We start from the raw sequence: 57,132 nt of genomic DNA, 5'->3' as shown, positions 1-57,132 counted from the left end.
GTTCGACGTGGATGCCGCCGGGGTGGGTGCCCAGGCCCTTGTGGACCTCGAAGAAGCCCTTGACCTCGTCGAGCACGTCGTCGAAGCGGCGGGTCTTGTGGCCGGAGGCCGCCTCGTACGTGTTGCCGTGCATCGGGTCGGTGATCCAGGCGACGGTCGCTCCGGACGCGGTGACCTTCTCGACCAGCTCCGGGAGCTTGTCCCGGACCTTGTCGGCGCCCATCCGGACGATGAAGGTCAGCCGGCCGGGCTCGCGGTCCGGGTCCAGCTTGTCGATGTAGCCCAGTGCCTCGTCGACCGTGGTCGTCGGGCCCAGCTTGATGCCGATCGGGTTGCGGATGCGCGAGGCGAACTCGATGTGCGCGCCGTCCATCTGGCGGGTGCGCTCACCGACCCAGACCATGTGGCCCGAGGTGTCGTAGAGGTTGCCGGTACGGGAGTCCACGCGGGTCAGCGCGGCCTCGTAGTCCAGCAGCAGCGCCTCGTGCGAGGCGTAGAACTCGACCGTGCGGAACTCGGCCGGGTCGGTCCCGGCGGCCTTCATGAAGTTCAGCGCGTTGTCGATCTCGCGGGCGAGCTGCTCGTAACGCTGGCCGGACGGCGAGGACTTCACGAAGTCCTGGTTCCAGGCGTGCACCTGGCGCAGGTCCGCGTAACCGCCGGTGGTGAAGGCGCGCACGAGGTTGAGCGTCGAGGCGGATGCGTTGTACATCCGCTTCAGCCGCTCGGGGTCGGGGATCCGGGCCTCTTCGGTGAAGGCGAAACCATTCACCGAGTCGCCCCGGTAGGTGGGCAGCGTCACGCCGTCGCGGGTCTCGGTCCCCTTGGAGCGCGGCTTGCTGTACTGCCCGGCGATGCGGCCCACCTTGACGACGGGAACCGATGCGGCGTACGTCAGCACCGCGCCCATCTGCAGGAGGGTCTTCAGTTTGTTGCGGATGTGGTCGGCGGAGACGGCGTCGAAGGCCTCGGCGCAGTCGCCGCCCTGAAGCAGGAACGCCTCGCCCTTGGCGACGGCTCCCAGCCGGGCGCGCAGCTGGTCGCACTCACCCGCGAAAACGAGCGGCGGATACGATTCGAGGTCCGCGACAACATCGCGCAGCGCCTCAGCATCGGGGTACTCGGGCTGCTGCGCCGCAGGAAGGTCGCGCCAGGTGTTGCCACCGTCAGGGGTGGTCTTCGCGTTCACGGTCACGCGGTCAGCCTACGGGGTGCCGCAGAGTGCTCCATGCCGCGCTCACAAGGTGAGACGCCTGGTCCACCGCCAGTGAGCAGGGACGGTGAGGGTCGCTCCGGGTGCTCCGTCCACCGCCGAGGCGACCGGGAGATCCGTCTCGAAGCCCCGGCCGGACAGCCTGATCCGCAGGTCCCAGGTACCCTCCCCGGCTTCGCCGAGCGTCCCGCGCAAAGTGAAGCGGTCCCCCGGCAGCCGGGTCACCGAGGTGTCCAGAACGACCGTTCGGCCATCGAGCACCAGAATCAGGTCAAGTTCCACGTCGCCCGGGCAGCCGGGCAGGGTCACCGCCGCCGAGACGGCCGGAGCCAGCAGCGCTCTGCGGGTGACGGCCGCGCGGGCGTCGCCGCCCAGCGGGTGGCGGCGGGCGCCGATGTCGAGGTTGGCGTGCCGGTGCGGGTCGGAGGCGTACACGGCGGCGGCGACCACGGGGACCGCGCCGCCCCCGGTGAGGTGGGCCACCGGTGCGGGCGAGGGTTCGGGCGCCGAGAGCCAGGCGGCCTTGGTGAGCGGGGCGCTGCCGTCGGCTGCCGGGGCGCTCACCTCGATCCGCACCGACCAGTTGCCCGGGGTCAGCGGGGTTCCGGCGGCGGCCCTGGCCGGGTCGATGTCCGCCCGGTAATCGCCGTCGGCCGTGCGGACGGTGGGCACCCGGTGGTCCGTACCGCCGCTGCGCAGCACCAGGGCGACCTGCTGGCCCTCGGGCGACACCTGGGTCAGTACGGCGCTGCCGGTCACGCGGAGCACCCCGTCGCGCCAGGTCCAGGCGCCCGGGGTCTGGCGCAGCACCACGCGCGAGGTCAGGTCGTAGCAGGAGTCGGGCAGCGCGCGCGAGGCGTCGCGGCCCTCGCCGCTGCTCCCGTCGCGGCTCTTGTCGCGGCCCTTGTCGCGGAAGAAGGGGTACGCGGCGTGGGCCCGCCCGTCGGCGACCACGGCGGGGCCGGGCTCGCCCCCGGCGTCGGCGCGCACGATCGCGGTGAGCTCGTCGAGCAGCCCGTACCGGACGCAGTGGGCGCGCAGCCGCAGCCTGGGCGGCAGCGCCTCGGCTATGCCGTCCGTCAGCCATTCCTCGACGAGCGGCCTCGCGGCCTTGGCGATCACGGCGCGGGTCTCGTCGTCGAAGGTGGCGAAGTGGCTGCCGAAGGCGCTGAGTATCTCGCCGTGGAAGTGCCGCTCGACCAGCTTGTCGCGGTCCCGGCCGGCCGGGACGTGCTCGGCGACGAGGGCCAGGATGGTCTCGACGAAGGCCAGGTGCTCGGGCCAGTCGATGGACTGCTCCGAGGCGTTGCCCTGGTCGTCGCGGCCCTCCAGGACGTAGCAGTCGTGGTCGGCGACGACGGATATCCGGCCGGCCCGCAGCACGCCCTCGACGGCGAAGGGGAGGTCCTCGAAGCGCAGCCGGTTCTCGGTGAAGCGCAGCGAGTGGGCGTCGATCAGGGTGCGCCGCCACAGCTTGTACGCGGCGAGCGTCCAGTAGACGGGCGAGTCGAAGAGGCTGACGTCCGGGTTGGAGCGGCGCAGGTCGACCGGGGCGGGGCGGCCGTTTCCGCCGACGATGCGCCCGTAGACGACGTCGGAGCCGTGCTCCTCGGCCATGTCCAGCAGGCGTTCCAGGGCCTGGGGGCCGAGGTGGTCGTCGGAGTCCAGGAAGAACAGGTAGTCGCCGCGGGCCCGCTCGATGCCGACGTTGCGGGGCTTGCCCGCACCCCCGGACGCCTCCTGGTGCACGACCGTCACCTGCGGCTCGCGCGCGGCGAACGCGTCCAGCCAGGCACCACTGCCGTCCGTGGAGCCGTCGTTGACAGCGATGATCTCCCACTGGTCCCGGGGCAGCGTCTGGGCGAGGACGGAGCCCAGGCACCGGTCCAGGTACTGCTCGGTGTTGTGCACGGGCACGACAACGGAAACGCGCGGAGCCATGGGGCACCCTTCGAGGGACAGGCCGCCCTCGTACTGGTGTCCGTGGGTCCGCCATCCGCAAAGTAAGGGAAGAGGCTGTCGATACAGAAGAGATCTCGTGGATCTTTTTTCACCGCGGCCTGATTCATTCGGCCGATCTCCGTACGTTCCTGTATGGTCCGCCTCATGTTCGCGCAGACCCAGCAGACCCAGATTCAGAACTGGTGGTGGACCGCTCATCCGGCGGCCCACTGATCGCGCGTACGTCAACTGACGCGGAGGCCGCCCCGGGAGGGCGGCCTTTTCGCATGTCTGGCGCCGTTCCTCCGGATCCCGCTCCACTCCCCGGAAGGAACCCCCGATGGAACCCCCGACGCATCCCTCGGCCCTGATCGACCGGCTGCTCACCGCCGACTGCCCGCCCTTCGCGCTGCTGCGCCGCCGCACCCCGGGGCGTGACCACGACACCGTCGAGGTACTGGTCGGGGCGGTGCACGAGGCCGGGCTGCTGGCGGACCTGCCCGACGGCTCGGACGGCCGCCCGGTCCTGGCCCTCGTACCGTTCCGGCAGATCAGGGAGCGCGGCTTCGAGGTGCGCGACGACGGTACGCCGCTGAGCGTGCTGGTCGCGGACGAGTCGTACGAACTGCCGCTGGACGGCCTGCTGGAGGCGCTTCCCGGCCACGCGGTGCGGGTCACGGGTGGCGCCTTCGACGTCGCCGACGAGGAGTACGCCCGGATCGTCCGGCAGGTCGTCGACTCCGAGATCGGCAGTGGCGAGGGCGCCAACTTCGTCATCCGGCGTACGTACACGGGCGAGATCCCGGGCTTCGGCAAGGCCGACGCGCTGGCGCTTTTCCGGCGGCTGCTGGCCGGGGAGCGGGGGGCGTACTGGACGTACGTCGTCCACACCGGGGACCGCACGCTGGTCGGTGCGAGCCCCGAGGTGCACGTGCGGATGTCCGGCGGGACGGTGGTGATGAACCCCATCAGCGGCACGTACCGCTACCCGGCCCAGGGCCCGGCCCCGGAGAGCCTGCTGTCCTTCCTCGCCGACCCGAAGGAGACCGAGGAGCTCTCGATGGTCGTCGACGAGGAGCTCAAGATGATGTGCACCGTCGGTGACATGGGCGGGGTGGTGGTCGGCCCCCGGCTCAAGGAGATGGCCCATCTGGCGCACACGGAGTACGAGTTGCGGGGGCGCAGCTCGCTGGATGTGCGGGAGGTGCTGCGCGAGACGATGTTCGCGGCCACGGTCACCGGCTCACCCGTGCAGAACGCCTGCCGGGTCATCGAGCGCCACGAGGTGGGCGGGCGCGGCTACTACGCGGGCGCGCTGGCCCTGCTGGGCCGGGACGCGTCCGGCGCGCAGACGCTGGACTCGCCGATCCTGATCCGTACCGCCGACATCTCCCCCGACGGCCGGCTCCGGGTGCCGGTCGGCGCCACCCTGGTCCGCCGCTCCGACCCCGCGTCCGAGGTCGCCGAGACGCACGCCAAGGCGGCGGGCGTGCTGGCCGCGCTGGGGGTACGTCCCGGCCGCCCGCGGACGGAGCCGGCCCGCGCCGCGCTGGCGGACGACCCACGGGTGCGGGCGGCGCTGGACGGGCGCCGGGCGGGGCTGGCCCCGTTCTGGCTGCGGATGCAGGAGCGGAGCGGGCTGCTGTCGGGCCACGCGTTCGTGGTCGACGCGGAGGACACCTTCACGGCGATGCTGGCGCACGTGCTGCGCGCTTCGGGGCTTGAGGTGACGGTGCGGCGGTACGACGCCCCCGGCACGCGGGAGGCGGCGCTCGCCCACCCGGGACCCGTGGTCCTGGGCCCCGGCCCGGGCGATCCCGCCGACGCCGGTGACCCGAAGATGCGGGCGCTGCGCGGGCTGACGGAGGAGCTGCTGCGGGGGCACCGGCACGGGGTGCTGGGAGTGTGCCTGGGCCACGAGCTGATCGCGGCGGAGCTCGGCCTGCGGATCGCCCGCAAGGAGGTGCCGTACCAGGGGGCGCAGGAGCGGGTGGACCTCTTCGGCGAGCAGCGGACGGTGGGGTTCTACAACTCCTTCACCGCGGTGTGCGGACAGGACGAGGCGAGGGAACTGGCGGCGCACGGCATCGAGGTGGCGCGGGACGGGGTGACGGGCGAGGTGCACGGGCTGCGGGGGCCGGGGTTCGCGTCGGTGCAGTTCCACCCGGAGTCGGTGCTGAGCCTGGAGGGGGTGGAGGTGGTGCGGGGACTGCTGGCGGGACTGGGGGCCAGGGTGAGCGGCTGACCGCTGCGGCGCCGGTCCCCGGGCGGGGCCCGGCGCTTCCCTCGGCCTCCCCCGTCCCTCAGCCCTCCCCCGGCACCAGCACGTTCGCTCCGCGTCGCCCCGCCCCGTAGTCCGCCACGTTCTCCACCGTCGCCGCGACGATCTGTCCCACCGCGTCCACGGTGTAGTACGCCTGGTGGGACGTCACCAGCACATTGGGGAACGTCACCAGACGGGCCAGGGTGTCGTCCTCGACGACCGTCAGGGACTTGTCCAGGAAGAAGAGTCCGGCCTCCGCCTCGTACACGTCGAGGCCGACGCCCGCGAAGCGGCCGGCCCGCAGCTCGTTCACCAGGGCCTCGGTGTCGATCAGGCCGCCCCGGCTGGAGTTGACCAGGATGGCGTCGTCCTTCATCAGGCGCAGCACGGCCGCGTCGATCAGGTGGTGGGTCGAGGGGAGCAGCGGTACGTGCAGGCTGATCACGTCGGCCTGGGAGAAGAGCTCGGCCTTCTCGACGTAGCGCATGCCGAGCGCCGTGCAGGCGGGGTTCTCGGTGACGTCCCAGCCGAGCAGGTTCATGCCGAAGCCGTGCGCGATCCGGGTGAACGCCTCGCCGATCTTCCCGGTGCCGAGCACACCGACCGTGCGGCCCCGCATGTCGCGACCCAGCAGCCCGTCCAGCCGGAAGTCGAAGTCGCGGGTGCGCCCGGCGGCGCGGACCACCCGGCGGTTGACCGCCATCGCCAGGGTCCAGGCGAATTCGGCGACGGAGTACGGGGAGTAGTACGAGACGCGGGCGACGGTGAGGCCGAGTTCGCGGGCCACTTCCAGGTCGATGTTGTTGAAGCCGGTGGAGCGCTGGGCGATCATCCGGGTGCCGCCGGCAGCGAGCGCGCGCAGCACCCGCTCACCGAGGTCGGCGTTGACGCTGGTGCTGATGATCTCGTGGCCGGCCGCGATGGGCACGGTGTCCTCGGTGAGGAAGACGTTCACGCAGCGGACGCCGTGGGAGCCCTCTTCCGCGAAGGCCTTCTCGATCAGCGGCTGCTCGTCGGCCTGCACGCCGAATGCCAGGACGTCCACGGGGTTCACCTCGTACAGAGAGCTTCGAAGCGGGGCTTCATGCGGCTTTTCCGGACAAAGCCCGAATATACGGGCGCCGCTGCCACCCTGCCCCTCAGCCGAACCCCGCCCCGCCCCGACCCTCCCCGCCCCTCAGCCGAAGAAGACCTCCGCCTCCGCGTACATCTCCGCCGGAACCGTCTTCAGCGTCGCCGTCGCCTCCCCGATCGGCACCCGCACGATGTCCGTGCCGCGCAGCGCCACCATCGTCCCGAAGTCCCGCTCGTGCACGGCGTCGATCGCGTGCAGCCCGAAGCGGGTGGCCAGCCAGCGGTCGAAGGCACTGGGGGTGCCGCCGCGCTGGACGTGGCCGAGGACGGTCGTCCGGGCCTCCTTGCCGGTCCGCTTCTCGACCTCCTTGGCGAGCCACTCCCCCACGCCCGACAGCCGTACGTGGCCGAAGGAATCCAGCGTTCCGTCCTTCAGGACCATGTCGCCGTCCCGAGGCATCGCCCCTTCCGCGACCACGACTATCGGCGCGTACGAGGACCGGAAGCGCGAGGTGATCCAGCCGCAGACCCGGTCGATGTCGAAGCGCCGCTCGGGGACCAGGATGACGTTGGCGCCGCCCGCGAGCCCGGAGTGCAGGGCGATCCAGCCGGAGTGGCGCCCCATCACCTCCACCACCAGGACCCGCATGTGGGACTCGGCGGTGGTGTGCAGCCGGTCGATGGCCTCGGTGGCGATGGAGACGGCGGTGTCGAAGCCGAAGGTGTAGTCGGTGGCGGAGAGGTCGTTGTCGATGGTCTTGGGGACGCCGACGCAGTCGATCCCGTACTCCCCGGACAGCCGCGCGGCGACGCCCAGGGTGTCCTCGCCGCCGATCACGATCAGTGCCTCGACGCCCCGGCGGGCCATGGTCTCCTCGATGCGACGCACCCCGTCCGCGCCCTCGGTGAGGGGGTTGGTGCGCGAGGAGCCGAGGATGGTGCCGCCCCGGGGCAGGATGCCCCGGACCGTCTCGATGTTCAGGTTCACGGTGCGGTGGTCGTCCAGGACGCCGCGCCAGCCGTCCCGGAAGCCGACGAACTCGTGCCCGTAGCTCTGGACGCCCTTGCGGACGACGGCGCGGATGACCGCGTTGAGCCCCGGGCAGTCACCGCCCCCGGTCAGCACTCCGACTCGCATGGCAGTGGTCCCTTCGCCGTGGCCAGCACTGGGACCCACCACGCTAGGGCGCGCGCGGACACGCCGTCGAGACCGCGTGCCCGCCCCGGCCGCGCACCGGGGGCACGGCTCAGGCGTCGTCGAGCCCGCGCTCTATCGCGTACCGCACGAGCTCGACGCGGTTGTGCAGCTGGAGCTTGCCGAGGGTGTTCTGCACGTGGTTCTGGACGGTGCGGTGCGAGATGACCAGGCGCTCGGCGATCTGCTTGTACGAGAGTCCCTTGGCGACCAGCCGCAGCACCTCGGTCTCGCGGTCGGTGAGCTGCGGCGCCCTGGGCTCGTCCGGGGCGGCCGGGGCCGGGTCGGAGGCCAGCCTGCGGTACTCGCCGAGGACCAGACCGGCCAGGCCCGGGGTGAAGACGGGGTCGCCGACGGCGGTGCGGCGCACCGCGTCGCACAGCTCCTCGGTGGACGCCGACTTGAGCAGGTAGCCGGTCGCCCCGGACTTCACCGCCTCCAGTACGTCCGCGTGCTCGCCGCTCGCGGACAGTACGAGCACCCGCAGCTTGGGATCGACGCCTACCAGCTCCTTGCAGACCTGCACGCCCGGCATGCCCGGCAGGTTCAGGTCCAGGACCAGTACGTCGGGTACGACGGCCTGGGCGCGCCGCACAGCCTGCGGTCCGTCCCCGGCGGTGGCGACCACGTCGAACCCGGCGGCGGCCAGGTCGCGGGCGACGGCGTCGCGCCACATCGGGTGGTCGTCGACCACCATGACCCTGGTCGCGCCGTCCTGCCGATCCACCGTCACTGCCACGTTCACTTCTGTGTTCACTGCCGCGTTCACTTCTGTGTTCACTTCACTCATCGCTTCGCTCTCCCCCGTGGAACCTTCAGTTCGACTTCCGTGCCCTGCCCCGGGATCGAGAGCAGTTCGGCGCTCCCGCCCAGGTCCCGCAGCCGCCCCCGGATCGAGAGCGCCACTCCCATCCGGCCCTCGCCCTCGGCCTGCGCGAGCCTGCCGTCGGGGATGCCGGGGCCGTCGTCCCGTACCGTCACGATCACTTCGTCCGGCTCGTCCTCGACCAGGATCCAGGCCTGGGCGTCCCCGCCGGCGTGCCTGCGGACATTGTCCAGTGCGGCACTGACAGCGGCCGCGAGTTCCCTGGCCGCCGCCGGTTCGAGCAGCACCGGAGCGCCCGGTTCCGCGAACGAGACGCGGGCCCCGGCGTGCGGGGCGAGCAGCGAGCGCAGGTCCACGGGGCCGCCCGGGCCGCCGTCGTCCGGCTCATCGACCTCGTAGCTGCGGACCACCGCGCCCAGGGAGGCGTCCTCGGACGCCCTGGTGGTGGGGACCAGACCACTGGAGACCAGGGTGCGCAGGGCGACCTCCTGCTCGCCCGCCATCCGGCCCAGTTCGGCCGCCTCGCCGCCGAGCGCGCTGCCGCGCCGCTGCACCATGGCGAGCACCTGGAGGACGCTGTCGTGGATGTCGCGGGCGAGGCGCTCGCGTTCGCGGGTGGCGGCCTCGATCTCCAGGGCGCGGGCGAGGGTGGCCTCCGAGGCGCGGGCGACCTCGACGACGTAGCCGATGGCGATCGAGGCGACCCAGACCAGCAGCACGTTGTGCAGGGTGTCCCGGCTGGGGCTGCCGCGCTCGACCAGGTTCGCGGCGGCGACCAGCGAGGAGGCGAACGCCGCCCACCGCCAGCCGCCCTTGATGGCGAACGCGAGGACGGAGCCCGCGGTCCAGATGGTGGGCAGGGTCGGACCGTCGATCTCCTGCGCCTGGAAGTTGGCGAGCGGGGTCAGCAGGATGCCGACGAGGGCGACGGTGAGGTCGATGCCGAGGAAACGCTTGGTGCAGCTGGCCGCGTTCGCCACCTTGGGCAGGGTGGCCAGCGTCCAGACGGCCATCACCGCCAGATAGGCGATGGCCACCCAGGCGCGCTCGAACTCCTGCCGGGTGAAGACGAAGAGACCCACCGCGTACAGCATGGTGAGCACCCGGTAGCCGGTCAGCGCTCGCCACAGCGGCTGCTCGACCGACATCCGTACGACCCGCTCGCGCTGGCCCTCGGCCATGTTCCCCACCCCTGGACCCTGGTCGGACGACACCCCTGGGACAGACGACGCGGCCCGCCCCCGGACCCGTTCCGTCCGCTCCCGATCTTCCGGCCCCCGGGGCCGTTGTACACGCCTGAACCACTCGCGCTGCTAGCGCCTACTCGGCCTTCTCGGCCCTGGCCGCCTTCTCGGCCTTCTCCGCCTTCTCCAGCTCAGCCCTCTCGGCCTTCTCGGCCTTCTCCAGCTCGGCCTTCTCCGCCTTGGCGGCCTTCTCGGCGTCCGCGATCTGCCGCTTGGCGGCGGTCGCGTAGACGTCGACGTACTCCTGGCCGGAGAGCTTCATGATCTCGTACATGACCTCGTCGGTCACCGAGCGCAGGATGAAGCGGTCGCCGTCCATGCCGTGGTAGCGGCTGAAGTCGAGCGGCTTGCCGATCCTGATGCCGGGGCGCATCAGCTTGGGCACCACCTTGCCGGGCGGCTGGATCTTCTCCGTGTCGATCATCGCCACGGGGATCACCGGGGCGCCGGTCGCCAGCGCCACGCGCGCGAGGCCGCCGGGCTTGCCGCGGTAGAGCCGGCCGTCCGGGGAGCGGGTGCCCTCCGGGTAGATGCCGAAGAGGCCGCCGCCCTCGATGACCTCGATGCCCGCCTTGATGGCCGCGTCGGCCGCGCCGCGCGCGCCGGAGCGGTCGACCGGGAGCTGGCCGACGCCCTTGAAGAAGGCGGCGGTGAGCCTGCCCTTCACACCGGGCGAGGTGAAGTACTCCGCCTTGGCGATGAAGGTGACCTTCCGGTCCAGTACGGCCGGCAGGAAGAAGGAGTCCGAGAAGGACAGATGGTTGCTCGCGAGGATCGCCGGCCCGTCCGAGGGGATGTTTTCGAGGCCCTCCACCCAGGGCCTGAAGGCGACCTTCAGGGACCCTCCGATGGAGAACTTCATTGCGCCGTAGATCAACGTGTGCCTTCCCTTGTCTGTCGAAAAGACCATAACCCGTGGGTGGCCTGCGCTCCTGGTCCGGGAGGCCCTGCGGATCTGGTCGGTGTCGGTCCGGTCGCGTACGGTGAAGGCATCCTCGGCGCCCCCTCTCGGGGCTCCTCCTCCCGCTCCGTCCGCACGAAGTTCTCAAACGAACAGGAGACCCCGGTGCCGGTCCTCCCTGGAGCCGAGCCGTTCCGCCACGAGGGCGGAGAGGTAGGCGTCCTTCTCTGCCACGGTTTCACCGGTTCCCCGCAGTCGCTGCGCCCCTGGGCCGACCACCTGGCCGAGCGCGGTCTGACGGTGTCGCTGCCGCTGCTGCCGGGCCACGGCACGCGCTGGGAGGACATGCAGCTCACCGGCTGGCAGGACTGGTACGCGGAGGTGGACCGCGAGCTGCACGCCCTGCGGGCCCGCTGCAGCCAGGTCTTCGTCTTCGGCCTGTCCATGGGCGGTGCGCTCACCCTGCGGCTGGCGGCCAAGCACGGCGACGCGGTCAGCGGCATCGTCCTGGTGAACCCGGGCAACAAGGTGCACGGCCTGGCGGCGCACGCGCTGCCCGTCGTCCGTCATCTCGTCCGTACGACGAAGGGCGTGGCCGACGACATCGCGCTGGAGGGCTCCCACGAGGTGGGCTACACGCGGGTGCCGCTGCACGCCGCGAACTCCCTGCGCAACTTCTTCCGGCTCGTCGACAGCGAACTGCCGCAGGTGACGCAGCCGGTACTGCTGCTGCACAGCCCGCAGGACCATGTGGTCCCGCCGGCCGACTCGGCCCGCATCCTGAGCAGGATCTCGTCGACGGACGTCACCGAGATCCTGCTGGAACAGAGCTACCACGTGGCGACGTTGGACCATGACGCGAAGCGGATTTTCGACGAGAGTCACGCGTTCATCGGCCGCCTCGCTCCGAGCGTCGGGAAGAAGGGGAGCACTGCCGGTGGCTGAACACAACGCGGAGCGCGCTGACCGCGAGGAGGAGCGGGAGCCGGAGGCCAAGCCGCCCGCAGCTCCCGAGGAGGGCGGTCAGGCCCTGGACGAGAAGGCCGTCTGGGAGGCGATCGTGGCGGGGTACGGGGACGAACCGCCGGACCCGCCGGGGGCGAAGCCGTTCAAGTCGGTGGACGATCTGGCGCGGCTGGAGAGCGAGGTCAACGGCGACGGCCCGTCGGCCACCACTCCCGAGAAGGACCGCCCGCTGGGCAGCTCGGTGATCTTCGCCCCGGGCGTCGGCACGGCGGCGGGCGGCCCGCGCGACTACGAGCCGCAGGAAGCCAAGGACGACGACCTCGACGAGTCCGACGAGGGCCACTTCGTCCCCCCGGACCCGGACCTCCCGGAAGCCGACGTCACGTCGAAGTTCGCCTGGCTGGCGGTGGTGGGCGGACCGCTGCTGATGCTGGTGGCGGTGGTCCTGGGCTGGGACATGACGTGGTGGCTCCAGGTGCTGGGCATCGGGGGCTTCCTGGGCGGGTTCGGGACGCTGGTGGCGAGGATGGGGCACGGGTCGGACGAGGACGACGAGGATCCGGGACGGGGAGCGGTGGTCTGAGGGGCCCGCTGCGCGGGGCCATTCCCCTCCCCGCCCCTTCCCGAAACTGGGGCTCCGCCCCAGACCCCGGCCCGTGCGGGCGAGTGGGTGGGTGGGTGGGTGGGCAGGTGGCGGGCCCGGCCACGGCCGGTGGTCATGTGCGGGTGTGTGCGCGGCTGGTCGCGCAGTTCCCCGCGCCCCTGAGTACTCGTAGTCAACGCGCGCCGGGAACTGTACGGCGCTGGACACGAGTACCTGGGGGCGCGGGGAACTGCGCGAGCAACCCACCACCGGCCCGCACATCCCAACCCCCGTCCCCGCGGAGCGGTTTAGGTGAAGGGGTGGGGAGGGGCATCGCCCGCCGCAGGCGCGACACCGATCCACCGTTCGGACCGGCGCGGCGCCGGGCGCGTGCCCGGCGCACCGGGGAAGTCCCCTCACCCCACCCCCGGCACCCTCACCACCCCCACCACCGGCAAATGATCCGTCGCCGCCCGCACATCCCGCCCCTCCCCCAGCCCCACCGGCACCCCACACCCCAGCACTTCCACCCCTCCCGTAGCGAAGATCGCGTCGATCCGCTGGAACGGGTTCTCGGGCACCGAGGTGAACTCTCCGCCCCAAGGCCGGACCGCCCAGCAGTCCTGGAGTTCTGCCGCCAGGCGGCGGAACGACCGGCCGTCCGGGCGGTCGTTCAGGTCTCCGCCGGCGATCACGTGCGGCACGCCCGCCGCCCGCATCGCCTCCACCTGCTCCAGCAACAGGCCCGCCTGCTCGTACCGTTCGTCGGCCTGGAGGCTCAAGTGGCAGCTGAGGACACCGATCCGCGCGCCACCGATCCGTACCACCGCCGTCGCGAAGCCCCGCTGGTGCAGTCCTGGGGTGCGCGGCAGCAGGATGTCCTCGGTGCGCTCCACCGTCGCCCGCAGCGAGCACAACAGCAGCGGTCCGGCCGCCGTCGCGCCGCCGCCCAGGACCACCAGGTCGCTGTGTGCCGCCAGCCAGGCGGCCTTCTTGCGCCAGCGGAAGAAGCGCGGTGCCTCCTGGACGAGCACGAGGTCGGGCTCGCAGGCGCGGATCACCCGGGCCAGGGCCTCGCGATCGTCGCGCATGGAACGGATGTTGTAGGAGAGGACCCTGACGACGGCAGTGCCGTCCGGCTCCGTACGGGATGCGGGAAGCGCCTCACTGCTGCCAGTCACCATGCGGCCCAACATAGACCGGTGCCCGCCGCCTCCCCAGAGGGACGCGACGGGCACCGGAAAGCAGAACGGAACAGCAGAACGGAACGACAGAAGGCGTCAGCCCTGGCGTGCCAGGTCCGCCGCGCCCACCAGCCCCGCCTTGCCGCCCAACTGCGCCGCCAGCACCTGCGCGTGCGGCCGCCACTGGCCGCCGATCAGCCAGCGGCGGAAGGACTTGCGGATCGGGTCCAGCACCAGCTCGCCCTCGTCGGAGACGCCGCCGCCGACGATGAAGGCCGAGGGGTCGAAGAGCGAGGCCAGGTCCGCGAGACCGGCGCCCGCCCAGCGGGCCAGTTCGCGGAAGGAGTCGATCGCCACCGGGTCGCCCTGCCGGGCGGCGGCGCTGATGTGCTTGCCCTCGATGCCCTCGGTGGTGCCGTCACCGAGGCCGAGCAGGATCTCGGCGTTCTCGGGGGTGGCGTTGGCGCGCTGGCGCGCGTAGCGGACCAGGGCGCGGCCCGAGGCGTACTGCTCCCAGCAGCCCTGGCTGCCGCAGCCGCACAGCAGACCGTCCGGGACAACCCGGATGTGGCCGAACTCGGCGGCCACACCGAAGCGTCCGCGGCGGAGCTTGTTGCCGATGATGATGCCGCCGCCCAGGCCGGTGCCGAGCGTGATGCAGATGACGTCCTCGTGGCCCTTGCCGGCGCCGAACTTGTACTCGCCCCAGGCGGCCGCGTTGGCGTCGTTCTCGACGACGACCGGCAGGCCGACGCGCTGCTCGACCTTGTCCTTGAGCGGCTCGTGACGCCAGTTGATGTTGGGGGCGAAGAGCACGGTGGCGCGCTTGTCGTCCACGTAACCCGCGGCGCCGATGCCGACGGCCTCGATCTGGTGGCCCGTGCTGACCTCGGAGACCGCCGCGGAGATCGCGTCGACCATTTCCTCGGGGGTCTGCGGCGTCTTCACCTTGTACGTCTCAAGGATCTGTCCGTCTTCGTCGACCACTCCGGCCGCGATCTTCGTGCCGCCGATGTCGACGCCGATGGTGAGTCCCATGTGTCCCTCAGTTTCAGGTCGAACCACGCTCGGAACCAGAGACAGGCTCCGAGTGCCACCGTACCCGAGGAGACCTCTCAGTCGAGGTCGATGTGTTCACCTTTTGAACGGTCATCGGGGTCATCAGGACCGTCTTCAGATGACTTGGGTGTTTTGTCCGTACGATCTGGGCAAGTCGCTGAATCGGCTGAATCCTGGGTCCAGCGCTGCTCGTGGCCGGCCACCGCCGACCGATAAGCCGCAAGGAGCTCATTTCCCGCCGCCGCGAGGTGGTCGAAGACCTGGGGGTTGCGCTCGACCACCGGCTCCACGACTGCCTTCGCCTGCTGAACGAACTGCTTGGCCACGCCCTGTGCCGCCATGCCGAACAGCGGCGACTGGAGCGAGGACACCTTGTCGGCGACGGCGTCCATCAGCCGGCGCAGTTCCTCGGCGGCGGATCCGGACTGCGGGCCGTACTGCGCGCGGCGGCGGGCCCGCTCGGCGGCGAGGTCCTCCTCGCAGGCGGTCGCCCAGGCGTCGGCGTCGTACTCCCGGGAGTCGTGGGACCGGGAGTCGTGGGACCGGGAGTCGTGGGCCGCGGACTCGTCGGGGCGGTCGGTGGCTTCGCTCATGGCGACTCCTGCGAGGCGGGGTGAAGTGACGGGGCGTGTACCCCATCGACGTTACCCGAACAGCGGTACGCGGTTCATGGCCTCGCTACCTGTCCGGGGGCACCCGTCCGGGCACCTGACCGGGCACCTGCCCCCGCCCGCCCCTCACCGCCCCTGCGGCCACAGCCCCGGGTCCGGCGTGAAACGCACCCGCAGGACCCCGTCGGCCAGCCCGGCCCCGGACACCGTGCACCTGCGCAGCGCCGAGGGCAGCGGCAGGATCCGCCGGAACTCCCCCGCCGTCAGGACGAGTTCGTCACCGCGCCGGACCAGCCCCAGTTCGCTCTTGGCGGCCCCGGGCAGCGGCAGGTGCCACACCAGTACGCCGTCCTCGGCGAGCCGGTCCTCGACGGCCGGCTCCGGTGCGTCCGCCGTGCCGCCGCCCGCCGTCCGGTCCCGGATCCCGTACGAGAGTGCCTGGGCGAGCGGCCCCAACTCCTCGGTGCCGCGCGGCTCGTGCCCCAGGTGCGGCAGCTCCCGCACCGCGTCGGAGCTCTCGTGCACCTCCTTGAGGTGCGTCTGCTGCTGGGCGGAGAGGCCCGCCAGCCAGGGGTCCTGGGAGGTGGTCGGCAGCACCCGGTTGGCCACGACGGTGTCCAGGGCCAGGCCGTGCAGGGCGAGCCCGAGGCGGGCGGTGCGCAGTGCGTCGGCGGCGGCCGGACCCGGCTCGACGACCAGCCGCACCGACAGGGCGGGGCTCTCCACCACGGCCTGGGTGGCGGCCAGTTCGTCCTCCCAGCGGGCGGTGGTCTCGTACAGCCACTGCGCGGGCATCGGCACCCCGGCCAGCTGCGCCAGCATCGGCCGCAGCGAACGGGCGGCCTGCCGCTCAGGCGGCAGCAGCCTGCGCAGATAGCGGCGCAGCTGGCCGGGCAGCGCGAGGGCGGCGAGTGCGGTGTGGGTCGGCGGCATGTCGACGACGACCAGGTCGTACGCGGCACCGGGTGCGGCACACACGCCGCGCAGGGTCCGCAGCAGGGCGAGCGGCTCGCTGCCGGGGAGTTCGGTGAGTTCGTCGGTGTCCAGGGCACTGGCGCCCAGGAGGTCCAGGGCGGCCGAGGCGCGCTCCTGGAGGGCGATCAGTTCGGTGCGGAAGCCGGCGGCGGAGTCGACCCTCGCGGCCAGCAGTCCGGGCGCCGCCTCCAGCGGGGCCGACGCGTCGGGCAGGGGGCCGTCGGATATGCCCAGCAGCCGCCCCAGCGGGTCCCCCCGGTCGGTGCCCAGCAGCAGCACGCGCGCACCCGCGCGCGAGGCGGCGAGTGCGGTCGCTGCGGCGACGGTGCTACGGCCCGCGCCCCCGGGGCCCGTGACCAGGACCGTACGCACCGCACTCACGCCGAACCCCCGCACCCGTACACGTACCCGGCCCTGTCCTGCTCCTCGGCCCTCAGGCCTTGGGGCCGGACTCGACGCGCGTCTTCAGACCGGCCAGCGCGCGGTCGATGATGACCTTCTCGGCCTTGCGCTTGATCATGCCGAGCATCGGGATCTTGACGTCGACGGTCAGCTGGTAGGTGACCTCGGTCGCCCCGTTCGCGGCGTGCTCCAGGCGGTACGAGCCGTCCAGGGAGCGCAGCATCTGGGACTTCACCAGGGTCCAGCTGACCACGTTGTCGCCGGTCCAGGTGTAGGCGAGGGTGTGGTCGTCCTTGATCGCACCGGCGTCGAGCACCAGCCGGACCTTCTCGGCGCGGCCCTGGTCGTCGGTGGCCAGCACCTCGGCCTCCTTCACCTCGCCCGTCCAGTCCGGGTAGCGGGCGAAGTCCGCGATGACGTCCATGACGTCGGCCGGTGCCGCCTCGATGGTGATGCTAGAGCTGGTGTGTTCCGCCATCGCGATGGCTCCTCACGGTCCGGACTTGGGGCTGGTGGAGGTGCACGCAGGTGCACACCGCGTGAAGGCTATCGTGACCGGCCGCCTCACCACTCCAGGGCCCATGGACGGCCGGTGGAAGCGAAGTGCCCGACGTTCACGCACTCGGTGGCCCCGATCCGCATCCGGCGGGCCAGCGGCTGGTGGACGTGGCCGAAGAGGGAGTAGCGGGGGCGGGTCCTGCGGATGGCCTCCAGCAGGGCCGTGCTGCCGCGCTCGAAGCGGCGCGCCACCGTGTCGTAGACCAGCTCCGGGACCTCGGGCGGGATGTGCGAGCAGAGCACGTCGACCTCGCCGAGGGCCTCGACCTTGGCCGCGTACTCCTCGTCGTCGATCTCGAAGGGCGTGTTCATCGGGGTGCGCAGGCCGCCGCCGACGAAGCCGAAGACCAGCCCGTCGATCTCCGCGGTCTCGCCGTCCAGGACCCGGGTGCCGGGGCTGACGGTGCCCGGCCCGGCGAAGTCCGGCCAGAGTGCGGGCATGTCGACGTTGCCGTACGTGGCGTACGTGGGCGTGGGGAAGGCGGCGAACATCTCGCCGTACTGCTTGCGCACCGCCGCGTCGGTGGCGGCCCTGCGGTCCAGGCCCGCCCAGAGGCGGCGGCTGAGGTCGCGGGCCTCCTCGAAGCGGCGTGCGGTGCGCAGCTCGACGATGAGGTCGGCGTTGGCGGTGCCGAAGAGGTCGGGGAAGATGCCGCGCGAGTGGTCGGCGTAGTCGAGGAAGAGCACGAGGTCGCCGAGGCAGATCAGCGCGTCGGCTCCGTCACCTGCCCGGGCGAGGTCCGCAGCGTTCCCGTGCACGTCACTCACCACATGAACTCGCATGGTGATCAGCCTAGGACGTGCGCGAATCCCTGAGTAGGGGCGGTCGGACCTGCGGTTACTTCCGAGTCGCCCGGAGGGTCGACTACTGTGCGGCGTGCACCGCCCGAACAGTGTGACGCAGCGTACATCTGGCCGGGACCCCCTATCGGGAACCGAGTACTGGTGGGTAACGTCCGGGCAGTCCAGTCGTGCTCATCCCCCACTGAGCACCTGCCCGACCTTGGACCGCAGCCGGCACACGCTGACGTGGCGACCGGTGCCTGATGAGGAGCAGCAGTCTTGCGCGAGTTCAGCCTTCCGGCTCTGTACGAGGTCCCTTCGGACGGCAATCTGACGGATCTCATCCGCCGCAATGCCGCTCAGCACCCCCACACCGCGGTCATGGGCCGCAAGGTCGCGGGGGCGTGGACGGATGTCACCGCCACCCAGTTCCTGGCCGAGGTGCGTGCCGCCGCCAAGGGCCTGATCGCCGCCGGTATCGAGCCGGGCGACCGCATCGCCCTGATGTCGCGCACCCGCTACGAGTGGGTGCTGCTCGACTTCGCGATCTGGAGCGCGGGCGCGGTGACCGTGCCGGTGTACGAGACCAGCTCCGCCGAGCAGGTCCAGTGGATCCTCGGCGACTCCGGCGCCCGGCTGGTCCTCGTCGAGTCCGACGCGCACATGGCGGCCGTCACGTCCGTACGGGCGAACCTGCCGGAGCTCACGGGCGTCCTGCAGATCGACGCCGACGCGGTGCGCGGGCTGGCGGAGACGGGTGCGGAGGTCTCCGACGCGCTCCTCGACGAGCGGATGTCCTCGGCGACCGCCGACGACCCGGCCACCATCGTCTACACCTCGGGCACCACGGGCCGCCCCAAGGGCTGTGTGCTCACCCACCGCAGCTTCTTCGCTGAGTGCGGCAACGTGGTGGAGCGGCTGAAGCCGCTGTTCCGTACGGGCGAGTGCTCGGTGCTGCTGTTCCTGCCCGCCGCGCACGTCTTCGGGCGGCTGGTCGAGGTGGCGTCGGTGATGGCGCCGATCAAGCTCGGCTGCGTACCGGACATCAAGAACCTCACCGATGAGCTGGCGTCGTTCAAGCCGACGCTGATCCTCGGTGTTCCCCGGGTCTTCGAGAAGGTTTACAACTCCGCTCGCGCAAAGGCGCAGGCGGACGGCAAGGGCAAGATCTTCGACAAGGCCGCCGACACGGCGATCGCCTACAGCCGTGCGCTGAGCACCCCCGAGGGTCCCGCGCTGGGCCTGAAGCTCAAGCACAAGGTCTTCGACAAGCTGGTCTTCTCCAAGCTGCGCGCGGTGCTCGGCGGGCGCGGCGAGTTCGCGATCTCCGGCGGCGCCCCGCTGGGCGAGCGGCTCGGCCACTTCTTCCGGGGCATCGGCTTCACGGTCCTGGAGGGCTACGGCCTCACCGAGTCCTGTGCGGCGACGGCGTTCAACCCGTGGGACCGGCAGAAGATCGGCACGGTCGGCCAGCCGCTGCCGGGCTCGGTGGTGCGGATCGCGGACGACGGCGAGGTGCTGCTGCACGGCGAGCACATTTTCACCGGGTACTGGAACAACCCGTCGGCCACCGCCGAGGCGCTCACCGACGGCTGGTTCCACACCGGTGACATCGGCACCCTCGACGAGGACGGCTACCTCGCGATCACCGGCCGCAAGAAGGAGATCATCGTGACGGCGGGCGGCAAGAACGTCGCCCCGGCCGTCATCGAGGACCGCATCCGGGCGCACGCGCTGGTCGCGGAGTGCATGGTGGTGGGCGACGGGCGTCCCTTCGTGGGCGCGCTGATCACCATCGACGAGGAGTTCCTGGGCCGCTGGGCGCAGGACCACGGCAAGCCGGCCGGTTCGACGGCCGTCTCGCTGCGGGACGACCCGGACCTGCTGGCCACGGTGCAGAGCGCGGTGGACGACGGGAACTCGGCGGTCTCCAAGGCGGAGTCGGTGCGCAAGTTCCGGATCCTGCCCGCCCAGTTCACCGAGGAGGCCGGGCACATCACGCCGTCGCTGAAGCTCAAGCGCAACGTGGTGGCGAAGGACTTCGCGGACGAGATCGAGGCGATCTACGGCGTCTGAGGGGCCGTTCGGCGCCGAGGACAGTGACGTACGGGTAAGGGGCGGCCTCCCGGAGGCCGCCCCTTACCCGTACGCCCGTACGCCCGTACTAGAGGAGTTCCTTGAGCTTCTCGGCCAGCAGGTCCCAGCGCCACTTCTCCTCGACCCACTCGCGCCCCCGCTCCCCCATCCGCGCGCGCAGTTCGGGGTCGTTCAGCAGGGTGACGATCCGGTCGGCGGACTCCGCGGGGCTGCCGCCGCGCACCACCCACCCCGTCTCCCCGTCGAGCACCGCGTCGGGCGCACCGCCGGAGTCGCCCGCCACCACGGGCAGCCCGGTCGCGGACGCCTCCAGGTAGACGATGCCGAGCCCCTCCACGTCGAGTCCGCCCCGGCGGGTGCGGCACGGCATCGCGAAGACGTCGCCCGCCCCGTAGTGCGCGGGCAGTTCCTCCCAGGGCACCGCCCCGGTGAAGCGCACCGCGTCCGCGACGCCGGTGTCCTGCGCCAGCTTGTGCAGGTCCTTCTCGTACGGTCCGCCGCCCACGATCAGGAGCACCGCGTCCGGCACCGCGCGCAGGATCCGCGGCATCGCCTCGATGAGGGTGTCCTGCCCCTTGCGCGGCACCAGCCGGGACACGCACACCACCACGGGCCGCTCGGTGAGGCCGAGCCGGGACCGTACGGCGGCGCCGCCGGAGCCGGGGTGGAAGGTCTTCTCGTCGACGCCGGGCGGCAGTTGGACCATCCGGCCGGCGGCCTCGTCGCTGAGCGCGGTGGCGATCCGCGAGCGCGTGTACTCACCGAGGTAGGTGATCGTGTCCGTGCCCTCGCCGATCCGGCCCAACAGCTGCCTGGCGGCGGGGAGCTGGGCCCAGCCCGCCTCGTGCCCGTGGGTGGTGGCGACCAGCCTGCGGGCGCCCGCGCGGCGCAGCGCCGGGGCCATCAGCCCGAGCGGGGCGGCCGCCCCGAACCACACCGAGGTGCAGCCGTGTTCCCTGAGCAGTCCGGTGGCGCGCCGGGTGACCCGGGGCGTCGGCAGCAGCATCGTCGTCCGGTCGCGCACCACCTCGAAGGGCTGTTCGGCGTCGAACGCGGCGGTGGCCTCGGCCCCTTCGCGCCCGCGCTTCCAGGTGGAGGCGTAGACGACGATCCGGTCGGGGTCCAGCCGCAGCGCCATGTTGTGCAGGAACGCCTGGATGCCGCCGGGGCGGGGCGGGAAGTCGTTGGTCACGATCAAGGTCTTGTCCATCGTCACCGACAGTACCGGGCGGCCCCGCGTCGTCGCCGTGGCACGTCCGCGCCTGCATCATGTCCCGTACAGGACCGAGCGGAACCGAACGAGGATGGTCATGACACGAGCGAGCGGCGCCGGCCACCCGGTCCGCCTCCCGGCCCTGCCCGTCGCGCTGTGGGTCCTGACCCGGACCTTCCTGCTGCTCTGCGTCTTCCGGGTGCTGGCCTTCCCCGGACCGGACGTCACCAGCGACGTGTCGGTCATCTACCAGGGCTGGTACGAGGTCCTGGGGACCGGCACCTTCCCGCTCGACGACGTCACCTGGCAGTACCCGCCGGCCGCCGCGCTGGCCGTCCTGTCGCCCGGCGTGCTGCCGTTCCTGGACTACCCCGCCGCCTTCTTCGTCCTGGCGTTCCTGGCGGACGCCGTGGTCACGGGCCTGCTGCTGTACGCCGGACGGCGTCCCGGCAAGCGGCAGGCCGGCGCCTGGGTCTGGATCGCCGGTCTGGCGCTGCTGGGCCCGACGTCGTACGCCCGCTACGACGTGATGGTCACCGCCGTCGCGGTCGCGGCGCTGCTCGCGGGCGCGCGCAGGCCGCGCGTGATGGGGGCACTGGCGGCCCTGGGGGCGATGCTGAAGGTCTGGCCGGGGCTGCTGCTCGCGGGGACGGCACGCGGGCGTACGACGCGTTCCTCGTGGACGGCGTTCCTGCTCACGGCGCTGGGGCTGGCGGCGCTGTTCTCGGCGTCGATGCCGGGGGCGTTCGCCTTCCTGACGTTCCAGCGGGACCGGGGCACCGAGGTGGAGTCGCTGGGCGCGCTGGTCTTCCACGTGGCCCGGCACTTCGGCTGGGAGGGCGAGGTGCTGCTGAACTACGGGTCGGTGGAGTTCCTGGGCCCGTACGTACCGCTGGTGAGCAACCTGGCGATGGTGCTCACCGCGCTGGCTTTCGGGTGGCTGCTGGTGTGGCGGCTGCGGGCCCGGGTGTTCACGGCGTCGACGGCGTGCGATGCGGCGTTCACGGCGGTGCTGCTGTTCACCACGACGAGCCGGGTGATCAGCCCGCAGTACATGCTGTGGCTGGTCGGTCTCGCCGCCGCCTGTCTGGCGTTCCGGGGCAGCCGGATGGACCGGGCCGCGCACCTGGTGCTGGTCGCGACCCTGTTCACCTGTCTTGAGTTCCCGCTGTGGTTCTCGCACGTGGTCGCCAGTGACGCCCTGGGGCTGCCGCTGCTGTTCGTGCGCAACGGGCTGCTGGTCGCGGCGACGGTGGTGGCGTGCCGCACCCTGTGGCGGCACACGGTGAGCGCGGCCCCGGGCACGCTGGGCTCCCTGCCCGCGCAGCGCCACGTGCCCTCGAAGCAGGAGCAGGAGCCGAAGCAGGAGCCGGAGCCGGCAGGCGCGCAGGAGCCGTCCGGTCCGCAGGCACCTCAGGCGAGTTCATCCCGCACGTAGTCGCGCCACTGTGCGGTGAATTCGCCCGGGGTGATGCCCAGTGTGCTGTTGAGGGCGTTCTCCACGGCTCCCTCGCGCTGCGGATGGGCGCCGACCGCGCGGTAGAACGCGCGGAGCCGGTCCTCGTCCCACCGTTCGACGATCGTCCGGCAGGCGAGCCAGCCGCCCTCGTACGCCCCGGCCAGCCGGTCCGCGTCGCCGGTGAAGCGGAAGTCCGCGTCGGCGGGGAGTTCGGCGGGCACCCCGTCCCGCCGTACGGCGGCCCGCAGTTCGGGGGCGATCTGGGCGGGGCTGCGGTCGCTCTCCCGGTACGCCACCCAGTCGGCGAAGCCCTCGGAGAGCCACATGGGGGTGGCCGGGCCGGTGTCGGTGCGGGTCGCCACGTGCGTCGTCTCGTGGGTGAGCACGACCTGTCGGCCGACCGCCCCGAGCACGTCGTACGCGTCGGGGTTGACGATCACCCGGTCCGCCGAGGTCCGCTTCCCCGCGCCGCTCGCCCCGGTGGTGACGGCGGCGATGCCCCGGTACCCGGCGGCTGGTTCGCCGAGCAGCGCGCCCATGCCGCTGAGCGAGGGCGGCACCAGGAGCACCACCCGCAGGCCGTGCTCCGCGTCGTCGCCGCGCACGGTCCACGCGCGCGTGACAGCGGACACGGCCCCGTCGGCGACGGCGGCGATCGCGCGCAGCCGTTCCGCGCCCTGTCCCGCCCCCAATACGAGGGCGCGCTGCCCGCGCGCCACGGCCACCGGGCCCTGCTGCCAGATCTCCTGCGCGCCGCTCCTGGCGGGCCGGTCCCCGGCGACGTACCAGCGTCCCTCGCGGCGCAGCAGGTCGATGCGGCGGCCGGTGACGGCGGGCACCGTGTCGTACCCGTCGATCCGCAGCGCCAGCTCCACGCGCGCGGTGGCCATGCCGCTGCCGGTCCGGTCGAGCCCGGTCAGCCGGTACTCCCAGGACTTCAGCGGCACCCCGGCCAGGTTGTCGAACTCCTGCTCCTGGGCGGCCCGCAGGCCCTGCGCGCCGGGTTCGAGCACCGCCAGGAAGCCGTCGAGGTCACGACCGAGCAGGGCCGCCGCCCGCCGTTCCAACAGCTGTCGTACGTCGCGGGCCGCGGTGTCGGACGGGGCGGGCGGGACGGTGCAGGACAGCTGCGGCAGCGCGCCGAGCCCGAGTCCCAGGCCGAGCGCGAGCACCGCCCGCCGCCCGTACCGCGCGCTGCCGTCGTGTCCGTCCATCCGGCGATCGTACGGCGGGGTGATCGGGTCCGGGTCCGTGTTCAGACGCGGGTGACCGAGGAGATGGGCATCATCCCGACCGGGTCGTAGCGCACCGGCGCCCCCGGGTAGGGCGCGTGCACGACCTGCCCGTTGCCCATGTACATGCCGATGTGGCTGGCGTCGTCGCGGTAGGCGACCAGGTCACCGGGCTGCGCCTGGTCGAGCGCGACCTGCTGACCGGCGTGGCGCTGAGCCTGCGAGGTGCGCGGCAGGGAGACGCCGGCCTGGCCGTAGCTCCACTGCATCAGGCCGGAACAGTCGAATCCGGAGGGCCCGTTGGCGCCCCAGACGTACGGCTTGCCGACGGCGTTCCTGGCCGCCAGGACGGCGGCGGCGGCGCGCGAGGAGGCGGGCATCGCACCGGACATCTCCGGCATCGGCTCACGGCCGCTGCGCGAACTCCGGTCGAACTCGGCGCGGTCCCGGGCGGAGAGCGCGTTCACCACCCGGCGGGCCTCGGCCAGTTTGCCCTCGACCGTGCGCTTGTGGCGCGAGACGACGGCCCGGCTGCGGTCCAGCTCGGCCAGCTTGCGGCCGGCCTCGGCCCGCTCCTGGGCCAGTTGCCGCTGAGCCTCGGTGAGTTCGTGCAGGCGGCCGGTGTGCAGCGCGCTGACCCGGTCGAGGGCGGCGGCCTTGTCGAGGTAGCTGTCCGGGTTCTCCGAGAGCAGCAGTGACACCGCGGGGTCCATGCCGCCGGACCGGTACTGGGCGCCCGCGAGCTGTCCCAGGACACCGCGCATCCGGTTGATCCGCTCCTGGCCCCGGGCGGTGCGGTCGCGGGCCTGCGCGACCTCCTTGCGCAGCGCGGCGGAGAGCTCGTTGGCCTTGTTGTACTTCTCGGTGGCCTGCTCGGCCTGTGCGAAGAGCCGGTCCACGGTGGCCTGGGTGGCGGTGGCCGTGCCCACCGGGTCGGCACTGGCCGGGGTGGCCCCGAGGGCCGCTGCCGCGGTGGCCGCGGCGGCGGACAGGACGGTGACGCGGGTGCTCTGTGTGAGCCCGGACTGCGAGGGACGACGGTGTGACGCCACAGGAAGCCGCACTCCTTCCACTGCTGGGTGGCAGCACCCTGCCGCCCGGGGCGGGCGGACTGCTGGACGGGCACTGCGCGGCAGACAGTAGCGGGACGGTCACACGGCGGCCAAAGACCTCGCCGTACTCGAACATGGTGTGAACAGCGCGACGCCCCGCGGATGACCAGGGTCACCGGCGGGGCGGGCAGTCAGCGAGGGGCGCGGCAATTCGCCCGAACGGGCGGTGTGTTCAGCCCATGGGCGGTGTGCTCAGCCGCCGACGCGGACACCGAACTGGAACGGGCCGAGGTACTTCATGTCCTCGATGCGCACGTTGGTGCCCGGCTTGGGGGCGTGCAGCGACATGCCGTTGCCGGCGTAGAAGCCCACGTGCTGGAGGTTGTTGAAGAAGACCAGGTCGCCGGGGCGCAGTTCGCTCCGGTTGTAGATCTTCCGGCCCGCGCTCTCCTGGGTGTACGTGCTGCCGCCCACGGTCACGTTGACCTGCTGGAACGCCCAGTAGACGAGGCCGGAGCAGTCGAACGCGTTCGGGCCCTTGTTTCCCCAGTCGTACGGCGCGCCTATCTTCGTCTGCGCCTTGGCCATGGCGGCGGCGCCGATGCCGGAGCCGGGGGCCACGTCGCCGAGGTCGGCGCGGTCGCCCGCGTCGCGGCTGGCGCGTGCGTCGTCGGCCGCCATGGCGTCGCGCTCGGCCTTGGTCAGCGTGTTGAGCAGCGCCTGCGCCTCGGCCAGCTTGCCGGTGACGACCTTCTTCTTCTCGCCGAGCTCCTTGCGGACGGCGGCGAGGTCGGCCAGCTTGCCGGTCGCCTCGGTGCGCTGCTGGGCGAGGGTGCGCTGCTTGGCCTGGATCTTGCGCAGCGACTCGGCCTGCTTGGCGGTCAGCTGGTTCATCGCGGCGGCGCGGTCCAGGAACTGGTCCGGCTCGGAGGAGAGGAAGAGCTGGAGCGAGGGGTCCACGGCGCCGGTGCGGTACTGGGCGGTGGCCAGCGAACCGAGGCCCTGGCGCATCTGGTTGAGCTCGCTCTGACCGCGGGCCGACTTGTCCTGGAGGCCCTTGATCTGCTTCTCCAGGGTCTCCTGCTTCTCCTTCGCCGCGTTGTGCTTCTCGGTGGCGCCCTCCGCCTCCTCGTGCAGCGCGTCGACCTTCGCCTTGACTTCCTTCTTGTCCGGCTTGGGTGCGGCGTTCGCCGACTGGGAGGTGAGTGCCACGGCTGCGGTGGCGGCGAGGGAGAGCACGGTCACACGCGTGCGGCTCGGGTTCTTGGGTCGACGGTGGGACGCCACGGAGGCGAGCTCCTTCTTCCTCGAACCACCTACCGGTCAGCGGTTGGCGGCGACCTCGCTGATACTCCGGATGAGTGATCAACCGCGCGAAGGTTCGAGCCCAGACCCTAGTGACCTTCTTGTGATCAGTTCAAATCCTCACAGGAAAAATCTTGCCCACGAGACACATAATTTCCCTCTGCCACACAGCGCGTCACCGGGAGTTGACGGAACGCCATGCCGGATCAACCTCAATTCGGACATTGACCACATGACTTGGGCATCCGCCCAGAATTCTCCTCAAGCACGCGAAAGCCGCTTCAGGAGCATCGCCGAAGCGACCGGCCTCGCCCCGGACTTGGCGACCCCGTCCGCGACCTCCCGGTCCGTGGAGACCACGACCACGGGACGCCCGGCCGGCTCCGCCCGCACCAGCTGACGGATCAGCTCGTCCGCCGTCACGCCCGCCTTGCTGAACAGCACCCGCACCCCGCGCGGCGGCGCAAGCAGCACCGGAGCCGCCAGCTCCGCGCCGTCGAAGACACAGGTCACCTCGGCCCCGGACGCGGCGGCCAGCATGGAGAGCCCGCCCAGCAGCCGCAGCCGCTGCTTCTCCAGCGGCATCGTCGGATAGCCGGTCTTGGTCACGTTGTAGCCGTCGACCACCAAGTGGGCCTGCGGCAGCGCCAGCAGCTGGTCCAGTACGGCCGGGTCGGTGTCGGACAGGGCCCGGGTCGCGATGTCCTTGGGCGACATCCGCCCCGGCTCGACCGCGTCCACGCTGTCGGCGGGCCGCCCCGTGGACGGCGGCAGCGCCAGTTCCCTGCGCAGCCCCTGGGCCGCTTCGAGCACCGTGTCCAGCAGGAGCCGCAGGCGCATGTCCTCCACGCTGCGTCCCTCCCGTACCGCACGGCGCCCCGCCTCGGCGGACGCCTCCGCCTCGCCGAGCCTGGCCCGCAGCCGCCGCGACTCGGCCTCGGCGGAGGCGACCTGGGCGGCGGCCTCCGCTCTGATGCCGTCGATCTCCGCCTGCGTCTTGCGCAGCGCGGCCTCACCGCGCTTGACGTCGCTCAGTGCGCCGCGCAGCTTGCGCTGGGCGGCGTCGGAGTCCTTGCGGGCGCCTTCGAGCTCGGTGCGCAGCCGCTCGGTCTCCGCCTTGGTGCGCTCCCTGGCCTCGGCCAACTCGGCGCGCAGCTGCTCCAGTTCGCGCTGGGCGGCCTCGTCGGCGCGCTCCGCGCCGGCCCGCTCGGCCTCCTCGCCCGCGGCGGCCACCAGCTTCACCCAGCCGACCGGGCGCAGCACATAGGCCGCCGCGGCCACGTCGACGGGATCGGCGGCGGCAGGCGGCGACCCGGCCTCCAGCGCTCCCGCGAGCTCGGGCTGCGCCTCGCGCAGCCGCTCGCCGATGCGCTGCCGGAAGACCGGGTCGCTCTCCAGTGCGGCCGCCATCGCGTTGCCCGCGAACTTGGCACGTCTGGTCGGGGTGAACCGGGCGTACTGCCGCAACTGGGCGGGAAGTTCGGCGACGGTCAGGCCGCCGAACGCGTCCGAGACCAGCGTCACGACCCGGCGCCGCACCCCTTCGGGCAACGGGCGGTCGAGCACCTCTGCGGCGTCGTCGGCCGAGCCGGCCGGTTCCGCGCCGCTCGCAGGCTCCACAATCCGTCACCCCACTACCTTCGTGCCCTCATGGGCACTGCCCTGCCGGGCCGCTCTCGCGAAGACCTGCCAAGGCCCTCAGGAGGTGGCGTCCGGCCTGTCCACCAGTTCGATCTGATCCACCGCGTTGCACCAGCGGCAACGCACCGACTCGATGGTCTCACTGACCACCTCGCGTTCCTCGACCTTCGACTCCCCGGCCAGGTCGAGGTGGACGTACTCCACGACCTTCGACGAGCGGGTCACGTCGAAGCGCGTGAGGTTGCCGCAGAGGGTGCAGCGCCACCGGGTGGCGGCGGTGGGCAGGGGAACCGTCGTCGTCATGCGTACCGTCCTCGTCCTCGTAGCTGTGCTTTCACACAGATGTCGTACGTCGTTGCCGCGGTGCGCCGTCGAACTGCGGATACCCTGCGCGCAACCCTACGGCCTTACCGCTACCCCGCGCGGGGGGCGGCCGACCCTTGAGACCGGCCCCGGCCCGTGCACGGAAGTGACGGACGGAAGTGACGGACGGGGCCGCGCCCGGTACCGGCGAGGCGGCCTCCCCGGCCCCGTCCCTTGCGTCATGCTCGAACCCATGATCAAGGTCACGGCCAAGGACAGGGCGGCCCGCCGGTGGCCGCGACGGCAGCCGCAACGGGGGTCCGGGCGGCAGTCCCGGTGGCGGTCCCGGTGGCAGTCCCTCTCCCGCACGCCGGTCGTGACGTACGGCCTGATCGGTGTCTGCTGCGTGGTCTTCCTGATCGGCCCGGCCTCCGGCTTCATCCCCGCGTACGGCACCGGCGACGCCCTTCTCGCCGCGCAGAGCGCCTACTTCGAGCGCTGGGGCGTCGTCCCCGCGGAACTGGTGAAGGCGACGCCGCACGCCGTGCTCACCCCGCTCACCGCCCTGTTCGTGCACGGCAACTGGCTGCACCTGCTGGGCAACATGCTCTTCCTGTACGTCTTCGGGGTGATGACCGAGGAGCGCATGGGCCGGCTCCGCTTCCTCCTCTTCTACGTGATCACCGGGTACCTCGCGCTCGTCGTGTACGCCGTCGTGCACGCCTCCTCCGACGAGACGCTGGTCGGGGCGTCCGGGGCGATCTCCGCGGTGCTCGGGGCGTTCCTGCGGCTCTTCCCGCACGCGCGCGTGACGAGCCTGTTCCCCTTCCTGCTCTTCCTGCCGCTCCGCTTCCCGGCCTGGATCGTGCTGGTCTTCTGGTTCGTGCTCCAGTGGCTGGCCGCGCAGGGACTGGGCACCGGGTCCGGGGTGGCGTACCTGGCGCACGTGGTCGGCTTCGCGGGCGGCTTCCTCTACGCGTGGGCGCGTTATCCCCGTACGACTAGAGTGAAGGCCGCAGCAGCAGAACCGGCCACCGAGGGAGAAAGCCAGCCGTGATCACCGCGATCGTGCTCATCAAGACCAGCGTGGACCGGATCCCCGAGATCGCCGAGTCGATCGCCGCGCTCGACAGCGTCAGCGAGGTGTTCTCGGTCACCGGTACGTACGACCTGATCGCCATGGTGCGGGTCGGGCGCCACGACGACCTGGCGGACATCATCCCCGGTTCGATCAGCAAGATCCCCGGTGTCGAGGGCACGGACACGCACGTCGCGTTCCGTACGTACTCGCAGCACGACCTGGAGGCGGCCTTCTCGATCGGCCTCGACGGCTGAGCGGACGGCCCACGCCCCGGCCGCCGTACATGAAGGGTTCTTCATCAGGCCCTCATGTGCGGGCGGCCGTGCGGCTGCCAGGCTGGCGGCATGGCTTTCTCCCACCGCTTGGCGACCCTCGCGGCCGTCGTCGCGATACCCCTGGGCATCGCGGCGACGAGCTACGCGCTGACCGACGCGCCCCGGGCGCCCGAAGTGCCGCCCAAGGTCGAACTCACCGGCGGCCCGGGAGCCCCGACGCAGCGCCCCTCCGGACCCGCGCCCTCCCCTTCCGCTTCTCCTTCCTCCCCGCCCTCCGGTACGCCGACGGGCACGCCGGCCGGCGACTGGGTCGTGCCGGGGCCCGGCGCCAGGGGCGAGGACGATGACGACGACCTCGACGACAGGACCGAGCGGGGCGGCACCCCGGGGGGCTCCCCCGGTGACGACGCCAACTGACCCGGCGGCTGAGGCGGGAGCGGTGGGAGCGGCGGGAACCGCACAGTCCGCCGAGCCGCGCGGTCCCCGGATCTCGGCCAGGGTCCGCATCCTGCTGTGGCTGCTGCTGGTGATGGCGGTGGCGCTCGCCGCCGTCGCGACGACCACCCGGTCGCTGCTGCTGCGCGACGTGGACAGCCGGATAAGCCAGCTGCTGACCCAGGAGACCCGGGAGTTCGCGAACTTCGTGGCGCAGGGCGTGGACCCGGAGACCGGCGGGCGTTTCACGGACACCCACCGCCTCCTGGAGGTCTTCCTGCAACGCCAGTACTCCGACCCGGACGAGGAACTCCTCGGCCTCACCCGCACCACGGGCCCCCGCCCCCGCGTCATCCGCCAGCCCCGCGACTTCCCGCCGGGCACGGCCCTGCACCAGGACTCCGCCGCGCTGACCGAGATCTTCGCCGCCGACGCCCCGACCGGGTCACTGCACCGCAAGGGCTCCGGCGAGGTCGCCTGGGCGAAGGTGCCGATCGCGGGGCCCACCGAGGGCGCCTTCGTCGTCGTCTTCCACAGCGAGCGCGAACGGGCCGTCGCCGACAAGACGTTCCGCATCCTGCTGGCCATCTCGGGGGTGGCACTGCTGATGTCGACCGGCATCGGCTGGGCGGTCGCGGGGCGGATCCTCGCCCCGGTCCGCCTCGTGCGCAGCACGGCGGCCCAGCTCACCGAGCAGGACCTCACCCGGCGCATCCCGGTGCAGGGCAGGGACGACATCGCCGCCCTCGCCGAGACCTTCAACGCGATGCTCGACCGGCTGGAGCGTGCGTTCGCCGCGCAGCGCGAGTTCGTGGACGACGCAGGGCACGAGCTCCGTACCCCCATCACGATCGTGCGCGGCCACCTGGAGCTGATGGGCGACGACCCGGCGGAACGCGAGGAGACCGTCCGCCTCGTCACCGACGAACTCGACCGGATGAGCCGCATGGTGGAGGACCTGCTGCTGCTCGCGAAGGCGGAGCGGCCGGACTTCGTCACCCCGGAGCCGGTGCAGCTGGCGGAACTGACCGCGGACGTCTTCGTGAAGGCGCGCACGCTGGGCGACCGGGAGTGGGTGCTGGCCGAAGTGGCCGACCGGGAGGCCGGGCTGGACCCGCAGCGGATCACCCAGGCCATGGTGCAGCTCGCCCAGAACGCGGTCCAGCACACCGCGCCCGGCAGCCGCATCGCCCTCGGCTCCCGGGTGCGCGTCCCCCAGGACGGGGTCCCGGTCATCGAGCTGTACGTGGCCGACAGCGGGCCCGGTGTGCCGGCCAGGGACGCCGCCGTGATCTTCGAACGCTTCCGGCGCGGTACGGCACGACGCGGCGCCCGCAGCACCGGGGCGGGCCTGGGCCTGGCCATCGTGAAGGCGATAGCGGAAGGCCACCGCGGCCGGGTCGAACTGCGCCCCACGCACGGCCCGGCCCACGGCCCCACGCACGGCCCGGACCACAGCCCCACGCACGGCCCGGCCCACGGCTCCGCCCCCGGTGGCTCGCCCCCGGACGTCCGCCCGGCCTCCGGCACCGGCGCCACCTTCACCCTCGTACTGCCGGATCCCGGCCCCACCCCGCCCCTCGCCGAACCGGAAGGGACACCCACCCCATGAACCGCATCCTCATCGTCGAGGACGAGGAACGCATCGCGTCCTTCGTCGAAAAGGGCCTGCGCGCCAACGGCTTCACCACGACGGTCGCCTGCGACGGCGACACGGCGTACGACTACGTCAGCACGGGCGGCTTCGACCTGGTCCTGCTGGACATCGGCCTGCCGGGACGGGACGGCTTCACGGTCCTGCGCGAACTGCGCGAGGCCCGGGTGACCACCCCGGTCATCGTCCTCACGGCCCGCGACTCGGTGCGCGACACCGTGGCGGGTCTGGAGGGCGGCGCCGACGACTGGATGACCAAGCCCTTCCGCTTCGAGGAGCTCCTCGCCCGGATCCGCCTCCGGCTGCGCACCGCGGCCCGGGTCCCCGAGGTCACCGTGCTCCGCAGCGGCGCACTCTCCCTCGACCTGCGCACCCGTCGCGCCCGTGCGGCGGACCGCACCGTCGATCTGACCGCCCGCGAGTTCGTCCTCCTCGAACTCTTCCTGCGCCACCCCGGCCAGGTCCTCTCACGCGAACAGATCCTGTCCCACGTCTGGGGCTACGACTTCGACCCCGGCTCGAACATCGTGGACGTCTATGTCCGGGCCCTCCGCAAGAAGCTGGGCCCCCAACAGGTGGAAACAGTCCGGGGAATGGGCTACCGCCTGCCCTGAGGACCCGCTGAAGTCCCCATGAAGTCCCCTTCATCAACGCCTCATAACCGCCTCACCCCGCCCCGCCAGGCTTGGTCGCGTGCCTCCGACACTCCGCACACCCGACCCCGGCTCCGCCCCCGCCGACTCCCCCTCCGCCTCCCCGGCCCCGTCGTCCTCCCGCTTCACCCTCCGCCCCACCCATTACGTCACCCTCGTCCTCACCCTGGGCCTCTGCACCCTCCTACTCCTCCCCGGTGCGCTGCCGCCCCTGTCCACCGACGCCCGGCTCACACTCCTGGTCTTCGTGCTCGCGACCGCCGCGTGGATCGCCACCCCCGTCGACGACACGTACATCGCGCTCGGCGCCGGGCTCGCGCTGACCGCCACCGGGGTGATCGGCAGCGAGACCCTGTTCGGGACGCTCGGTGACGAGACCGTGTGGCTGCTCATCTGCGCCTTCGTACTGGCCGCCGCCGTGGCCCGCACCGGCCTCGCCGGACGTGCCGCCGCCTTCCTGGTGAGCGGTGCCCGGACGCTCCGCCAGCTCACCCACCTCACCACCGCCGCCCTGATCGTCACGGTGTTCGCCGTCCCCGCGACCTCGGGGCGGGCCGCGCTCGCACTCCCGGTGTTCCTCGCCCTGGCCAAGGCGCTGGCCGGCCGGCGCCGGGTCGTGGTGATGCTGGCCCTGCTGTTCCCCACGGTGATCCTGCTCTCGGCGGTGGCCACGCTCATCGGCGCGGGCGCGCACCTCATCACCGTCTCGGTGCTCTTCGAAGCGACCGGGCAGCGCATCGGCTTCACCCAGTGGCTGCTGCTCGGCCTGCCCCTGGCGGTCGTCTCCAGCCACCTCGCCGCCGAGGCCGTCCTGCTCACCACCACCCGGCGCGAGGACCGCCGTACCCCGGTGAAGATCACCACCGCGCGGATCCAGGAGCACAGCGACCGCCCGGTCACCGGACCGCTCGCCGCCGCCGAGGCCCGCTGCGCCGCGCTGCTCGCCACCGTGGTGCTGCTCTGGTGCAGCGAGCCGCTGCACCAAGTGCCGCCCGCCGTGGTCGCGTTGATCGGTGCGGTGGTCGCCGCCTCGCCCGCGCTGGGCACCGTACGGCTGAAGGAGGCGCTGGGCACCGTCCCGTGGTCGCTGCTCCTCTTCATGGCGGCCACGATGGCGATGGGGGTGGCGCTCGCCGACTCGGGCGCGGCCCGCCGGCTGATGGGGCTGCTGCCGCTGGCCGGGATCCCGCCGTGGGCGTTCCTCGGCGCCGTCGTCGCCGTCAGCACGGCGGCACACCTGATCCTCCAGTCCCGCTCGGCGCGCTCCAGCGTGCTCGTCCCCCTCGTGGTCGCGGCGGCGGTCGGGGCCGGGGTGAACCCGGTGGCCGCCGCCCTCGCCTCGACCGCCGCGGCCGGGTTCTGCCACACCCTCCCGGCCTCCGCCAAGCCCGTGGCGCTCTACGCGGACCTCCCGGACACCCCGACCTACACCCCGCGCGACCTGCTGAGACTGTCCGCCGTGCTGGCCCCGCTGACCGCTGCCACCGTGCTGCTGTTCGCGCTGGCCGTCTGGCCGCTGCTCGGCGTCCCCTTCACCCTCACCGCCCGCTGATCCTCCCCGCCCGCTGATCCTGGAGTTCCCGTGCCGGTACGTCATGTCGCCATCGCCCCCAGCGGCTTCAAGGAGTCGCTGTCCGCCGAAGCCGCCGCCGAAGCCATCGGCCAGGGCGTGCGCAGGACCCTGCCCCGCGCCACCCTCGACCTGATCCCCCTGGTCGACGGCGGTGAGGGCACCGCCCGCACCCTCGCCGCAGCCACCCCCGGCGGACGCCTCGTCGCCCTGCCCGCCACCGGTCCCACCGGCGAGCCGATCGGCACCCACTTCGCCCTCCTCGACCGCACCACCGCCGTGGTCGAGATGGCCGCCGTGGCAGGGCTGTCCCTGGTGCCGCGCTCCCTGCGCGACCCCGGCGCGACGACCACGTACGGCGTCGGAGAGCTGATCCGCGCCGCCCTCGACCACGGCGCACGCCGCGTCCTCGTCGGCTGCGGCGACTCCGGCACGTCGGACGGCGGCGCGGGCGCCCTCCAGGCCCTGGGCGCCCGCCTCCTCGACAGCGCAGGACAGGAACTCCCTTACGGCGGCGGCGCGTTGAGCCGACTCCACCGGATCGACACGACCGGCCTGGACCCCCGGCTGACCACCACCGAGCTCCTCGTCGCCTGCAACCCGCACAACATTCTGTGCGGCCCGCACGGCGTCGCCCGCGTCTTCGGCCCGCAGAAGGGAGCCACACCGGGGCAGACCGAAGCGCTCTCGCAGGGGCTGGAGCACTGGGCGTACGTCCTGGAGCGCGACCTCACCACCACGGCCGACCTCCGCCACGGCCCCGGAACCGGCGCCTCCGGCGGTCTCGGCGCCGGGCTCGCCGCACTCGGCGGCCGGCTGCTCCCCCGTTTCGACGTGCTCCTGGACCACCTCGACCTGGACGCCCGGCTCGCCCGCGCCGACCTCGTCATCACCGCCGAGGGCGCCCTCGACCGGCAGACCCCGCGCGGCAAGGTGCCCGCCGAAGTGGCGCGCAGGTCACGGGCGTTGGGGCGCCCGGTGCTGGTCCTGGCGGGCACCATCGGCGAGGGTGCGCACGAGATCACGGCGGTCGGCGCGGACGCCTACAGTGCGATCCTGCCCGCGCCCGTGTCGCTGACCGAGGCCCTGGGCCGGGGCGGCGAGTTCCTCACCGACGCGACCGAACGGGCCCTGCGGATGATCCAGTTGGGGGTACGGACGGCCCGCGCGGGCCGGGTGCCTCAGACCGCCGGGACGCAACGCCCGTCCTCGGTGCGGTAGTTCCACTGCGCACCGTTCTCGACGAGCTCCTTGACGGCCGTCACGAACCGCTCCACGTGCTCGTCCGGGGTGCCCGCGCCGAAGCTCACCCGGATGGCGTTGAGGGAGCGCTCGCCCGGCTCGGCCTCGGGGGCGCCGCACTCGCCCGGGTCCTGCGGGTCGCTGCCGAGCAGGGTGCGCACCAGCGGGTGGGCGCAGAAGAGCCCGTCGCGGACGCCGATCCCGTACTCGGCGGAGAGCGCGGCCGCGAAGTGCGAGCTGTTCCAGCCGTCGACCACGAAGGAGATGACACCGACGCGCGGGGCGTCGTCGCCGAAGAGCGACAGGACCTTCACCGCCGGAACCTCGGCCAGCCCCTCGCGCACCTTCCGCACCAGCGACTGCTCCCGCTCGACCAGCGAGTCGAAGCCGGCCTCGGTGAGCGCCTTGCAGGCGGAGGCGATGGAGTAGACGCCGATGACGTTGGGCGAACCGGCCTCGTGGCGGGCTGCGGTGGTGTGCCACTCCACGTCCACGCCGCCGTCGGTGCGCCGCGCGACCTTCTTCGAGGCGCCGCCACCGGCCAGGTACGGCTCGGCGTCCTGGAGCCAGTCGGCCCGCCCGGCGAGCACGCCCGAGCCGAACGGCGCGTACAGCTTGTGCCCGGAGAAGGCGACCCAGTCGACGTCCAACTCCTTTACGGAGACGGGGTGGTGGGGCGCGAGCTGCGCCGCGTCCAGCACGATCCGGGCACCGTGGGCGTGCGCGGCGGCGGCCAGCTCGCGCACCGGCCAGATCTCACCGGTGACGTTGGAGGCACCCGTCACACACACCAGCGCGGGCCCGTACGGGTCCCGGTCGGCGAGCGCCCGCTCCAGCGTCTCGACGGCCTGGGCGGGGGTGCGCGGCGCGTTCAGGTAGGTGACCCTGGCGTCCTGCCAGGGCAGCAGCGACGCGTGGTGCTCGGTCTCGAAGACGAACACCTGGCAGTCGGCGGACAGCACGGCGGAGAGCAGGTTCAGCGAGTCGGTCGTCGACCGGGTGAAGACCACCTGGTCCTCGTCCCGGCAGTCGAGGAACTCGTGGACGGTCCTGCGGCTGTTCTCGAACAGGTCCGTGGACAGCTGCGACAGGTACCCGGCGCCCCGGTGCACGCTGCCGTAGTACGGGGCGTACGCCGCCACGTCGTCCCACACCCGCTGGAGCGCCGGGGCGCTCGCCGCGTAGTCGAGGGCCGCGTACGTGACCTCGCCGCCGGTCACCAGCGGCACGGCCACGTCCCGGCCGAGGACGGGCAGCGGCGCCGCGCAGCAGGGGTCGGCGGACTCGGCGGAGGAGGAGTCGGAAGCGACGGAGGAGGTGGCGGCGACGGGCGATGCGGACATGGCGAAACTCCTGGCAGGACAAGGCGGAATGGCTTCAGTGATGCCCGCACCTCAACTGACGAGGGCTCAATTGCCCTGTCGGGTACGGGAGTTGCCTCGACACACAGCCGTGGTCCGGCGGCGCGGAGGTGAAGGTGGAACGGGGCCGACCGGCCCTATCGCATTCGCTTGCTCACGAGACTGCTCCCTTGAGGACCAGGACCCCAGGGGCGCGCCACTCCGAAAGGAGTGCGCAGGGGTCCGCGCTTGCCGTAGACCTCGCTGCCTACGACCTGGTCTTCACCCGGGGCACCCCGCCACGGACGGAGGGTTGCCGGACAGCGGGCCGGGGCCGTAGTCGCTGTCACTCATGACCTGTCCAGCATCCTGCCACACGATCAACGAATGGCAAGAGCGCAGTCCGCGTATCGAGACATCCGGACTGCGCTCTGCGTCACACATCGAGAAACATCGGGCGGGATTCAGGCGTTGCTGGCCGCCACCCACCGCTCCAGCGCCCGCTGCGCGTTCCCGGAGTCGAGGGACTCGCGGGCCTGCTCGATCCCGCCGGCGATCTGCTCGTTCAGCGATCCCGCCCCGGGGTTGAGAGCTACCAGGGCGGCCGCCGTGTTCAGCAGTACGGCGTCCCGCACCGGCCCCTTCTCCCCCGCCAGCAGCCTGCGGGCGACCTCCGCGTTGTACGAGGCGTCCGCGCCGCGCAGCGCCTCCACGGGCACGATCTCCAGGCCGACGTCCCGGGGGTCGAAGGCCTCCTCGCGCACGGCACCGTCCCGTACGACCCACACCCGCGAGGTCGCGGTGGTGGTCAGTTCGTCGAGACCGTCGTCCCCGCGGAAGACGAGCGCGGAGTTGCCCCGCGCGGCCAGCACGCCGGCCACGATCGGCGCCATCCGCACGTCGGCGACCCCGACCGCCTGGGCGCGCACCTGCGCCGGGTTGGTGAGCGGGCCGAGGATGTTGAAGGTGGTCTGCGCGCCGAGCTCCTTGCGGGCCTTGGCGGCGTACCTGAGCGCCGGGTGGAACTTCACCGCGAAGCAGAAGGTGATGCCCGCCTCTTCGGCGACCTGGGCCACCCGCGCGGGCGTCAGGTCCAGATTGACGCCCAGCTTCTCCAGCACGTCCGAGGAGCCGCTGGCGGAGGACGCGGCCCGGTTGCCGTGCTTGACGACCTTGGCGCCCGTACCGGCGATGACGATCGCGGACATGGTGGAGATGTTCACCGTCTTGGCGAGGTCGCCGCCGGTGCCGACGATGTCGACGCTCGGGCCGGGTACCTCGATGGTGCGGGCGTGCGTGTACATCGCCCGTACCAGACCGGTCACTTCGTCGACCGTCTCGCCCTTGGCGCGCAGTGCGACCGCGAAACCGGCGATCTGGGCGTCGGTCGCCTCGCCGCTCATGATGCGGTCCATGGCCCAGGCGGTGTCGTCCGAGCCGAGGTGCTCGCCGCGCAGCAGGGCGTTGAGGATGCCCGGCCAGCTACGGGCCGCCACGCTGTCGCCGCCAACCGGGGTCACAACGTTCATGGTCCGCTCCAGGGTCCACGTGCCGCTAAGGGCAGCCGATAAGGGATGCCCCCCACCCTATCCAGCCCCGGTGACAGCGATGAGCCCCGTCCGGTGTACGGACGGGGCTCATGCTGTGGCGAACAGTGCGGCCGGTTCAGCTCACCGGACCGGCCTCAAGGTGATCAGTGGTGGCCGTGGCCGCTGGTGATCTCCTTGTACTCCTCGGCGGTGGGCTTGGCGATCTGGTTGCCCTCGCCGTACATGCCCTTGCTGAGCTTGGCGCGCAGCTTCTGGGCGGCGCCCACCTTGCGCTCGACGCCGTTCTCGTCCACCTCGGGACCGATCTCGGCCGGCGCGTACTGCTCGTGCGCCGTGAGCGTGTGCAGCTGGCTCTGGTTCAGCGGCTCGTGCACCTCGATGAACTCACCGTGCGGCAGCCGCTTGATGATGCCGGACTCGCGTCCGTGCAGCACCTTCTCGGCGTCCCTGCGCTGGAGACCCAGGCAGATCCGCTTGGTGACGATGAACGCCAGGACCGGGCCGACGAAGAAGCCGATGCGCACGAACCAGCTGATCGAGTTGAGCGACAGATGGAAGTGCGTGGCCCACAGGTCGTTTCCACCGCCGACGAGGCCGATGAAGTAGACCGTGATCCAGGCGACGCCCAGGCCGGTCCGGGTCGGGTTGTTGCGCGGACGCTGCGCGATGTGGTGCTCGCGCTTGTCCCCGGTGACCCAGGACTCCAGGAACGGCCACACCGCGGGGAGGGCGAGGAGCAGACCGAAGAGGGTCAGCGGGATGAACACGCCCAGGACCAGTGTGTGGCCCCAGAGGTTGATCTCCCAGCCCGGCATGACACGGATCAGGCCTTCGGCGAAGCCCATGTACCAGTCGGGCTGGGCGCCGGTGGACACCTGGTCCGGACGGTACGGACCGAGCGCCCAGACCGGGTTGATCGTGAACGCCGCCGCGATGATCGCGATGACACCGAAGACCAGGAAGAAGAAGCCTCCGGCCTTGGCCATGTAGACCGGCAGCAGCGGCATGCCGACGACGTTCTTGTTCGTCCGGCCGGGGCCCGCGAACTGGGTGTGCTTGTGGTAGAAGACCAGGATCAGGTGAGCCACCATCAGGCCGAGCATGATGCCCGGCAGCAGAAGAATGTGGATCGAGTAGAACCTGGCGACCATGTCGTGGCCGGGGAACTCCCCGCCGAACAGGAACATCGAGATGTACGTGCCGACGACCGGCACGGACAGGATCGCGCCCTGGGTGAAGCGGACACCGGTGCCCGACAGCAGGTCGTCCGGGAGCGAGTAACCGGTGAAGCCGGTGAACATGCCCAGGACGAACAGCAGGAAGCCGAACAGCCAGTTGACCTCACGCGGCTTGCGGAAGGCACCCGTGAAGAAGACGCGCATCATGTGCACGAACATCGCCGCGAGGAAGATCAGCGCGCCCCAGTGGTGGATCTGCCGGATCAGCAGACCACCGCGGACGTCGAAGCTGATGTCCAGCGTCGACGCGTAGGCCTCCGTCATGCGGATGCCGTGCATCGGCGCGTACGAGCCGTGGTACACGATCTCGTTCATCGACGGGTGGAAGAACAGCGTCAGATACACACCCGTGAGGATGATGATGATGAAGCTGTACATGCAGATCTCGCCGAGCATGAAGGACCAGTGGTCCGGGAAGATCTTGCGCATGTTGGACTTGGCGAGGGAGTAGATCCCCAGCCGTCCGTCCGCCCAGTCCGCGACCCGCTCACCGGCGGGCGCCTTCTGCTGCGGCTTGGTCTCGGTTGCTGTACTCATCCGCGCTCCCAGAAGGAAGGACCGACGGGCTCTTCGAAGTCGCCCAGCGCTTCGAGGTAACCCTCGTCATTCACACCGATCCGCAGCTGCGGCAGCGCGTGACCGGCCGGGCCGAAGATGACACGGGCGCCGTCGGAGAGGTCGAAGGTGGACTGGTGGCACGGGCAGAGCACGTGGTGGGTCTGCTGCTCGTACAGGCTGATCGGGCAGCCGACGTGGGTGCAGATCTTCGAGTACGCGACGATGCCCTCGTGCGCCCACTCGCGCTGCTGCTTGTCCTTGATCTCGTCCGGCTGGATACGGACGATCATCAGCGCGGCCTTGGCGATCTCGGTGTTGAACTCGTGATCGTCCTCCTTCAGGCCTTCCGGCATGGCGAAGGTGAGCGAGCCCACGACGACGTCCTCCGCGCGCAGCGGCTCCATCGTGTTCTGGTTGATGAGCAGCTTGCCCTTGCCCCAGAGCGTCTCGCGGAGCTTCTTCTCCGGCAGCGGACCGAGGTCGCGCAGCAGCACGACGCCGGACAGCGGCACCAGGGCCAGTGCGCCGAACATCGTGGTGCGGATCAGCTTGCGACGGCCGATCGCCGACTCCTGGGCACCGGCCTTGAAGTCGGCCAGGACCTTGGCCTTGACCTCGGGCTCGGCCGCGATCGGGTGGCGCTCGTCGGCGACCTCGACATCGGACATCAGGGTGCGGGCCCAGTGGACCGCGCCCGCGCCGATGCAGAAGAGGGCGACGCCGAGCGTCAGACCGAGGGAGAGGTTCAGCGCGCTCACGTGGCCGAGCGGCCAGACGTACACGATCTTTTCGATCGGGAACGCCACGAAGGAGGCGATGAAGCCGACCGTGGCCAGCATGGACAGCGTGAACAGGAACGCGACCACACGCTCGGACCGCTTGGCGGCCCGCTCGTCGATGTCCTGGATACGCGGCTTGTGTGCCGGCAGTCCGGGGTCCGCGAACGGATCGTCCTGCGTGGCTACCGCACCGTGCGCGTCGCCCTGCTCAGCCGGCAGGGCCTCTTCTGGATTCTCGTTGCTACTCATGACTTCTTGGCCTTAGCGGTGTGGGCCGCGACCCAGACGGCAACTGCGATGAGCGCGCCCAGACCGAAGATCCAGGCGAACAGGCCCTCACTGACCGGGCCGAGATTGCCCAGTCCGAAGCCACCGGGGCTCGGGGTCTCTTCGCCGTTCACGGCCTTGACGTACGCGATGATTTCCTTCTTCTGCTTCTCCGGCATGGTGCTGTCCGGGAAGGAGGGCATGTTCTGCGGGCCGGTCTGCATGGCCTCGTAGATGTGCTTCGGCGAGACGTCCGTCAGGGGCGGAGCGTACTTGCCGTTCGTGAGGGCGCCGCCCTCACCGGTGAAGTTGTGGCACTGCGCGCAGTTGGTGCGGAACAGTTCGCCACCCTTGCCGATGTCGGCGCCTTCGGGGTTGGTCTGGCTTTCGGTCGGCGTGATGGGACCGGCGCCGAGAGAGGCCACGTACGCGGCAAGCTGGTCGGTCTGCGCCTGCGTGTAGATGACCTTCTTCTTGGGCACCTGCGCGCCGGGCTGCTGGGCCGGCATACGGCCGGTGCCGACCTGGAAGTCCACTGCGGCGGAGCCCACACCCACGAGGGAGGGGCCGTCAGTGGTGCCCTGACCGCCGGTACCGTGGCAGCTTGCGCAGCCGACGGCGTAGAGCTTCTTGCCCTCCTCGATGGCGAGGGACTGGGAGGTCTCGTCGGCCTGCGCCTTGCCCGCAGGCGCAAGCGCGGCGTACAGCCCCCCAGTGGCCGCCAGCGCGAAGAGTAGGACGACGAGCGCCGCCAGCGGATGGCGTCGTCGTGCGGAGAGCTTTTTCACGGATTACCCCGGTGTCAGGATCTTCTGCGTCGATGCGGGAAGTGTTGCGGGCTCGGGCCCAGTTCTGGTGAGCCCGGATTACTTGATCATGTAGATCGTGGCGAACAGGCCGATCCAGACGACATCGACGAAGTGCCAGTAATAGGACACGACGATGGCGGCTGTCGCCTGCTCGTGGGTGAATCGCTTGGCGGCGTACGTACGGCCCAGGACCAGCAGGAAGGCGATGAGTCCGCCTGTCACGTGCAGTCCGTGGAAGCCGGTGGTCAGGTAGAACACCGAGCCGTACGGGTCCGACGAGAGCGAGAGGCCCTCGTGCTTGACCAGCTCGGTGTACTCGTACACCTGGCCGCCAATGAAGATCGCACCCATCACGAACGTGATGATGAACCACGTCCTGAGCTTCTTCACATCGCCCCGCTCGGCTGCGAAAACGCCGAGCTGACAGGTGAGGGAGGAGAGCACCAGGATCGAGGTATTGGTCAGCGAGAACGGGAAGTTCAAGGCCGAGGCCTTTTCCGTCCAGAACTCGGGACCCGTCACCGATCGCAGGGTGAAGTACATCGCGAAGAGGGCCGCGAAGAACATCAGCTCGGAACTCAGCCAGATGATGGTTCCGACGCTGGTGAGGTTCGGTCGATTGACCGACGGGTGCGCGTGCCCGGTATCTACTGTCGTTGCTGTCGCCACGACCGACATTATGTCGGTCGCTTATCCCGCCCTCACCCCGGGGGGTGCCGTTCGGAGTGTCAAGAGGGTGTGTCCTGCCCGAACGGCCCATCGAAGGACCGTGCGAACCGGTGCTGACGGGGTGTCCGACGGAGTAGCATCCGCGCATCGGAGTGGGCCGGTGAAGCCCGCTGCAGAGCCCTGAGAACCCCGAGAACACCGCGCAACCGGACGTCACGGAGGAACAATGCAGCAGCCGACCGCAACGGTGCTGGTCTACAGCGACAACTCCCACACCCGCGAGCAGGTGCGTCTTGCGGCCGGACGCAGGCCGGCCGCCGACGTACCGCCGGTCGAGTTCCTTGAGTGCGCCACCCTGCCCGCCGTGCTGAAAGCGCTGGATGCCGGCGGTGTCGACGTGTGCGTGCTGGACGGCGAGACCGTCCCGGCCGGCGGCATGGGCGTCTGCCGGCAGATCAAGGACGAGGTCTTCGACTGCCCGCCCGTCCTGCTCCTGATGGGGCGTCCGCAGGACGCCTGGCTGGCCACCTGGAGCCGCGCGGAGGCGGCGGTGACGCTGCCCGTCGAGCCGGTGGAGTTCGCCGCCTCGCTGGCCGCGCTGCTGCGCGAGCGGCTGAGCCACAAGTCCCCCGCCGTACGGGCCTGACGCCACGCGCCGCCTCCTCGCTCCCCCGGGTCCGCTCCTCAGACCTGGGGGCGCAGGCGCGGGGTGTGCACCAGGTCGCGCTGGCGCTCGGTGGAGGCGAGCAGGGCGCTGCCCTTGCGCCACGACTTCCAGGGGACGTTCCAGTCGCCGAAGCCGTTGCCGAAGGGGTCCATGGAGTCGCCCCAGCTGCCGACGACCTTGACGATGTCGCCCTCGCGGACGGTCTCGTAGAACCAGGCGGCGTTGCCGGTGGACATGCCCGTGCAGCCGTGGCTGACGTTCTCGTAGCCCTGTGACCCGGTGGACCAGGGCGCGGCGTGCACGTACTCGCCGCTCCAGGTCACCCGGGTCGCGTAGTACACCGGCAGATCGTACGAGTCCCTGGTGCCGCGCGGGATTCCGATGCTGGTGCCGCGCATCCGTACGAAGTACTCCTTGCCCAGTACGACCTTGACGCCGTTGCGGGTGGAGTAGCCGGGCTTGCCGGTGGTCACCGGAATGGTGTTGATCACTTCTCCGTTGCGCTTGACCGTCATGTAGTGCGACGACGCGTCGGTGATGGCCTCGATGCGGTCGCCGGTGCGGATGCGCAGGGGCGCCGAGGCGGCCCCGTAGAGGCCCTTGGCGACCTTGATGCCCTCCAGGGTGCTGTGCGCCCTGATGGTGGCCTGTGCGGGCCAGTAGTCGCGCGGGCGGAAGTGCAGGAAGTCGTCGTCCACCCAGTACCAGGAGCCCTCCACCGAGGGCTTGGAGTCGACCTTGAGGGCGCGCTCCACGACGGCCCTGGCGCGCGGGTCCTTGACCTTCTGGCTGAGTTCGGCGGTGAGGGGCTGTCCGACGCCGTAGGTGCCCGCGTCGGGGCCGAAGGTGACCTTCAGCTTCTTCTTGGGCGCGGCGGTACGGAAGTTGAGCCTGCGCACTCCCGGGGCACCGGTCGTGTCCTCGGTGGCGATCCTGAGCGCGTAGTCGGCCCCTGCGGCCAGTGGGGCGGTGGAGTGCCAGCGGGACCCGTCGGCGGAGAGTTCGCCCGCCACCTGGCGTCCTGTGGCGTCCGCGGCGATGACGTCGGTGATCCGGCCCTCCTTGCCGGTGGCCCGGACTTCGAGGGGCTTCTCCGGGTCGGCGTCGGTGCTGCCGGGCCGGCCGTTGAAGGTGATCTGCTGGGCGGCGTCGTACGGCTTCGAGGAGAGCGGGTTGCTCTCGGGTTCGCCGCAGGCGGTCAGCCCGGCCCCGAGGGAGGCGACCAGCAGTGCGCAGCTCAGGACCGACCGGCTTCGGGGTGCGTAGCTCATGATCACACGATATGAAGCATCGTCAGATCGAGCGCGCTGGACCGCCGCAAGTGACTGCAAACGAATGAGAGGCCCGTACACCTGAACGTCCTCAGGTGTACGGGCCCCTCATATGGGTACCGCCGTACGGCTGGATTCCCGTGGGTTTCTCGGTCCTACTGGGTGCGGTTCTCACCGCGGTAGAACTCGAAGACCCAGCCGAACAGGCCGATCAGGATCAGCGGCAGCGAGAAGAACAGCAGCCACCAGCCCATCGCGATCGCGAGGAAGGCGAAGGCACCGCCGATGGCCAGCGAGAGCGGCTGCCAGCTGTGCGGGGCGAAGAAGCCCAGCTCGCCGGCCTCGTCCGCCACGTCGGCCTGCTTGTTGTCCTGGGCCATCGCGTCGGCCCGCTTGGCCGTGAAGGCCAGGTAGAAGCCGATCATGAGGCTCAGCCCGAAGGCCAGGACGAGCGCCGTGGTGCCCGCGGGCTCCTTCGACCACACGCCGTACACGACGGCCATGATCGCGATGAATACGCTCAGCCAGATGAACAGCCAGCCTTGGATCTTCACTTGCCCGACTCCTTCGCACTGAGGGCGAGCGACTCGATGCCGTTGTCCCGGTGGTTCTCCAGCTGGTCGATCGCGGAGATCTCCGGGTGGTGCAGGTCGAACGCCGGGGATTCCGACCGGATGCGCGGCAGCGTGAGGAAGTTGTGCCGCGGCGGCGGGCAGGAGGTCGCCCACTCAAGGGAGCGGCCGTAACCCCAGGGGTCGTCGACCTCGATCTTCTTGCCGTACTTCGCGGTCTTCCACACGTTGTAGAAGAACGGGAGCATCGACAGACCCAGCAGGAAGGAGCTGATGGTCGAGATCGTGTTCAGCGCGGTGAAGCCGTCGGCCGCGAGGTAGTCCGCGTAACGACGCGGCATGCCCTCGGCACCGAGCCAGTGCTGCACCAGGAACGTGCCGTGGAAGCCCACGAACAGCGTCCAGAAGGTGATCTTGCCGAGCCGCTCGTCCAGCATCTTGCCGGTGAACTTCGGCCACCAGAAGTGGAAGCCGGAGAACATCGCGAAGACCACGGTGCCGAAGATGACGTAGTGGAAGTGCGCGACGACGAAGTACGAGTCGGAGACGTGGAAGTCCATCGGGGGCGAGGCCAGGATGACGCCGGTCAGACCACCGAAGGTGAAGGTGATCAGGAAGCCGACGGCCCAGAGCATCGGTGTCTCGAAGGACAGTGAGCCCTTCCACATCGTGCCGATCCAGTTGAAGAACTTCACACCGGTGGGCACTGCGATGAGGAACGTCATGAACGAGAAGAACGGCAACAGCACGCCGCCCGTCACGTACATGTGGTGGGCCCAGACGGTGACCGAAAGGCCGGCGATGGCGATGGTCGCGGCGATCAGACCGATGTAGCCGAACATCGGCTTGCGGCTGAAGACCGGGATCACTTCGGAAATGATTCCGAAGAACGGCAACGCGATGATGTACACCTCTGGATGGCCGAAGAACCAGAAGAGGTGTTGCCAGAGAATCGCGCCGCCATTTGCGGCATCGAAGATATGGGCACCGAATTTACGGTCCGCCTCCAGGGCGAACAGCGCGGCGGCCAGCACCGGGAAGGCGAGCAGGACCAGCACACCGGTCAGCAGCACGTTCCAGGTGAAGATCGGCATACGGAACATCGTCATGCCGGGAGCGCGCATGCAGATGATCGTGGTGATGAAGTTGACCGAGCCGAGGATCGTGCCGAAGCCGGAGAAGGCCAGACCCATGATCCACATGTCGGCGCCGACACCCGGCGAACGGACCGCGTCCGACAGCGGGGAGTAGGCGAACCAGCCGAAGTCGGCCGCACCCTGCGGGGTGAGGAAGCCGGCCACCGCGATGATCGAGCCGAAGAGGTACAGCCAGTACGCGAACATGTTCAGCCGCGGGAACGCCACGTCGGGCGCACCGATCTGCAGCGGCATGATCCAGTTGGCGAATCCGGCGAACAGCGGCGTCGCGAACATCAGCAGCATGATCGTGCCGTGCATCGTGAACGCCTGGTTGAACTGCTCGTTCGACATGACCTGCGTGCCGGGACGAGCGAGCTCGGCGCGCATGAAGAGCGCCATCAGTCCGCCGATGATGAAGAACACGAACGACGTGATGAGGTACATCGAGCCGATCGTCTTGTGGTCAGTGGTGGTGAGCCACTTGATCACAATGTTGCCGGGCTCCTTGCGCCGCACAGGCAGCTCGTTCTCGTACGAGTCGACTGCTGCCGCGGCACCCTTGGGTTCGTTGAGGATGCTCACAGTTTGTTCGTCTCCGCATTCCTGGCCGGCTTGGTCAGCTCGATGCCGGCCGGGATGTATCCGGTCTGGCCCTTCGCCTTCAGGTCCTTGAGGTGCTGCTTGTACTCCTCGGGGGAGACGACCTTGACGTTGAAGAGCATCCGGGAGTGGTCCACGCCGCAGAGCTCGGCGCACTTGCCCATGAAGGTGCCCTCCTTGGTGGGAGTCACCTCGAAGGCGTTGGTGTGCCCCGGGACGACGTCCTGCTTCATGAGGAAGGGGACCACCCAGAAGGAGTGGATGACGTCACGCGCCGTCAGCACGAACCGGACCTTCTCGCCCTTCGGCAGCCACAGGGTGGGGCCGGGGTTTCCGGTGTCCGGGTTCCGGGTTCCGGGGATGCCGTAGTCGTAGACGCCTTCGGCACCGTCGGGGAACTGCTTGGTGTACCTGTCCGGGATCGCGTTGAGTTCCTTCGGAACCCCGGTCTTCAGCTTGGTTTTGGGGTCGGTCTGAGGACCGGTGGCCGGGTTCCCGTCCACGTCCTCGATGTAGTTCCAGCCCCAGCTCCACTGATAGCCGACCACGTTGATCGTGTGCTTCGGCTTTTCGTCGAGATGCAGGAGCTTGGACTCGTCACGGGCCGTGAAGTAGAACAGCACCGAGACGATGATGAGCGGGGCGACCGTGTACAGGGCCTCGATGGGCATGTTGTACCGGGTCTGCGGAGGTACCTCGACCTTGGTGCGGCTGCGCCGGTGGAAGATGACACTCCACAGGATCAGGCCCCACACCAGCACGCCCGTGACGAGCGCTGCCGCCCACGAGCCCTGCCAGAGGGAGAGGATTCGCGGCGCCTCTTCCGTCACCGGGGTGGGCATTCCCAGTCGAGGGAAGTCCTCCCATGTGTACGAGCAACCAGAGGCGGTCGCCAGGACCACGCCCGCGGTCAGCACCTGGAGCAGCTTCCGCCGCATCGGGCGCCGCGACGAGCGGTCGGAGCCGGTGGGACTCACGTAGCGCCTTCCCGAGAGTCTCGCCCGCGCGTTGTAGTGGCTGCGGCCGTCTGACTGGTCGGTCGGGGCCGGCCCTTACGCGGGCAGGGGTTTGGATGTTTATGCGGACCAAACCCTACTGGACGCTATTTGGGGTCGCGCGGGGAGGGTGCCCAACGCGCCGCAGCGCTCCCCGAAGGGGTGGTGTTGCCGCCGGTGGCGGGCGGAACCCCGGCCTCCGCCCGGCATCTGACGACCCCTCCCCCGATGGCGGTACAGGGCGGGACGCACCCGGCGGCTAGCGTGGCCCGGTGCCCTACTTCGATGCCGCGTCCGCCGCGCCCCTGCACCCCGTCGCCCACCAGGCGTTGCTTGCCTCGCTGGACGAGGGGTGGGCCGATCCGGCCCGGCTCTACCGGGAGGGGCGCCGGGCCAGGATGCTCCTGGACGCCGCGCGGGAGGCCGCCGCGGAGGCGGTGGGATGCCGCCCCGACGAGCTGGTTTTCACCCCTTCGGGAACGCACGCGGTGCACACGGGAATTGCCGGGGCCCTCGCCGCGCGTCGGCGTGTCGGCCGCCATCTGGTCGTCTCCGCCGTCGAGCACTCCTCGGTGCTCCATTCGGCCGCCGCCCACACGGCGGACGGCGGTTCGGTGGACGAGGTGCCGGTGGGGCGCGGGGGTGCGGTCGAGGCCGAGGGCTTCGTACGGGCGCTGCGTGAGGACACCGCGCTGGCGTGTCTGCAGTCCGCCAACCACGAGGTCGGCACCCTCCAGCCGGTGGCCGAAGTCGCACAGCAGTGCCGGGAGGTGGGTGTGCCGCTGCTGGTGGACGCGGCACAGTCGCTGGGCTGGGGGCGGGTGGACGGCGAGTGGTCGCTGCTGACCGCGAGCGCGCACAAGTGGGGCGGTCCGGCCGGGGTGGGGCTGCTCGTCGTCAGGAAGGGCGTGCGGTACGCGCCGCAGGGTCCCGCCGACGAGCGGGAGGCGGGGCGCTCCCCCGGCTTCGTGAACCTCCCGGCGGTCATCGCGGCCGCGGCCTCGCTGCGGGCGGTGCGGGCGGAGGCGGACGCGGAGGCGGTGCGGCTGCGGGAGTTGGTGGAGCGGATCCGGACGCGGGTGGCGCGGACCGTGCCGGACGTGGAGGTGGTCGGGGATCCGGTGCGCCGGCTGCCGCACCTGGTGACCTTCTCCTGTCTGTACGTCGACGGGGAGAGCCTGCTGCACGCGCTGGACGGGGCCGGCTTCTCGGTGTCGTCGGGTTCCTCGTGCACGAGCAGCACGCTGACGCCGAGCCATGTGCTGCGGGCGATGGGGGTGCTGTCCGAGGGGAACGTCCGGGTGTCGCTGCCCCGGGGTGCGGCGGAGGAGGACGTGGAACGGTTCCTGGCCGTGCTGCCGGAGGCGGTGGCAGGCGTACGGGAACGGCTGGGGGCCCCGGAACCGGCACGGTCCTTCCCGGCCGCCGGGCCGGCGGCACTGACCGTGGACGCGCTCGGGAAGCGCTGCCCGATCCCGGTGATCGAGCTCGCCAAGGTGATCGGCGACGTCCCGGTCGGCGGAACGGTGACCGTCCTCGCCGACGACGTCGCCGCCCGCCTGGACATCCCGGCCTGGTGCGAAATGCGAGGCCAGGAGTACGCGGGCGAGGAGGAACGGGAGCGAGGGTCCGCCTACACGATCCGCAGAGCGAAGTAGCCGTCCACTCGGGCGGCGAAGCCGCCTACGCCCCCCGCCCCCTTGGGCGGCGGGGCCGCACCCACCCGTTGCCCCGCCCCCTTGGGCGGCGGGGCCGCCCCCCGGGGGCGGAACGGGCGGGCAAGGGGGCGGCCCCCGGCGGAGCCGAACCCTCCGGCCCCGCCCGACCCCGCTCCCCTCACCTCACCCCGACCGGACCGTCAGCTCAGGTGCCCCTGAACCTCCGCCGCCGCCTCATGCCCGTACGCCTTCGTGAACCGGTCCATGAAGTGCGCCCGGCTCAGCGTGTACTCCTGCGTCCCCAGCGTCTCGATCACCAGCGTCGCCAGCATGCACCCGATCTGCGCCGCCCGCTCGTGGTTGACCCCCCACGCCAGCCCGGACAGGAAGCCCGCGCGGAACGCGTCGCCCACGCCCGTCGGGTCGACCTTCGCGTCCTCCTCCGGCACGCCGACCTCGATCGGCTCCAGGCCGACCTTCTCGATCCGCACGCCGCGCGAGCCGAGCGTGGTGACGCGGTGGCCGACCTTGGCGAGGATCTCGGCGTCCGTCCAGCCGGTCTTCGACTCGATGAGGCCCTTCTCGTACTCGTTGGAGAAGAGGTACGTGGCGCCTTCGAGCAGCGTGCGGATGTCGTCGCCGGACATGCGGGCGATCTGCTGCGAGAAGTCCGCGGCGAAGGGGATGGAGCGGGAGCGGCACTCCTCCGTGTGACGGAGCATCGCCTCGGGGTCGTCCGCACCGATCAGGACCAGGTCCAGACCGCCCACGCGGTCGGCGACGGCCTTGAGCTCGATCTGGCGGGCCTCGCTCATCGCGCCTGTGTAGAAGGAGCCGATCTGGTTGTGGTCGGAGTCGGTGGTGCACACGAAGCGCGCGGTGTGCAGCACCTCGGAGATGCGGACCGATTCGGTGTCCACGCCGTGCCGGTCGAGCCAGGCGCGGTACTCGTCGAAGTCGGAGCCGGCCGCGCCGACCAGGATGGGGTGGGTGCCGAGCTGCCCCATGCCGAAGCAGATGTTCGCGCCGACCCCTCCCCTTCGTACGTCGAGGTTGTCGACCAGGAACGAGAGGGAGACCGTATGCAGCTGATCCGCGACCAGCTGGTCGGCGAAACGGCCGGGGAAGGTCATGAGGTGGTCGGTGGCGATGGAGCCGGTGACTGCGATACGCACGGCGGGGCTTCTCCCTGTGGGGATGGTGGCAAGGCTCGGAACAATGCGACAGCTCAAGCTACCGGTTCACACCCCAACGGCCGAAGCGGCAAAACTACCCGATAGTAGGTCTTTTTCATTGAGGTCGCAGGTGCATACGGTGCGAGGAGACCGGGGTTTCGCCTCTTCAGCGGCCCCTTGAGCACGGGAGCTCCACGTATGCGCAAGCACAGCGTCACGATCGGACCGACCCCCTCCGCAGGATCCGAAGGCGACGGCGACTGGGCGCAGTTGCGGGGGGACTGCGCCAGCATGGTCTCGCACTGGTCGGTTCCGGCGACCGTCGCCGAGCGCGTTCCGGCCTCGCTGATCCACGGTGTGGTGGTGCCGCCGGCCTCGGCACGGCTGGTGGGCGCGATGCCCGAGTACGGGGCCTGAGTGCGGGGCCCGGGTACGGGGCCCGAGCCCGGCGCCGTACGGCCCGGCGGGGAACCGGAAGGTCGCTCGCTTCGTCACACGGGTGTCTCCTGTTAAGGGGACGTCCGCATCCAGCGCCCCCTCGGCGCAGGCGAAGGAGCGATCCGGTGAGCAGCGACGAGCAGACGCAGACCACCCCCCGAAGGCGGCGTTCCCCGCTGGCCGCCGCCTCGGTGGCAGCCGCGGTGCTGCTGGTCGGCGGCGGGAGCGCGTACTGGGCGGCCTCCGCGGGCGGTGACGGCGGGACGACCTCCCCCGGCGCCCCCGGCGGCACTCCCCCGCTGCTCTCGCTGGACGGCCCCACCGACAGCGGCTCGGGCGGTACGGACCTCAGGGGCGCGCGGCCCGAGCCGACCGGCAGCGGCCCGGCCGGCATCGCCCCGGGCGAACCGGACCCGAACGGCAACGGGACCTGGGGGCAGGTGGTCTACCGGGCGGCCGGGGACCTGCCCGAGGGGCCCGGGTCCGCTGCGGTGTACCGGGCGCAGGGCGCGGTCGGCGCGGACGAGGTGAGCCGGCTGGCGCGGGCGCTCGGGGTGGACGGCACACCGAAGCGGGAGGGCGGATCCTGGCTGGTCGGGGCGGTGGCGGACGGTTCGGGTGCGCAGTTGCGGGTGAGTGAACGGGCGCCGGGGAACTGGACGTTCGCGCGCGGCCCGGGCCCGAAGAGCAGTGTCGACTGCGTGCAGGGCAAGCCGTGCACCACGGGCACGCCGCCCGGCGAGGAGACCGCGAAGAAGGCGGCGGCGCCGGTGCTGAAGGCGCTGGGCCTCCAGGGTGCGCGGCTGGACGCGAGCCAGGTGCTGGGCGGGGCGCGGGTGGTCAACGCGGATCCGGTGGTCGACGGGTTGCCGACGTACGGCTGGATGACCGGGATTCCGGTCGGGCCCGACGGACAGGTGGTCGGCGGCAGCGGGAAGTTGAAGGGCCTCAGCAAGGGGGCCGGGTATCCGGTGGTCGGCGCGGCGAAGGCGCTGGAGCTGCTCAACGGGGCGGGGCGCGGGAAGGTGCCGGACATCGGCGGCTGCGCCACTCCCGTACCGGTGAAGGAGCAGAAGCAGGGGACCGCGGTCGAGGGGTCGCCGCCCGGGGCGCCGCTGGGGAAGATCCTGCCGTGCGAGCCCCGCCAGCAGCCGCAGCGGACGGTGACGGTCGGCTCGGCGGTCTTCGGGCTGGCGGTGCAGTACGCGGACGGGCAGCAGATGCTGGTGCCCTCGTGGCTGTTCGGGGTGCGGCCGACGGGTGACGAGAAGCCGTACACGGTGACGTATCCGGCGGTGGACCCGAAGTTCCTGGCGGCGCCGAAGCCGCCGGTGAGCGAGCCGCCGCAGGACCCGACGGCGGGGCCGGCGACGCCCGACCGGCACATCGAGTCCTACCGGGCGGACGGCCGGAAGCTGACGCTCACCTTCTGGGGCGGGGTGTGCAGCGACTACGCGGCGAAGGCGGCCGAGGAGGGCGGCGCGGTGAAGGTGCGGATCGTGGAGACCAATCCCGACCCGAAGCGGATCTGCATCGCCATCGCGAAGAAGCTGACGGAGAGCGTCACCCTGGACAAGCCCCTGGACGGGCGGCAGGTAGTGGGTGAGGACGGCAAGGCCGTGCCCAAGGGCTGAGCCACCGGGCGGGGGCGAGCCCTCCGGAGGGTTGAACTCGGCGTACGGCGAAGGCGGTTGTCCCGGATACGGAATTCCGGGACAACCGCCTTCGGCGTGGGACTGACTAGCTGAACGAGTCGCCGCAGGCGCAGGAGCCGGTGGCGTTCGGGTTGTCGATCGTGAAGCCCTGCTTCTCGATGGTGTCGACGAAGTCGATGGAGGCGCCGCCCAGGTACGGGGCGCTCATCCGGTCGGTGACGACCTTCACACCGTCGAAGTCCTTGAGGACGTCGCCGTCGAGCGAACGCTCGTCGAAGAAGAGCTGGTACCGCAGACCCGAGCAGCCACCGGGCTGTACGGCGACGCGGAGCGCGAGGTCGTCGCGTCCCTCCTGGTCGAGCAGGGCCTTCACCTTGGATGCGGCGGCGTCGGACAGGAGAATGCCGTCGCTCACGGTGGTCTTGTCGTCCTGAACGGACATCTACATCTCTCCCGGGTTGTACGGACTGCTTGCCGACGGTTGCAACCGGCGGGGCCCCGGATTCATTCCGGGCCCGAGCGTCTGTCTTGTTCTTTCATGCTCGCACACCCCCGTCGAAGCGGGCACGGGCCAGGGGGCGCCGGGACCGCCCCAGGAATGCGTCACATCGACGAGATCGGCATCGTCAAAGTGACGCGAAGCGGCTATGATAGATAGCGTCATTTCGACGAAAAGGCTCCGTGTTCCTTTCCTCATGGGCCCCACTCGCAGCTCGCAGAAACAGAAAGGGTGCGTGTCGTGACCACCGCCCAGCCCCGCCAGGTCGACCTCGATGTCCAGCCGTCGCCCCTCGCCCTGCTGCTGCTCGGCCGCGAGGCCGACCCCAGCAGCGAGCGCGGCGTCGAGTGTCCCGGAGACCTGCCCTCGCCGTCCGACCCGGACCTGGTGGAGCGCGCCCGCGCGGCCAAGGAGAAGCTCGGGGACAAGGTCTTCGTGCTCGGCCACCACTACCAGCGTGACGAGGTCATCCAGTTCGCCGACGTCACCGGTGACTCCTTCAAGCTCGCGCGCGACGCCGCCGCCAAGCCGGAGGCGGAGTACATCGTCTTCTGCGGTGTGCACTTCATGGCCGAGTCGGCCGACATCCTCACCGGCGACGACCAGAAGGTCGTGCTCCCCGACCTCGCGGCGGGCTGCTCGATGGCCGACATGGCCACCGCCGAGCAGGTCGCGGAGTGCTGGGACGTGCTGACCGACGCCGGGATAGCCGACCGCGTCGTCCCGGTCTCGTACATGAACTCCTCCGCCGACATCAAGGCCTTCACCGGCAAGCACGGCGGCACCATCTGTACCTCGTCGAACGCCAAGCGCGCCCTGGACTGGGCCTTCGAGCAGGGCGAGCAGGTGCTCTTCCTGCCCGACCAGCACCTGGGGCGCAACACCGCCGTGCGCGACATGGGGATGTCCCTGGACGACTGCGTCCTCTACAACCCGCACAAGCCGAACGGCGGGCTGACCACCGAGCAGCTGCGCAACGCGAAGATGATCCTGTGGCGCGGGCACTGCTCGGTGCACGGCCGGTTCTCGCTGGAGTCGGTGGAGGACGTACGGGCCCGGATTCCCGGCGTACGCGTCCTGGTGCACCCGGAGTGCAAGCACGAGGTGGTCGCGGCGGCCGACGAGGTCGGTTCGACGGAGTACATCATCAAGGCACTGGACGCGGCCCCGGCGGGCTCGAAGTGGGCGATCGGCACCGAGCTGAACCTGGTCCGGCGGCTGGCGAACGCGCACCCGGACAAGGAGGTCGTCTTCCTCGACAAGACGGTCTGCTTCTGCTCGACCATGAACCGCATCGACCTCCCCCACCTGGTGTGGACCCTGGAGTCGCTGGCCGAGGGCAACCTGGTCAACCGGATCGAGGTCGACCGGGAGACCGAGAGCTTCGCGAAGCTGGCGCTGGAGCGGATGCTGGCGCTCCCGTAGCGGACGCGCGGCCGATGAGTTTCGCTGGGGGCAGCAGTCCACCCCTCAGTACACAGGAAACGACTCGGTCCGAGGAGCGCAGACAGATGCTGTACATGATCCAGATGAACGTGGACGCCGCCGACTGGGACAGCGTCATGTCGTCCTATTCACCGGACGACATGCAGGCGATGTTCGCGCACATGGAGGCCCTCAACAACGAGCTGACCTCGGCGGGCGAGATGGTCGAGGCGCGCGGGCTCGGCGGTCCTTCCCTGGCCAAGACGGTCAGGGCCGGGTCCGACGGCAAGCCGCAGGTGACCGACGGGCCGGCCCAGAAGGGCCCGATCCTCGCCGGATACTGGGTCGTGGACGTCAAGAGCGAGGACCGGGCGTACGAGATCGCCGCGCGCGCCTCCGCGTGTCCGGGCCCCGGCGGCAAGCCCGGCAACGACCCGGTCGAGGTCCACGCGATCCCGGCGGACCCGACGGCCTGACAGCGGCACAGCACGGCAGTACATGAGTAAGGGGCGCCCTCCGGGAGGGCGCCCCTTACTCTTGTGCCGAAAGTGATCACGGGGTCACGGGATCACGGGGCTCAGACCCCCGCGGGCTCGCGCTCCTCGTTCTTCGTGGCGGGAGCCGCCTTGGCCTCCCGCTTGGCCTCCTTCTTCGCCGCACGGCGCTCCTTGCGGAGCTCCACCATGGCGTAGAGGGTCGGGACCAGCAGGAGCGTCAGCAGCGTCGAGGTGATCAGACCGCCGATCACCACGATGGCGAGCGGCTTGGAGATGAAGCCGCCCTCGCCGGTGATGCCCAGCGCCATCGGCAGCAGCGCGAAGATCGTCGCCAGTGCGGTCATCAGGATCGGGCGCAGACGGTGCCTGCCACCCTCGACGACGGCCTCGACGACGCCCATGCCCTGGGCCCGGTACTGGTTGATCAGGTCGATCAGCACGATCGCGTTGGTGACCACGATGCCGATCAGCATCAGCATGCCGATCATCGCCGGGACGCCCATCGGGGTGCCGGTGGCGAGCAGCAGGCCGATCGCGCCGGTCGCCGCGAACGGGATCGACACCAGCAGGATCAGCGGCTGGATCAGCGAGCGGAAGGTGGCGACCAGCAGCAGGAAGACGATCGCGACGGCCGCGAACATCGCCATGAAGAGCTTGACGAACGTCTCGTCCATGTCGGAGGAGACGCCGCCGATCTCGACGGAAGCGCCCTTGGGCAGCTGGTCCTTGAGATCGTTGATCTTCGTGGTGAGTGCGGTGGTGACCGCACCTGTGTCCTCGCCGACCGGCTTGGCGGTGACCGTGGCGGCACGGGCGCCGTCGATGCGGGTCATCGAGACCGGGCCGTCCACCAGCTTCACATCGGCGATCTGGCCGAGCTTGACCGGGCCGAGCGGGAGGTTCCTGAGCTCGGCGAGGGTGGTGGCCGGGTTGGCCGAGGTGATGACGATGTCGCGCTCGGTGGAGTTCAGCATCGCCTTGCCGGCGTTGGTGCCGCGTACCGCCTGGGCGACGACGCCACCGAGGGCGGTGTCGTTGAAGCCCGCCTCGGCTGCCTTGGGCGTCGCCCTGACCGAGATGCGGGGCACCGACTGGGCCAGGTCGCTCTGGACGTCGGTCACGTTCTTGATGCCCGCGACGGCGGTGCGGACCTGCTCGGAGGCCTTCTTGAGGACGTCCGCGTCACCCGCCTTGACGATCACGGAGAGGTCCTGGCCGCCCATGCCGCCGCCGGCGCCGACCTTGGCCTCGCCGATGCCGTCGAGCTTCTTCAGCTCGGACTCGATCCGCTCGGTGGTCCTCTTGCCGTCCTTGGCGTCCTTCAGGGTCAGCTGGTACGAGGCCTGGTTGGCGCCGGACCCGCCGCCGAAGGCGGCCATCATGCCGGACGAGCCGACGGTGACCTGGTAGTCCTTGACCGTGTCGATCGAGCCGAGGACCTTCTCTACCTTCCCGGCGGCCTTGTTGGTCTCCTCCAGGCTGGTGCCCGGCTTGAGCTTCTGGGTGAGCGAGAGGGTGTCCTGCTCGCCCTGGTCGAAGAAGTTCGTCTTGAGCAGCGGCGCCATCGCGAAGGTGCCGACGAGGACGACGACGGCGATGACCAGGCTGGTGAAGCGGCGCCGGGTGGCGAAGCGCAGCACCGGGACGTACATCTTCTGGAGCTTGCTCTTCGCCTCCTTCTCCTCCGCCTTGCGGCGCAGCTCGGCCGGGTCGACGCCCTCCGAGCCCTTGGGCGCGCGCAGGAACCAGTACGAGAAGACCGGGACGACGGTCAGCGAGACCAGCAGCGACGCCAGCAGGGCCGCCGTCACGGTGATGGAGAACGAGCCGAAGAGCTGGCCCACCATGCCGCCGACCAGGCCGATCGGCAGGAAGACGGCGACCGTGGTGAGGGTGGAGGAGGTGACCGCGCCGGCCACTTCCCTGACCGCGGTGACGATCGCGGAGTGGCGCTCCTCGCCGTAGCCGAGGTGGCGCTTGATGTTCTCCAGGACCACGATCGAGTCGTCGACGACCCGGCCGATCGCGATGGTGAGCGCGCCCAGGGTCAGGACGTTGAGCGACAGGTCGCGGGTCCACAGCACGATCAGCGCGAGGACCACCGAGAGCGGGATGGAGATCGCGGTGACCAGCGTCGAGCGGATCGACGCCAGGAACACCAGGATGATCACGACGGCGAAGACCAGGCCGAGGGCACCCTCGGTGGTCAGACCGGAGATCGACTTGGAGACGCCGGGGCCCTGGTCGAAGACCGTGGTGATCTTGGCGCCCGCGCCGAGGCCCGCGCTCAGGTCGTCGATCTTGTCCTTGACCGCGTCGGAGATGGCGACGGCGCTGCCGT

51 protein-coding genes and 1 riboswitch (2 of these 52 only partly in view) are annotated in these 57,132 nt (G+C 70.9%); of the genes, 19 read left to right on the top strand and 32 right to left on the bottom strand.

All coding sequences use genetic code 11. The features are described 5' to 3' along the window. Positions 1–1,195, bottom strand: the 5' portion of a protein-coding gene (locus ACZ5PB_RS15370; RefSeq protein WP_468691311.1) for a class II 3-deoxy-7-phosphoheptulonate synthase. 158 nt of this gene lie to the left of the window's left edge; the window shows 1,195 of its 1,353 coding nt (coding positions 1–1,195); the start codon lies at positions 1,193–1,195; the stop codon falls past the left edge of the window. Positions 1,196–1,237: 42 nt separating this feature from the next. Further along, entirely contained in the window at positions 1,238–3,154 is a 1,917-nt protein-coding gene (locus ACZ5PB_RS15365) for a glycosyltransferase (RefSeq protein WP_468691309.1), read from the bottom strand. 153 nt (positions 3,155–3,307) lie between these two features. Between ACZ5PB_RS15365 and ACZ5PB_RS15360 the strand changes: the two genes are divergently transcribed. Both ACZ5PB_RS15360 and ACZ5PB_RS15355 read left to right on the top strand, forming a co-directional pair. Next, complete coding sequence (locus ACZ5PB_RS15360; protein ID WP_468691562.1) at positions 3,308–3,388, top strand: trp operon leader peptide; 81 nt, start codon at positions 3,308–3,310, stop codon at positions 3,386–3,388. Positions 3,389–3,494: 106 nt separating this feature from the next. After that, complete coding sequence (locus ACZ5PB_RS15355) at positions 3,495–5,399, top strand: anthranilate synthase family protein (protein ID WP_468691307.1); 1,905 nt, start codon at positions 3,495–3,497, stop codon at positions 5,397–5,399. A 58-nt stretch (positions 5,400–5,457) separates the two neighbouring features. Here the strand turns inward: ACZ5PB_RS15355 and ACZ5PB_RS15350 are convergent, their stop codons facing one another. The 5 genes from ACZ5PB_RS15350 to ACZ5PB_RS15330 form a co-directional block, all read right to left on the bottom strand. After that, entirely contained in the window at positions 5,458–6,462 is a 1,005-nt protein-coding gene (locus ACZ5PB_RS15350) for a 2-hydroxyacid dehydrogenase (protein ID WP_468691305.1), read from the bottom strand. 132 nt (positions 6,463–6,594) lie between these two features. Beyond that, entirely contained in the window at positions 6,595–7,629 is a 1,035-nt protein-coding gene (locus tag ACZ5PB_RS15345; RefSeq protein WP_468691303.1) for a 6-phosphofructokinase, read from the bottom strand. A 109-nt stretch (positions 7,630–7,738) separates the two neighbouring features. Next, positions 7,739–8,383, bottom strand: a complete 645-nt coding sequence (locus ACZ5PB_RS15340; protein WP_468691561.1) for a response regulator — start codon at positions 8,381–8,383, stop codon at positions 7,739–7,741. 89 nt (positions 8,384–8,472) lie between these two features. After that, entirely contained in the window at positions 8,473–9,693 is a 1,221-nt protein-coding gene (gene macS, locus ACZ5PB_RS15335; protein ID WP_468691301.1) for a MacS family sensor histidine kinase, read from the bottom strand. A 139-nt stretch (positions 9,694–9,832) separates the two neighbouring features. Further along, positions 9,833–10,633 carry a lysophospholipid acyltransferase family protein gene (locus ACZ5PB_RS15330; protein ID WP_468691299.1) on the bottom strand — a complete coding sequence of 267 codons (801 nt, stop codon included), beginning with the start codon at positions 10,631–10,633 and terminating at the stop codon, positions 9,833–9,835. A gap of 189 nt (positions 10,634–10,822) precedes the next feature. Between ACZ5PB_RS15330 and ACZ5PB_RS15325 the strand changes: the two genes are divergently transcribed. Both ACZ5PB_RS15325 and ACZ5PB_RS15320 read left to right on the top strand, forming a co-directional pair. Further along, entirely contained in the window at positions 10,823–11,602 is a 780-nt protein-coding gene (locus ACZ5PB_RS15325; RefSeq protein ID WP_468691296.1) for an alpha/beta hydrolase, read from the top strand. After that, positions 11,595–12,206, top strand: a complete 612-nt coding sequence (locus ACZ5PB_RS15320; RefSeq protein ID WP_468691294.1) for a hypothetical protein — start codon at positions 11,595–11,597, stop codon at positions 12,204–12,206. The genes ACZ5PB_RS15325 and ACZ5PB_RS15320 overlap by 8 nt, the downstream gene beginning before the upstream one ends. Positions 12,207–12,622: 416 nt before the next feature. Here ACZ5PB_RS15320 and ACZ5PB_RS15315 read toward each other — a convergent pair whose 3' ends face one another. The 6 genes from ACZ5PB_RS15315 to ACZ5PB_RS15290 all read right to left on the bottom strand — a co-directional run bounded on the left by ACZ5PB_RS15315 (position 12,623) and on the right by ACZ5PB_RS15290 (position 17,778). After that, positions 12,623–13,390: an endonuclease/exonuclease/phosphatase family protein gene (locus ACZ5PB_RS15315; protein WP_468691292.1), complete on the bottom strand. Its 768-nt coding sequence runs from the start codon at positions 13,388–13,390 to the stop codon at positions 12,623–12,625. A 96-nt stretch (positions 13,391–13,486) separates the two neighbouring features. Then, a complete protein-coding gene (locus tag ACZ5PB_RS15310) occupies positions 13,487–14,428 on the bottom strand; it encodes an ROK family glucokinase (RefSeq protein ID WP_468691290.1) in 942 nt (313 codons plus the stop codon). A 77-nt stretch (positions 14,429–14,505) separates the two neighbouring features. Next, positions 14,506–15,042 (bottom strand): DUF5304 domain-containing protein, encoded by a 537-nt coding sequence (locus tag ACZ5PB_RS15305; RefSeq protein ID WP_468691288.1) that lies wholly within the window; start codon positions 15,040–15,042, stop codon positions 14,506–14,508. 144 nt (positions 15,043–15,186) lie between these two features. Beyond that, the gene (locus ACZ5PB_RS15300) at positions 15,187–16,407 is read right to left on the bottom strand and encodes an ArsA family ATPase (protein WP_468691559.1); all 1,221 of its coding nucleotides are present in this window, start codon (positions 16,405–16,407) and stop codon (positions 15,187–15,189) included. Between the two features lie 61 nt (positions 16,408–16,468). Next, positions 16,469–16,915: an SRPBCC family protein gene (locus tag ACZ5PB_RS15295; RefSeq protein ID WP_468691286.1), complete on the bottom strand. Its 447-nt coding sequence runs from the start codon at positions 16,913–16,915 to the stop codon at positions 16,469–16,471. A gap of 86 nt (positions 16,916–17,001) precedes the next feature. Further along, on the bottom strand, positions 17,002–17,778 hold the full coding sequence (locus ACZ5PB_RS15290) for a metallophosphoesterase family protein (RefSeq protein ID WP_468691283.1): 777 nt from the start codon (positions 17,776–17,778) through the stop codon (positions 17,002–17,004). 279 nt (positions 17,779–18,057) lie between these two features. Between ACZ5PB_RS15290 and ACZ5PB_RS15285 the strand changes: the two genes are divergently transcribed. Then, on the top strand, positions 18,058–19,854 hold the full coding sequence (locus ACZ5PB_RS15285; protein WP_468691281.1) for an AMP-dependent synthetase/ligase: 1,797 nt from the start codon (positions 18,058–18,060) through the stop codon (positions 19,852–19,854). Between the two features lie 88 nt (positions 19,855–19,942). On the opposite strand, the gene ACZ5PB_RS15280 is transcribed toward ACZ5PB_RS15285, so the two are convergent. Further along, positions 19,943–21,085, bottom strand: a complete 1,143-nt coding sequence (locus ACZ5PB_RS15280; RefSeq protein ID WP_468691279.1) for a glycosyltransferase family 4 protein — start codon at positions 21,083–21,085, stop codon at positions 19,943–19,945. Positions 21,086–21,185: 100 nt separating this feature from the next. Here ACZ5PB_RS15280 and ACZ5PB_RS15275 point away from each other — a divergent pair, with 100 nt between their 5' ends. After that, positions 21,186–22,526 carry a glycosyltransferase 87 family protein gene (locus ACZ5PB_RS15275; protein ID WP_468691276.1) on the top strand — a complete coding sequence of 447 codons (1,341 nt, stop codon included), beginning with the start codon at positions 21,186–21,188 and terminating at the stop codon, positions 22,524–22,526. On the opposite strand, the gene ACZ5PB_RS15270 is transcribed toward ACZ5PB_RS15275, so the two are convergent. The 5 genes from ACZ5PB_RS15270 to ACZ5PB_RS15250 all read right to left on the bottom strand — a co-directional run bounded on the left by ACZ5PB_RS15270 (position 22,502) and on the right by ACZ5PB_RS15250 (position 28,080). Then, a complete protein-coding gene (locus ACZ5PB_RS15270) occupies positions 22,502–23,761 on the bottom strand; it encodes a hypothetical protein (RefSeq protein ID WP_468691274.1) in 1,260 nt (419 codons plus the stop codon). The genes ACZ5PB_RS15275 and ACZ5PB_RS15270 overlap by 25 nt on opposite strands. Positions 23,762–23,802: 41 nt before the next feature. Then, positions 23,803–24,831, bottom strand: a complete 1,029-nt coding sequence (locus tag ACZ5PB_RS15265; RefSeq protein ID WP_468691273.1) for a C40 family peptidase — start codon at positions 24,829–24,831, stop codon at positions 23,803–23,805. A 252-nt stretch (positions 24,832–25,083) separates the two neighbouring features. Continuing rightward, positions 25,084–26,118: a C40 family peptidase gene (locus tag ACZ5PB_RS15260; protein ID WP_468691272.1), complete on the bottom strand. Its 1,035-nt coding sequence runs from the start codon at positions 26,116–26,118 to the stop codon at positions 25,084–25,086. Between the two features lie 279 nt (positions 26,119–26,397). Next, positions 26,398–27,759 carry an NYN domain-containing protein gene (locus ACZ5PB_RS15255; protein WP_468691557.1) on the bottom strand — a complete coding sequence of 454 codons (1,362 nt, stop codon included), beginning with the start codon at positions 27,757–27,759 and terminating at the stop codon, positions 26,398–26,400. Between the two features lie 75 nt (positions 27,760–27,834). After that, positions 27,835–28,080 (bottom strand): hypothetical protein, encoded by a 246-nt coding sequence (locus ACZ5PB_RS15250; RefSeq protein ID WP_468691269.1) that lies wholly within the window; start codon positions 28,078–28,080, stop codon positions 27,835–27,837. A 376-nt stretch (positions 28,081–28,456) separates the two neighbouring features. Between ACZ5PB_RS15250 and ACZ5PB_RS15245 the strand changes: the two genes are divergently transcribed. From ACZ5PB_RS15245 to ACZ5PB_RS15215, 7 genes are all read left to right on the top strand, one after another. Continuing rightward, complete coding sequence (locus tag ACZ5PB_RS15245; RefSeq protein WP_468691556.1) at positions 28,457–29,137, top strand: rhomboid family intramembrane serine protease; 681 nt, start codon at positions 28,457–28,459, stop codon at positions 29,135–29,137. Continuing rightward, positions 29,134–29,415, top strand: coding sequence for an Lrp/AsnC family transcriptional regulator (locus tag ACZ5PB_RS15240; RefSeq protein ID WP_468691266.1), 282 nt, complete (start codon positions 29,134–29,136; stop codon positions 29,413–29,415). Before ACZ5PB_RS15245 ends, ACZ5PB_RS15240 begins: the two co-directional genes overlap by 4 nt. Before the next feature lie 90 nt (positions 29,416–29,505). Then, positions 29,506–29,853 (top strand): small hydrophilic protein, encoded by a 348-nt coding sequence (locus ACZ5PB_RS15235; RefSeq protein ID WP_468691265.1) that lies wholly within the window; start codon positions 29,506–29,508, stop codon positions 29,851–29,853. Positions 29,854–29,965: 112 nt separating this feature from the next. Next, positions 29,966–31,483 carry a sensor histidine kinase gene (locus ACZ5PB_RS15230; protein ID WP_468691555.1) on the top strand — a complete coding sequence of 506 codons (1,518 nt, stop codon included), beginning with the start codon at positions 29,966–29,968 and terminating at the stop codon, positions 31,481–31,483. Next, positions 31,480–32,139 (top strand): response regulator transcription factor, encoded by a 660-nt coding sequence (locus tag ACZ5PB_RS15225; protein WP_468691264.1) that lies wholly within the window; start codon positions 31,480–31,482, stop codon positions 32,137–32,139. Before ACZ5PB_RS15230 ends, ACZ5PB_RS15225 begins: the two co-directional genes overlap by 4 nt. Before the next feature lie 205 nt (positions 32,140–32,344). Next, positions 32,345–33,730, top strand: coding sequence for an SLC13 family permease (locus tag ACZ5PB_RS15220; protein ID WP_468691553.1), 1,386 nt, complete (start codon positions 32,345–32,347; stop codon positions 33,728–33,730). Between the two features lie 30 nt (positions 33,731–33,760). After that, positions 33,761–34,969, top strand: coding sequence for a glycerate kinase family protein (locus tag ACZ5PB_RS15215; RefSeq protein WP_468691262.1), 1,209 nt, complete (start codon positions 33,761–33,763; stop codon positions 34,967–34,969). Here ACZ5PB_RS15215 and ACZ5PB_RS15210 read toward each other — a convergent pair. The 6 genes from ACZ5PB_RS15210 to ctaE all read right to left on the bottom strand — a co-directional run bounded on the left by ACZ5PB_RS15210 (position 34,930) and on the right by ctaE (position 42,209). Next, the gene (locus tag ACZ5PB_RS15210; protein WP_468691261.1) at positions 34,930–36,333 is read right to left on the bottom strand and encodes an aminotransferase class V-fold PLP-dependent enzyme; all 1,404 of its coding nucleotides are present in this window, start codon (positions 36,331–36,333) and stop codon (positions 34,930–34,932) included. The genes ACZ5PB_RS15215 and ACZ5PB_RS15210 overlap by 40 nt on opposite strands. 237 nt (positions 36,334–36,570) lie before the next feature. Then, a riboswitch (SAM riboswitch) is annotated at positions 36,571–36,688 on the bottom strand. Between the two features lie 106 nt (positions 36,689–36,794). Continuing rightward, positions 36,795–37,859 (bottom strand): anthranilate phosphoribosyltransferase, encoded by a 1,065-nt coding sequence (trpD, locus tag ACZ5PB_RS15205; protein ID WP_468691259.1) that lies wholly within the window; start codon positions 37,857–37,859, stop codon positions 36,795–36,797. A gap of 164 nt (positions 37,860–38,023) precedes the next feature. Continuing rightward, the gene (qcrB, locus tag ACZ5PB_RS15200; RefSeq protein ID WP_468691258.1) at positions 38,024–39,655 is read right to left on the bottom strand and encodes a cytochrome bc1 complex cytochrome b subunit; all 1,632 of its coding nucleotides are present in this window, start codon (positions 39,653–39,655) and stop codon (positions 38,024–38,026) included. Then, the gene (qcrA, locus tag ACZ5PB_RS15195; RefSeq protein WP_468691256.1) at positions 39,652–40,704 is read right to left on the bottom strand and encodes a cytochrome bc1 complex Rieske iron-sulfur subunit; all 1,053 of its coding nucleotides are present in this window, start codon (positions 40,702–40,704) and stop codon (positions 39,652–39,654) included. Before qcrA ends, qcrB begins: the two co-directional genes overlap by 4 nt. Then, positions 40,701–41,510, bottom strand: coding sequence for a cytochrome bc1 complex diheme cytochrome c subunit (gene qcrC, locus ACZ5PB_RS15190; RefSeq protein WP_468691254.1), 810 nt, complete (start codon positions 41,508–41,510; stop codon positions 40,701–40,703). The genes qcrA and qcrC overlap by 4 nt, the downstream gene beginning before the upstream one ends. A gap of 78 nt (positions 41,511–41,588) precedes the next feature. Continuing rightward, positions 41,589–42,209 carry an aa3-type cytochrome oxidase subunit III gene (ctaE, locus tag ACZ5PB_RS15185; protein ID WP_453324110.1) on the bottom strand — a complete coding sequence of 207 codons (621 nt, stop codon included), beginning with the start codon at positions 42,207–42,209 and terminating at the stop codon, positions 41,589–41,591. 217 nt (positions 42,210–42,426) lie between these two features. Here ctaE and ACZ5PB_RS15180 point away from each other — a divergent pair, with 217 nt between their 5' ends. Further along, positions 42,427–42,846, top strand: coding sequence for a response regulator transcription factor (locus ACZ5PB_RS15180; RefSeq protein WP_468691253.1), 420 nt, complete (start codon positions 42,427–42,429; stop codon positions 42,844–42,846). A 38-nt stretch (positions 42,847–42,884) separates the two neighbouring features. Here the strand turns inward: ACZ5PB_RS15180 and ACZ5PB_RS15175 are convergent, their stop codons facing one another. The 4 genes from ACZ5PB_RS15175 to ctaC form a co-directional block, all read right to left on the bottom strand. After that, positions 42,885–44,138: a L,D-transpeptidase gene (locus ACZ5PB_RS15175; protein WP_468691251.1), complete on the bottom strand. Its 1,254-nt coding sequence runs from the start codon at positions 44,136–44,138 to the stop codon at positions 42,885–42,887. A 155-nt stretch (positions 44,139–44,293) separates the two neighbouring features. Beyond that, positions 44,294–44,692 carry a cytochrome c oxidase subunit 4 gene (locus tag ACZ5PB_RS15170; RefSeq protein WP_468691249.1) on the bottom strand — a complete coding sequence of 133 codons (399 nt, stop codon included), beginning with the start codon at positions 44,690–44,692 and terminating at the stop codon, positions 44,294–44,296. Beyond that, positions 44,689–46,431: an aa3-type cytochrome oxidase subunit I gene (gene ctaD, locus ACZ5PB_RS15165; RefSeq protein WP_468691248.1), complete on the bottom strand. Its 1,743-nt coding sequence runs from the start codon at positions 46,429–46,431 to the stop codon at positions 44,689–44,691. The genes ACZ5PB_RS15170 and ctaD overlap by 4 nt, the downstream gene beginning before the upstream one ends. Next, the gene (gene ctaC / locus ACZ5PB_RS15160) at positions 46,428–47,426 is read right to left on the bottom strand and encodes an aa3-type cytochrome oxidase subunit II (protein ID WP_468691245.1); all 999 of its coding nucleotides are present in this window, start codon (positions 47,424–47,426) and stop codon (positions 46,428–46,430) included. The genes ctaD and ctaC overlap by 4 nt, the downstream gene beginning before the upstream one ends. A gap of 290 nt (positions 47,427–47,716) precedes the next feature. Here ctaC and ACZ5PB_RS15155 point away from each other — a divergent pair, with 290 nt between their 5' ends. Continuing rightward, entirely contained in the window at positions 47,717–49,102 is a 1,386-nt protein-coding gene (locus ACZ5PB_RS15155; RefSeq protein ID WP_468691243.1) for an aminotransferase class V-fold PLP-dependent enzyme, read from the top strand. A 200-nt stretch (positions 49,103–49,302) separates the two neighbouring features. On the opposite strand, the gene ACZ5PB_RS15150 is transcribed toward ACZ5PB_RS15155, so the two are convergent. Then, entirely contained in the window at positions 49,303–50,277 is a 975-nt protein-coding gene (locus ACZ5PB_RS15150; RefSeq protein ID WP_468691242.1) for a carbohydrate kinase family protein, read from the bottom strand. A gap of 198 nt (positions 50,278–50,475) precedes the next feature. On the opposite strand from ACZ5PB_RS15150, the gene ACZ5PB_RS15145 reads away from it, so the two are divergent. After that, positions 50,476–50,694, top strand: coding sequence for a hypothetical protein (locus ACZ5PB_RS15145; protein WP_468691240.1), 219 nt, complete (start codon positions 50,476–50,478; stop codon positions 50,692–50,694). A gap of 146 nt (positions 50,695–50,840) precedes the next feature. After that, complete coding sequence (locus ACZ5PB_RS15140; RefSeq protein WP_468691237.1) at positions 50,841–52,349, top strand: hypothetical protein; 1,509 nt, start codon at positions 50,841–50,843, stop codon at positions 52,347–52,349. 106 nt (positions 52,350–52,455) lie between these two features. Here the strand turns inward: ACZ5PB_RS15140 and ACZ5PB_RS15135 are convergent, their stop codons facing one another. After that, positions 52,456–52,812, bottom strand: coding sequence for a HesB/IscA family protein (locus tag ACZ5PB_RS15135; protein ID WP_468691235.1), 357 nt, complete (start codon positions 52,810–52,812; stop codon positions 52,456–52,458). A 288-nt stretch (positions 52,813–53,100) separates the two neighbouring features. On the opposite strand from ACZ5PB_RS15135, the gene nadA reads away from it, so the two are divergent. Continuing rightward, positions 53,101–54,294 (top strand): quinolinate synthase NadA, encoded by a 1,194-nt coding sequence (gene nadA / locus ACZ5PB_RS15130; RefSeq protein WP_468691233.1) that lies wholly within the window; start codon positions 53,101–53,103, stop codon positions 54,292–54,294. Between the two features lie 86 nt (positions 54,295–54,380). Continuing rightward, entirely contained in the window at positions 54,381–54,770 is a 390-nt protein-coding gene (locus ACZ5PB_RS15125; protein WP_468691231.1) for a YciI family protein, read from the top strand. Positions 54,771–54,871: 101 nt separating this feature from the next. On the opposite strand, the gene ACZ5PB_RS15120 is transcribed toward ACZ5PB_RS15125, so the two are convergent. After that, on the bottom strand, positions 54,872–57,132 hold the 3' portion of the coding sequence (locus ACZ5PB_RS15120) for an efflux RND transporter permease subunit (RefSeq protein WP_468691228.1). Its footprint extends 886 nt past the window's final position; 2,261 of the gene's 3,147 nt are visible here — the last part of the coding sequence; its start codon lies off the right edge, out of view; its stop codon occupies positions 54,872–54,874.

Source organism: Streptomyces sp. NPDC032721 (assembly GCF_055579625.1).
The sequence above is the reverse complement of the archived record's forward strand: the minus strand, read 5'-3'. Positions and strand labels throughout refer to the sequence as shown.

Coding starts and splice junctions, on each gene's coding strand:
- ACZ5PB_RS15280 (WP_468691279.1), bottom strand. CDS start 21,085: ATGGACAAGACCTTGATCGTGACCAACGACTTCCCGCCCCGCCCCGGC.
- ACZ5PB_RS15315 (WP_468691292.1), bottom strand. CDS start 13,390: ATGGTGACTGGCAGCAGTGAGGCGCTTCCCGCATCCCGTACGGAGCCG.
- ACZ5PB_RS15230 (WP_468691555.1), top strand. CDS start 29,966: ATGGCGGTGGCGCTCGCCGCCGTCGCGACGACCACCCGGTCGCTGCTG.
- ACZ5PB_RS15340 (WP_468691561.1), bottom strand. CDS start 8,383: ATGGTGGTCGACGACCACCCGATGTGGCGCGACGCCGTCGCCCGCGAC.
- ACZ5PB_RS15275 (WP_468691276.1), top strand. CDS start 21,186: ATGACACGAGCGAGCGGCGCCGGCCACCCGGTCCGCCTCCCGGCCCTG.
- ACZ5PB_RS15270 (WP_468691274.1), bottom strand. CDS start 23,761: ATGGACGGACACGACGGCAGCGCGCGGTACGGGCGGCGGGCGGTGCTC.
- trpD (WP_468691259.1), bottom strand. CDS start 37,859: ATGAACGTTGTGACCCCGGTTGGCGGCGACAGCGTGGCGGCCCGTAGC.
- qcrB (WP_468691258.1), bottom strand. CDS start 39,655: ATGAGTACAGCAACCGAGACCAAGCCGCAGCAGAAGGCGCCCGCCGGT.
- ACZ5PB_RS15305 (WP_468691288.1), bottom strand. CDS start 15,042: ATGAGCGAAGCCACCGACCGCCCCGACGAGTCCGCGGCCCACGACTCC.
- ACZ5PB_RS15180 (WP_468691253.1), top strand. CDS start 42,427: ATGCAGCAGCCGACCGCAACGGTGCTGGTCTACAGCGACAACTCCCAC.
- ACZ5PB_RS15175 (WP_468691251.1), bottom strand. CDS start 44,138: ATGAGCTACGCACCCCGAAGCCGGTCGGTCCTGAGCTGCGCACTGCTG.
- ctaE (WP_453324110.1), bottom strand. CDS start 42,209: ATGTCGGTCGTGGCGACAGCAACGACAGTAGATACCGGGCACGCGCAC.
- qcrA (WP_468691256.1), bottom strand. CDS start 40,704: ATGAGTAGCAACGAGAATCCAGAAGAGGCCCTGCCGGCTGAGCAGGGC.
- ACZ5PB_RS15295 (WP_468691286.1), bottom strand. CDS start 16,915: ATGGCGGAACACACCAGCTCTAGCATCACCATCGAGGCGGCACCGGCC.
- ACZ5PB_RS15345 (WP_468691303.1), bottom strand. CDS start 7,629: ATGCGAGTCGGAGTGCTGACCGGGGGCGGTGACTGCCCGGGGCTCAAC.
- ACZ5PB_RS15210 (WP_468691261.1), bottom strand. CDS start 36,333: ATGTCCGCATCGCCCGTCGCCGCCACCTCCTCCGTCGCTTCCGACTCC.
- ACZ5PB_RS15365 (WP_468691309.1), bottom strand. CDS start 3,154: ATGGCTCCGCGCGTTTCCGTTGTCGTGCCCGTGCACAACACCGAGCAG.
- ACZ5PB_RS15360 (WP_468691562.1), top strand. CDS start 3,308: ATGGTCCGCCTCATGTTCGCGCAGACCCAGCAGACCCAGATTCAGAAC.
- ACZ5PB_RS15250 (WP_468691269.1), bottom strand. CDS start 28,080: ATGACGACGACGGTTCCCCTGCCCACCGCCGCCACCCGGTGGCGCTGC.
- ACZ5PB_RS15225 (WP_468691264.1), top strand. CDS start 31,480: ATGAACCGCATCCTCATCGTCGAGGACGAGGAACGCATCGCGTCCTTC.
- ACZ5PB_RS15355 (WP_468691307.1), top strand. CDS start 3,495: ATGGAACCCCCGACGCATCCCTCGGCCCTGATCGACCGGCTGCTCACC.
- ACZ5PB_RS15135 (WP_468691235.1), bottom strand. CDS start 52,812: ATGTCCGTTCAGGACGACAAGACCACCGTGAGCGACGGCATTCTCCTG.
- ACZ5PB_RS15145 (WP_468691240.1), top strand. CDS start 50,476: ATGCGCAAGCACAGCGTCACGATCGGACCGACCCCCTCCGCAGGATCC.
- ACZ5PB_RS15125 (WP_468691231.1), top strand. CDS start 54,381: ATGCTGTACATGATCCAGATGAACGTGGACGCCGCCGACTGGGACAGC.
- ACZ5PB_RS15290 (WP_468691283.1), bottom strand. CDS start 17,778: ATGCGAGTTCATGTGGTGAGTGACGTGCACGGGAACGCTGCGGACCTC.
- ACZ5PB_RS15235 (WP_468691265.1), top strand. CDS start 29,506: ATGGCTTTCTCCCACCGCTTGGCGACCCTCGCGGCCGTCGTCGCGATA.
- macS (WP_468691301.1), bottom strand. CDS start 9,693: ATGGCCGAGGGCCAGCGCGAGCGGGTCGTACGGATGTCGGTCGAGCAG.
- ACZ5PB_RS15310 (WP_468691290.1), bottom strand. CDS start 14,428: ATGGGACTCACCATCGGCGTCGACATCGGCGGCACGAAGATCGCGGCC.